This is a genomic window from Seohaeicola nanhaiensis (assembly GCF_042654245.1).
GTDB classification, from domain to species: domain Bacteria; phylum Pseudomonadota; class Alphaproteobacteria; order Rhodobacterales; family Rhodobacteraceae; genus Seohaeicola_A; species Seohaeicola_A nanhaiensis.
In genome coordinates this window covers 56,593-111,409 of sequence record NZ_JBHSGI010000026.1, presented here as the reverse complement: position 1 = coordinate 111,409, position 54,817 = coordinate 56,593, and the positions used below count along the sequence as shown (strand labels likewise).

59 protein-coding genes and 3 pseudogenes (2 of these 62 running past the window's edge) are annotated in these 54,817 nt (G+C 59.7%); 34 read left to right on the top strand and 28 right to left on the bottom strand.

Features of this window, described 5'->3' with window-relative positions; all coding sequences use genetic code 11:
- The 9 genes from ACFO5X_RS18765 to ACFO5X_RS18725 all read right to left on the bottom strand — a co-directional run.
- A protein-coding gene (locus ACFO5X_RS18765; RefSeq protein WP_067297291.1) for an MbcA/ParS/Xre antitoxin family protein crosses the window boundary here: on the bottom strand, positions 1–178 show its 5' portion. The gene continues 224 nt to the left of window position 1, outside the view; 178 of the gene's 402 nt are visible here — the first part of the coding sequence; the start codon lies at positions 176–178; the stop codon falls past the left edge of the window.
- Positions 179–236: 58 nt separating this feature from the next.
- Positions 237–881, bottom strand: coding sequence for an antitoxin of toxin-antitoxin stability system (locus tag ACFO5X_RS18760; RefSeq protein ID WP_380719829.1), 645 nt, complete (start codon positions 879–881; stop codon positions 237–239).
- Positions 874–1,293, bottom strand: coding sequence for a hypothetical protein (locus tag ACFO5X_RS18755; RefSeq protein WP_380719827.1), 420 nt, complete (start codon positions 1,291–1,293; stop codon positions 874–876). The genes ACFO5X_RS18760 and ACFO5X_RS18755 overlap by 8 nt, the downstream gene beginning before the upstream one ends.
- Positions 1,294–1,368: 75 nt before the next feature.
- On the bottom strand, positions 1,369–1,566 hold the full coding sequence (locus ACFO5X_RS18750; RefSeq protein WP_090271145.1) for a hypothetical protein: 198 nt from the start codon (positions 1,564–1,566) through the stop codon (positions 1,369–1,371).
- 1 nt (position 1,567) lies between these two features.
- Entirely contained in the window at positions 1,568–1,945 is a 378-nt protein-coding gene (locus tag ACFO5X_RS18745; protein WP_380719825.1) for a DUF6915 family protein, read from the bottom strand.
- Between the two features lie 10 nt (positions 1,946–1,955).
- Complete coding sequence (locus ACFO5X_RS18740) at positions 1,956–2,447, bottom strand: DUF6878 family protein (protein WP_380719822.1); 492 nt, start codon at positions 2,445–2,447, stop codon at positions 1,956–1,958.
- A gap of 103 nt (positions 2,448–2,550) precedes the next feature.
- A complete protein-coding gene (locus ACFO5X_RS18735) occupies positions 2,551–3,069 on the bottom strand; it encodes a DNA repair protein RadC (protein ID WP_380719820.1) in 519 nt (172 codons plus the stop codon).
- Positions 3,070–3,178: 109 nt separating this feature from the next.
- Entirely contained in the window at positions 3,179–3,619 is a 441-nt protein-coding gene (locus ACFO5X_RS18730) for a JAB domain-containing protein (protein ID WP_380719818.1), read from the bottom strand.
- 127 nt (positions 3,620–3,746) lie between these two features.
- Positions 3,747–4,946 (bottom strand): DUF932 domain-containing protein, encoded by a 1,200-nt coding sequence (locus tag ACFO5X_RS18725; RefSeq protein ID WP_380719816.1) that lies wholly within the window; start codon positions 4,944–4,946, stop codon positions 3,747–3,749.
- A gap of 155 nt (positions 4,947–5,101) precedes the next feature.
- Here ACFO5X_RS18725 and ACFO5X_RS18720 point away from each other — a divergent pair, with 155 nt between their 5' ends.
- Together ACFO5X_RS18720 and ACFO5X_RS18715 are read left to right on the top strand one after the other, a co-directional pair.
- Positions 5,102–5,452 carry an MbcA/ParS/Xre antitoxin family protein gene (locus ACFO5X_RS18720; RefSeq protein WP_380719814.1) on the top strand — a complete coding sequence of 117 codons (351 nt, stop codon included), beginning with the start codon at positions 5,102–5,104 and terminating at the stop codon, positions 5,450–5,452.
- Positions 5,452–5,964, top strand: a complete 513-nt coding sequence (locus ACFO5X_RS18715; protein ID WP_380719811.1) for an RES family NAD+ phosphorylase — start codon at positions 5,452–5,454, stop codon at positions 5,962–5,964. Before ACFO5X_RS18720 ends, ACFO5X_RS18715 begins: the two co-directional genes overlap by 1 nt.
- A gap of 56 nt (positions 5,965–6,020) precedes the next feature.
- Here the strand turns inward: ACFO5X_RS18715 and ACFO5X_RS18710 are convergent, their stop codons facing one another.
- Complete coding sequence (locus ACFO5X_RS18710) at positions 6,021–6,425, bottom strand: single-stranded DNA-binding protein (RefSeq protein WP_380719809.1); 405 nt, start codon at positions 6,423–6,425, stop codon at positions 6,021–6,023.
- A 428-nt stretch (positions 6,426–6,853) separates the two neighbouring features.
- On the opposite strand from ACFO5X_RS18710, the gene ACFO5X_RS18705 reads away from it, so the two are divergent.
- Positions 6,854–7,144, top strand: coding sequence for a transcriptional regulator (locus ACFO5X_RS18705; RefSeq protein WP_380719807.1), 291 nt, complete (start codon positions 6,854–6,856; stop codon positions 7,142–7,144).
- A gap of 9 nt (positions 7,145–7,153) precedes the next feature.
- Here the strand turns inward: ACFO5X_RS18705 and ACFO5X_RS18700 are convergent, their stop codons facing one another.
- The 8 genes from ACFO5X_RS18700 to ACFO5X_RS18665 form a co-directional block, all read right to left on the bottom strand.
- Positions 7,154–8,599 carry a hypothetical protein gene (locus ACFO5X_RS18700; protein WP_380719805.1) on the bottom strand — a complete coding sequence of 482 codons (1,446 nt, stop codon included), beginning with the start codon at positions 8,597–8,599 and terminating at the stop codon, positions 7,154–7,156.
- A gap of 239 nt (positions 8,600–8,838) precedes the next feature.
- Complete coding sequence (locus tag ACFO5X_RS18695) at positions 8,839–9,003, bottom strand: hypothetical protein (protein ID WP_380719803.1); 165 nt, start codon at positions 9,001–9,003, stop codon at positions 8,839–8,841.
- A gap of 385 nt (positions 9,004–9,388) precedes the next feature.
- Positions 9,389–9,862: a hypothetical protein gene (locus ACFO5X_RS18690; RefSeq protein WP_274576178.1), complete on the bottom strand. Its 474-nt coding sequence runs from the start codon at positions 9,860–9,862 to the stop codon at positions 9,389–9,391.
- A 99-nt stretch (positions 9,863–9,961) separates the two neighbouring features.
- Complete coding sequence (locus ACFO5X_RS18685; protein WP_380719851.1) at positions 9,962–12,139, bottom strand: ParB/RepB/Spo0J family partition protein; 2,178 nt, start codon at positions 12,137–12,139, stop codon at positions 9,962–9,964.
- A gap of 167 nt (positions 12,140–12,306) precedes the next feature.
- Complete coding sequence (gene repC, locus ACFO5X_RS18680) at positions 12,307–13,401, bottom strand: plasmid replication protein RepC (protein WP_380719801.1); 1,095 nt, start codon at positions 13,399–13,401, stop codon at positions 12,307–12,309.
- A 226-nt stretch (positions 13,402–13,627) separates the two neighbouring features.
- Complete coding sequence (repB, locus tag ACFO5X_RS18675; RefSeq protein ID WP_380719799.1) at positions 13,628–14,593, bottom strand: plasmid partitioning protein RepB; 966 nt, start codon at positions 14,591–14,593, stop codon at positions 13,628–13,630.
- Positions 14,593–15,795, bottom strand: a complete 1,203-nt coding sequence (repA, locus tag ACFO5X_RS18670; RefSeq protein WP_380719797.1) for a plasmid partitioning protein RepA — start codon at positions 15,793–15,795, stop codon at positions 14,593–14,595. Before repA ends, repB begins: the two co-directional genes overlap by 1 nt.
- A 330-nt stretch (positions 15,796–16,125) precedes the next feature.
- Entirely contained in the window at positions 16,126–17,007 is an 882-nt protein-coding gene (locus tag ACFO5X_RS18665) for a recombinase family protein (RefSeq protein WP_380719795.1), read from the bottom strand.
- A 177-nt stretch (positions 17,008–17,184) separates the two neighbouring features.
- On the opposite strand from ACFO5X_RS18665, the gene ACFO5X_RS18660 reads away from it, so the two are divergent.
- Positions 17,185–17,427 carry a type II toxin-antitoxin system Phd/YefM family antitoxin gene (locus ACFO5X_RS18660; protein ID WP_380719793.1) on the top strand — a complete coding sequence of 81 codons (243 nt, stop codon included), beginning with the start codon at positions 17,185–17,187 and terminating at the stop codon, positions 17,425–17,427.
- Positions 17,427–17,828, top strand: a complete 402-nt coding sequence (locus ACFO5X_RS18655) for a type II toxin-antitoxin system VapC family toxin (RefSeq protein WP_380719791.1) — start codon at positions 17,427–17,429, stop codon at positions 17,826–17,828. The genes ACFO5X_RS18660 and ACFO5X_RS18655 overlap by 1 nt, the downstream gene beginning before the upstream one ends.
- 29 nt (positions 17,829–17,857) lie before the next feature.
- Here the strand turns inward: ACFO5X_RS18655 and ACFO5X_RS18650 are convergent, their stop codons facing one another.
- Positions 17,858–18,952: a tyrosine-type recombinase/integrase gene (locus tag ACFO5X_RS18650; RefSeq protein ID WP_380719789.1), complete on the bottom strand. Its 1,095-nt coding sequence runs from the start codon at positions 18,950–18,952 to the stop codon at positions 17,858–17,860.
- 159 nt (positions 18,953–19,111) lie between these two features.
- Here ACFO5X_RS18650 and ACFO5X_RS18645 point away from each other — a divergent pair, with 159 nt between their 5' ends.
- A complete protein-coding gene (locus ACFO5X_RS18645; RefSeq protein WP_380719786.1) occupies positions 19,112–19,999 on the top strand; it encodes a DUF1403 family protein in 888 nt (295 codons plus the stop codon).
- A 2-nt stretch (positions 20,000–20,001) separates the two neighbouring features.
- Positions 20,002–20,592 (top strand): SMC-Scp complex subunit ScpB, encoded by a 591-nt coding sequence (gene scpB / locus ACFO5X_RS18640; RefSeq protein WP_380719783.1) that lies wholly within the window; start codon positions 20,002–20,004, stop codon positions 20,590–20,592.
- Positions 20,593–21,114: 522 nt separating this feature from the next.
- On the opposite strand, the gene ACFO5X_RS18635 is transcribed toward scpB, so the two are convergent.
- The 5 genes from ACFO5X_RS18635 to ACFO5X_RS18615 form a co-directional block, all read right to left on the bottom strand.
- Positions 21,115–22,092, bottom strand: a complete 978-nt coding sequence (locus tag ACFO5X_RS18635) for an LLM class flavin-dependent oxidoreductase (RefSeq protein ID WP_380719849.1) — start codon at positions 22,090–22,092, stop codon at positions 21,115–21,117.
- Between the two features lie 126 nt (positions 22,093–22,218).
- On the bottom strand, positions 22,219–22,854 hold the full coding sequence (locus ACFO5X_RS18630) for a glutathione S-transferase family protein (RefSeq protein WP_380719780.1): 636 nt from the start codon (positions 22,852–22,854) through the stop codon (positions 22,219–22,221).
- Between the two features lie 10 nt (positions 22,855–22,864).
- Positions 22,865–23,764: an SDR family oxidoreductase gene (locus ACFO5X_RS18625; protein WP_380719777.1), complete on the bottom strand. Its 900-nt coding sequence runs from the start codon at positions 23,762–23,764 to the stop codon at positions 22,865–22,867.
- 55 nt (positions 23,765–23,819) lie between these two features.
- Positions 23,820–24,632: a DODA-type extradiol aromatic ring-opening family dioxygenase gene (locus ACFO5X_RS18620; RefSeq protein ID WP_380719774.1), complete on the bottom strand. Its 813-nt coding sequence runs from the start codon at positions 24,630–24,632 to the stop codon at positions 23,820–23,822.
- Between the two features lie 74 nt (positions 24,633–24,706).
- The gene (locus tag ACFO5X_RS18615; RefSeq protein WP_380719771.1) at positions 24,707–25,114 is read right to left on the bottom strand and encodes a DoxX family protein; all 408 of its coding nucleotides are present in this window, start codon (positions 25,112–25,114) and stop codon (positions 24,707–24,709) included.
- A 137-nt stretch (positions 25,115–25,251) separates the two neighbouring features.
- Between ACFO5X_RS18615 and ACFO5X_RS18610 the strand changes: the two genes are divergently transcribed.
- Together ACFO5X_RS18610 and ACFO5X_RS18605 are read left to right on the top strand one after the other, a co-directional pair.
- On the top strand, positions 25,252–25,617 hold the full coding sequence (locus tag ACFO5X_RS18610) for a winged helix-turn-helix transcriptional regulator (protein WP_380719768.1): 366 nt from the start codon (positions 25,252–25,254) through the stop codon (positions 25,615–25,617).
- A pseudogene (locus tag ACFO5X_RS18605) lies at positions 25,559–25,798 on the top strand (IS110 family transposase); the annotation flags it as partial. The gene ACFO5X_RS18610 and the pseudogene ACFO5X_RS18605, both read left to right, overlap by 59 nt.
- 253 nt (positions 25,799–26,051) lie before the next feature.
- Here ACFO5X_RS18605 and ACFO5X_RS18600 read toward each other — a convergent pair.
- Positions 26,052–26,330, bottom strand: coding sequence for a hypothetical protein (locus ACFO5X_RS18600; RefSeq protein ID WP_380719765.1), 279 nt, complete (start codon positions 26,328–26,330; stop codon positions 26,052–26,054).
- A gap of 291 nt (positions 26,331–26,621) precedes the next feature.
- On the opposite strand from ACFO5X_RS18600, the gene ACFO5X_RS18595 reads away from it, so the two are divergent.
- The 16 genes and pseudogenes from ACFO5X_RS18595 to ACFO5X_RS18520 all read left to right on the top strand — a co-directional run bounded on the left by ACFO5X_RS18595 (position 26,622) and on the right by ACFO5X_RS18520 (position 43,450).
- A complete protein-coding gene (locus ACFO5X_RS18595) occupies positions 26,622–27,872 on the top strand; it encodes an IS256 family transposase (RefSeq protein WP_380719762.1) in 1,251 nt (416 codons plus the stop codon).
- A 293-nt stretch (positions 27,873–28,165) separates the two neighbouring features.
- Positions 28,166–28,423 (top strand): annotated as a pseudogene (locus ACFO5X_RS18590) (ISKra4 family transposase); the annotation flags it as partial.
- 138 nt (positions 28,424–28,561) lie between these two features.
- Positions 28,562–29,773, top strand: a complete 1,212-nt coding sequence (locus ACFO5X_RS18585) for a CaiB/BaiF CoA transferase family protein (protein ID WP_380719759.1) — start codon at positions 28,562–28,564, stop codon at positions 29,771–29,773.
- Complete coding sequence (locus ACFO5X_RS18580) at positions 29,770–30,936, top strand: acyl-CoA dehydrogenase family protein (protein WP_068242655.1); 1,167 nt, start codon at positions 29,770–29,772, stop codon at positions 30,934–30,936. Before ACFO5X_RS18585 ends, ACFO5X_RS18580 begins: the two co-directional genes overlap by 4 nt.
- A gap of 106 nt (positions 30,937–31,042) precedes the next feature.
- Positions 31,043–31,897 (top strand): SDR family oxidoreductase, encoded by an 855-nt coding sequence (locus ACFO5X_RS18575; protein WP_380719754.1) that lies wholly within the window; start codon positions 31,043–31,045, stop codon positions 31,895–31,897.
- Positions 31,897–32,742 (top strand): ABC transporter ATP-binding protein, encoded by an 846-nt coding sequence (locus tag ACFO5X_RS18570; RefSeq protein ID WP_380719751.1) that lies wholly within the window; start codon positions 31,897–31,899, stop codon positions 32,740–32,742. Before ACFO5X_RS18575 ends, ACFO5X_RS18570 begins: the two co-directional genes overlap by 1 nt.
- Positions 32,735–34,654: an AMP-dependent synthetase/ligase gene (locus ACFO5X_RS18565; RefSeq protein ID WP_380719748.1), complete on the top strand. Its 1,920-nt coding sequence runs from the start codon at positions 32,735–32,737 to the stop codon at positions 34,652–34,654. Before ACFO5X_RS18570 ends, ACFO5X_RS18565 begins: the two co-directional genes overlap by 8 nt.
- Entirely contained in the window at positions 34,655–35,542 is an 888-nt protein-coding gene (locus tag ACFO5X_RS18560) for a branched-chain amino acid ABC transporter permease (RefSeq protein ID WP_380719745.1), read from the top strand.
- Positions 35,543–35,545: 3 nt separating this feature from the next.
- Positions 35,546–36,619 (top strand): branched-chain amino acid ABC transporter permease, encoded by a 1,074-nt coding sequence (locus tag ACFO5X_RS18555; RefSeq protein WP_380719742.1) that lies wholly within the window; start codon positions 35,546–35,548, stop codon positions 36,617–36,619.
- An 11-nt stretch (positions 36,620–36,630) separates the two neighbouring features.
- Positions 36,631–37,443 (top strand): ABC transporter ATP-binding protein, encoded by an 813-nt coding sequence (locus tag ACFO5X_RS18550; RefSeq protein ID WP_380719740.1) that lies wholly within the window; start codon positions 36,631–36,633, stop codon positions 37,441–37,443.
- 33 nt (positions 37,444–37,476) lie between these two features.
- Complete coding sequence (locus ACFO5X_RS18545) at positions 37,477–38,715, top strand: ABC transporter substrate-binding protein (protein WP_380719738.1); 1,239 nt, start codon at positions 37,477–37,479, stop codon at positions 38,713–38,715.
- Positions 38,716–38,813: 98 nt separating this feature from the next.
- Positions 38,814–40,064 (top strand): ABC transporter substrate-binding protein, encoded by a 1,251-nt coding sequence (locus ACFO5X_RS18540; protein WP_380719736.1) that lies wholly within the window; start codon positions 38,814–38,816, stop codon positions 40,062–40,064.
- 15 nt (positions 40,065–40,079) lie between these two features.
- Complete coding sequence (locus ACFO5X_RS18535; RefSeq protein WP_380719734.1) at positions 40,080–40,931, top strand: enoyl-CoA hydratase/isomerase family protein; 852 nt, start codon at positions 40,080–40,082, stop codon at positions 40,929–40,931.
- Positions 40,932–40,942: 11 nt separating this feature from the next.
- Positions 40,943–41,725: an enoyl-CoA hydratase/isomerase family protein gene (locus ACFO5X_RS18530; protein ID WP_380719732.1), complete on the top strand. Its 783-nt coding sequence runs from the start codon at positions 40,943–40,945 to the stop codon at positions 41,723–41,725.
- Between the two features lie 40 nt (positions 41,726–41,765).
- Positions 41,766–42,524: an electron transfer flavoprotein subunit beta/FixA family protein gene (locus tag ACFO5X_RS18525; RefSeq protein WP_068242682.1), complete on the top strand. Its 759-nt coding sequence runs from the start codon at positions 41,766–41,768 to the stop codon at positions 42,522–42,524.
- The gene (locus tag ACFO5X_RS18520; RefSeq protein WP_068242685.1) at positions 42,524–43,450 is read left to right on the top strand and encodes an electron transfer flavoprotein subunit alpha/FixB family protein; all 927 of its coding nucleotides are present in this window, start codon (positions 42,524–42,526) and stop codon (positions 43,448–43,450) included. Before ACFO5X_RS18525 ends, ACFO5X_RS18520 begins: the two co-directional genes overlap by 1 nt.
- A 130-nt stretch (positions 43,451–43,580) precedes the next feature.
- Here ACFO5X_RS18520 and ACFO5X_RS18515 read toward each other — a convergent pair.
- A pseudogene (locus ACFO5X_RS18515) lies at positions 43,581–43,745 on the bottom strand (transposase); the annotation flags it as partial.
- A gap of 422 nt (positions 43,746–44,167) precedes the next feature.
- Between ACFO5X_RS18515 and ACFO5X_RS18510 the strand changes: the two are divergent.
- On the top strand, positions 44,168–45,325 hold the full coding sequence (locus ACFO5X_RS18510) for an acyl-CoA dehydrogenase family protein (protein ID WP_380719729.1): 1,158 nt from the start codon (positions 44,168–44,170) through the stop codon (positions 45,323–45,325).
- Between the two features lie 18 nt (positions 45,326–45,343).
- On the opposite strand, the gene ACFO5X_RS18505 is transcribed toward ACFO5X_RS18510, so the two are convergent.
- Entirely contained in the window at positions 45,344–46,510 is a 1,167-nt protein-coding gene (locus tag ACFO5X_RS18505) for a CaiB/BaiF CoA transferase family protein (RefSeq protein ID WP_380719727.1), read from the bottom strand.
- Positions 46,507–47,673, bottom strand: coding sequence for a CaiB/BaiF CoA transferase family protein (locus ACFO5X_RS18500; protein WP_068242732.1), 1,167 nt, complete (start codon positions 47,671–47,673; stop codon positions 46,507–46,509). Before ACFO5X_RS18500 ends, ACFO5X_RS18505 begins: the two co-directional genes overlap by 4 nt.
- A gap of 78 nt (positions 47,674–47,751) precedes the next feature.
- Here ACFO5X_RS18500 and ACFO5X_RS18495 point away from each other — a divergent pair, with 78 nt between their 5' ends.
- The 8 genes from ACFO5X_RS18495 to ACFO5X_RS18460 form a co-directional block, all read left to right on the top strand.
- A complete protein-coding gene (locus tag ACFO5X_RS18495; RefSeq protein ID WP_380719722.1) occupies positions 47,752–48,153 on the top strand; it encodes a Zn-ribbon domain-containing OB-fold protein in 402 nt (133 codons plus the stop codon).
- Between the two features lie 3 nt (positions 48,154–48,156).
- Positions 48,157–49,308 carry a thiolase gene (locus ACFO5X_RS18490; protein WP_380719720.1) on the top strand — a complete coding sequence of 384 codons (1,152 nt, stop codon included), beginning with the start codon at positions 48,157–48,159 and terminating at the stop codon, positions 49,306–49,308.
- Between the two features lie 23 nt (positions 49,309–49,331).
- Entirely contained in the window at positions 49,332–50,189 is an 858-nt protein-coding gene (locus ACFO5X_RS18485; RefSeq protein WP_380719718.1) for a MaoC/PaaZ C-terminal domain-containing protein, read from the top strand.
- A 10-nt stretch (positions 50,190–50,199) separates the two neighbouring features.
- On the top strand, positions 50,200–51,336 hold the full coding sequence (locus ACFO5X_RS18480) for a CaiB/BaiF CoA transferase family protein (RefSeq protein WP_380719716.1): 1,137 nt from the start codon (positions 50,200–50,202) through the stop codon (positions 51,334–51,336).
- A 66-nt stretch (positions 51,337–51,402) separates the two neighbouring features.
- Positions 51,403–52,122, top strand: a complete 720-nt coding sequence (locus ACFO5X_RS18475; protein ID WP_380719714.1) for a transglutaminase-like domain-containing protein — start codon at positions 51,403–51,405, stop codon at positions 52,120–52,122.
- On the top strand, positions 52,119–52,568 hold the full coding sequence (locus tag ACFO5X_RS18470; protein WP_380719712.1) for a MaoC family dehydratase: 450 nt from the start codon (positions 52,119–52,121) through the stop codon (positions 52,566–52,568). The genes ACFO5X_RS18475 and ACFO5X_RS18470 overlap by 4 nt, the downstream gene beginning before the upstream one ends.
- Positions 52,555–53,682: an acyl-CoA dehydrogenase family protein gene (locus ACFO5X_RS18465; protein ID WP_380719710.1), complete on the top strand. Its 1,128-nt coding sequence runs from the start codon at positions 52,555–52,557 to the stop codon at positions 53,680–53,682. The genes ACFO5X_RS18470 and ACFO5X_RS18465 overlap by 14 nt, the downstream gene beginning before the upstream one ends.
- Positions 53,679–54,817 carry the 5' portion of an acyl-CoA dehydrogenase family protein gene (locus ACFO5X_RS18460; RefSeq protein WP_068242714.1) on the top strand. Its footprint extends 13 nt past the window's final position, so the window shows 1,139 of its 1,152 coding nt (coding positions 1–1,139); it begins with the start codon at positions 53,679–53,681; its stop codon lies off the right edge, out of view. The genes ACFO5X_RS18465 and ACFO5X_RS18460 overlap by 4 nt, the downstream gene beginning before the upstream one ends.

The window sequence follows — 54,817 nt, the reverse complement described above, 5'->3', positions numbered from 1 at the left end:
CCGCGAAATCCGGCTTCTTGGCACGCTTCCACGTGCTCACCGTCATATCGGCAAGGCCAGCCGCTTCGTTCAGGTTAAGGCCCCAAGCATCGACCACGCGCGCATAGGCCTTCAACGCGACGGCGTTGATCTGTGCGGGTTCTCGGATTTTCTCAGCAACGTACATGGCGTCCTCCATTGGCCTGAATATAGATCATATGGCCTCATTGTAAAGATCAAATGAACTGCCCGCGCTCTCACCCGAACCTGCGCCCGGCTTCGGTGAAGGTGTACTCGTTGACGATGATCCCTTCCTCGATGGCCTCGTCCGAGGAGAGGTGGTCGTATTCGGCCTCAAGCTGGCGGTAGAGCCAGCGGGCCAGATCGCGGAGCGCCTCGGTCACGGTCTCCTCGGCGTCCTCGGTCGGCGGCTGCCAGGTCGGGCTGTCGCGGGTGACGTCCACGGACATGGTGTATTCGTGGTAGTAGCGACCGCGGTGGCTGACCTCGGCAGCGAGCTGGTAGAAGTTGCGCCGCTGGATGGCCTGCAGCCGGTCGGCAATGCCATGCAGCGTCGCATCCTGGGGCGCATAGTCCCGGATGCGCGCGGCCGCGCCCTTGGTGTGGCTGAGGTATGCTTCAAAACAGGCCCCATCCCCTTGGCTCCAGAACCCTGAAAACCAGATGCAGGGCTTGGTGCGTGTCCCGCCGCCCATCAGGCGGACGGGGATTGTTTTGAGCCGGACGCCGAGGATCTCGCAGATCCTCTCGAAATCCTCGTAGACCGCGTCCCACCAATCATCATGGGGCCCAAGCTCACGATACCAGCTGCGCGCCTTTTCCTTGGCGACGTCGGAGAGTTCAGGGAACTGGTAGACTGTTGTGCAGATGACTTCAGGCATCGACGTCCTCCCCGTTTAGCGCGGCGGCCAGCCATTCCTGGCTGCTCGTCCAGCCGACGGATTTCCGCGCGCCGAGGTCGATGACATGCGCGCCGCCGCCGAAGGCGTCGAGGCGCGGGCGGGAACAGGTCAGACCGTACTGAAACCCCCAGATGCCGGTGAGATCGAGCTCTTCCGCAAGGCGCAGCACGAAGCGGATGACCGCCTCGACATCGCCGTGCTCGTCGTCATGGATCCAGAGGGTGCTGCCCTCGGGCGCGTCCTGATGCACGAGGGTGAAACCCGAGACCTCCGGATCATCGGCGTCCTGATCCGCGGCACGCAGGTCATGAAACAGCGCGAGTGCGCAGGCGGCTTTTTTGGGGCTGCCGACGTCGATCAGGCATGAGAAATGGGTGAAGTAATCCGCCATGGGAACCTCCTGAGATTGAGAAACCCGGTCAAGTGGCCGGGCGCTGGATTGGGATGAAGGGTTGGTTGGAAGCGATCAGCCGGTCGGATTGTCACCCGATGCCTGCCGTGCGGCATGCGCGCAGAGCATCTGCCGGTAGAAGCGCTTGCGCGCCGTCCGGAAGCTGCGCACGGCGCGCGTGTCGGGGTGCAACGCCCGGACCGCCGCGCGCAGAACTGTCTGGGGCGATGCCGTCGGCGGCAGACCGAGGCGCTGATAAGCCGGATCGATCATGTCAGCTGACCTCGACCACGGGCGAGGCGAGATGCGGATCGACCAGCGCTTCAATCCGCTCGGATCGGCCCATCCAGGGCTCGGGCCGGATGGCCTTCACCCAGTCGGCAAAGCTCGGGATGAAGCCGAGGTCTTCCTTGACATGCTGCTCGCCAACCCAGCGGGTCGGGATGATGCGCCCGGTCGAGAGCGTGAGGGTCGAACCGAAGATCGTCTCGGCCATGAAGATGCCCTCGGCATGGTGGCGGAGCGCCCGGTGCCGAAAGTCCGCAGTTATCGATTTCGAGGCGTCGAACCAGGCATGTACCGCCATGAAATCGTCGACCGTGCCGCCCCATTTCTTCACCGAGGACAGGGCGTGGTGATAGGGATGTGCCATTGCCACCCCCTCAGAAATCATGCGTGTAGAGTTCGGACGAGGTGTACCGCTCGTTGAACTCGAGATGGATGCAACGGGCCGCGGCGTCGAAGCAGAACTCGCCCCAAGCGCCGTCGTTGTTTTCCCAACCGCCGTGGGTGTCGGAGAGGAAGTCGTAGGTGAGCTGCTCGACGACATCCTCCAGCGAGAGCTGCCGCATCTCGACCTCGGGGTCATCCCAGGTCAGCGCCGCATAGGGGATTTCGGTTGGGGGAAAATCGACAGCCGTCTCGCCCGCCCAAGCGCCGATACTTTCGATCTGGCCGCTGTCACCAGCACCGTCGAAGGTCACGGTGACATGGGTGATACCGGCGGCCAAAAGACCATCGAAGAGACGGTCTTTATTGCCTGGGCGCAGGGCGTCGATGCGGGCGGTGCGTTCGGCATGCGCGGCACGGATCGCCCCGAAATCGACGGTGGAAGGCCGCAGCGGGGCGGCCAGAGTGGGTTCAGTCTGGGTCATGGATAACTCCGTTCGGTGAGGACAGGTCAGACCCCCCGGCTGGCGCACTCTTCTGCCCCCCGAAGGCTCAAACCCCTCCCATCCCTCCTCTGTCTCTCGGGCGTCACGCCGCGATCTGCAGCGCGCGGGCGGCAAAGGCGCGCCAGAGCGGATCGACCAGACGCGCATCCAGCAGATCAGCACGGTGACGCAGCCGCTGCGCCAATTCAGGCTCGTGCCAGTCAGTGGCACGGCCAGCCTGGGCGCGAAGTTGAACCGCCTCGGTCACGACGGCCCGCGCCTCAAGAGCATTGGCGACAGGGTGGCACCAAGCCACAGCGCCATGACTGGCGGCCCCGGCAAGAACCAGGCGCTGGTCGCAATCAAGGATGGCCAGAAGCTGCGGCGCTGGATCGAGGCCGTAGTCCTCCGCAAGTTCACACGCGCCCTGCATGGCATCGGCCAGCGTCGCAAAACGCTCAACGACTACGGGGGCAGCGGTGCCCGACATCAGGGCTGCAGGTGTCCGGTGCATCCGCGTCAGCGCGAAAGGCAGGCGGGGATCAGAAGCTACAGTTGGGCCATTTGCGACAGGACCCATCAGGCGCAGGCTCGGTTGGAACGGCAGGGGAAGATCAAACATGGCAATGTCTCCAACGGCGCAGGGAGCCACTCTCCCCGCCTCATCCGTCAAAGACCAAACCGCCACCCTCTTCCTCGAAGGGGCGACGGTGATGGATCTGGCCACAGCGTCAGAGCTTGCCGAGCGCCCGCAGGCTCAGCTCCGTTCCGGCACCGACGATGATGTGGTCATGCAGCGTCAGGCCGAGATACTTGCAGCCCTTCTGAATCTCCTTGGTCATGCTGAGATCGGCCTCGGACGGCGTGGGATCGCCCGAAGGGTGATTGTGGATCAGGATCAGGGCGCTGGCGTTCAGCATCAGGGCTCTCTTGATCACCTCGCGCGGATAGACCGGCACATGATCGACCGTGCCCGTCGACAAAAGCTCATCGGCGATGATGCGGTTCTTGCGGTCGAGATAGAGGACATGGAACCGCTCGATCGGCCCATGCACGGTCAGCGCGCAATAATCCATCAGCGCCTGCCAGCTGGCGATGACCGGGTTCTGGCTAAGGTAACGGCCGAGGATATCGCGGGCCTCGAGAATGACGGTTTCTTCCTGGGGGGTCATAGGTGTCTCGCTGAAATGCGCACGCCGACGCCCCCTGCCCTTTCGGGGCAAAGCCAACGGCGTGCATGTTGAGAAAAAAGCTGCAGCGACCGCCCGGGGGTCGAGTGATCGCTGCATGGGCGTTTGGTCAGCCGACCCGGTCGAGGAGCTTCTTGGCGCGCCCTTCCATATCGAGGCGGGCATCCTGCTGGGTCTTGTCGCGCGCAAGCCGCGTGATGCCCTGCACGAAGTCGAAGATGCTCTCGGGCGGGCGGCCTTCTTCCATCAGCACTTTCTCGATGATCTTGCCGGACTCCGCCTTCGAGAAGCCCCGCTTGCGCAGGAAATCCGCGCGATCATCATCGCTGCGCGCCACGATCTGCTGCCGCGCGGCCTTGATGCCGTTCACGAACCCCTGCGGCGAGGAATTGGCGAAGCGCGTCAGCGCCGGGGCCGCCTCATGGGCAAAGCGCGAGGCGGCGTATTTCGAATGGCGGATGCGGATCTCCTGAAAATCCTCGACGCCCCAGAGGTTGCGGTTCTGGCACACTGCCCGCAGGTAGAAGCTCGCCATGCCGAGGGTCTTGGCGCCCACCTCCGAATTCCAGCAGTAAAAGCCCCGGAAGTAGAGGTCGGGAGAGCCGTCCGCCAACTTGCCCGCCTCGATCGGGTTGCGATCATCGACAAGAAACAGGAAGACATCGCGGTCCGAGGCATAGAGCGTGGTCGTGTCGCGGCTGATTTCGACATCGGGGTTATAGACCCCGGTCGACCAATCCAGCACGCCCGGCACCTTCCAGCGCGTGTCGCCGGTGCCATTGCCCGCGATGCGCTGCACCGCCTCGACCAGCTCGAAATCGTGGATACGGCCATAGTCGGGGCCGGTCACGGCGCGCAGTTCCGTGCGGCCATCTTCGGTCTCGAAGGTCTTCACCTGCTCGGCGCGGTGGTTGGTCAGACCATATTGCAGATTGATCCCCGCCAGCGGCGCTGGCAATTGCCGCAGATAGGAGGCCGGGGCGCCGACGATGCTGGCAAGCTGGCCGAACGCCCAATGCGTGGGCGCGACCGGTTCTTGCGCCTTCGGCAGCATCAGGTGCAACCGCTCGGGGTTGTCGCGCGCGGCCTCGACACGGATGTCGGCAGTCTGCACCACATGGCTGCGGCTGCGCTCCGACCGGCCTTTCACATTGGCCCAGAGATCGTCGAGCGAGAGATACCGCTCGTCATCGGGCCGGTTGAACCATTCGGACGACACCCGCCCGTTTCGCTCACCCCGGCTCACATCCACTTTCCAGCCACCAGCTCGTGCCGGCTGTACCGGATCCAGAATTTCTACAACGCCCATCGGCATTCCTCCGTGACAGGCGCCGGGAGCCACTCTCCCAGCCCTCAACCTGTCGCGAAAGCAACCAACCCTTCTCTTTCTCTCCCTGAGCTGAACCTTGTATAACAGTATTTATTACGCTATATACTGACAAAGTAACCGATTGGACTTATCCCATGCATATCACGAACTTCGCCGAAGCCGGACAGTTTGAGCCGCGCAAGATCGCCGCCGCATTGCGAACCTCCGCCGAAGAGGTCGCCATGACAGTAGGGCTGGGCAAGGATGCCCTTCAGCGGCGCACACGGATCAATTCGGACAAGACCCAACGTCGCCTGCGGGAGTTGGTGGAAATCCTCAACAAGGTAGAACCGCGCTTTGGCTCAGAACTTATGGCCTATGCCTGGTACCGATCAGAGCCTCTGCCCGGCTTCGATGGACGCACGGCGATGCAACTTGTTCAGGAAGGCAAAGCGCAACAGGTGCTGGAATATATCGACGCGGTCGATGCAGGTGTATTCGCCTGATGCCGCTGAACGACGGGCGGTATGCAGGGCCGCTCTACCGCGCCCTGAACCCGGTCTATGCGAGTGTCCCTTTGTCAGGCCAAGGCGCGGCGATCCATGGCGGGCGCTTCAACGCCAAGGGGGTACCTGCGCTCTATACGGCACTTGATCCCACCACCGCCTTGCGGGAAGCAAACCAGGTCGGCAGCCTACAGCCGACTGTGCTGGTGTCCTATGGCGCCGATATCGAGCCGATCTTCGACACAAGAGATGTGAACGCGTTAGACCAGTATGATCTGTCGCCTCAGCACCTGGCAGATCCCGGCTGGCGTGCAAAAATGCTAGACGGGCGTCCTGTGCCGACACAGGGATTCGCGCATCGGCTCATCGCCGACGGCTTTGCAGGTCTGCTGACGTGCAGTTTCGCACAAGGTGCAACCGAAAGCAGCCTGAACATTGTGCTCTGGCGCTGGACTGGCGCAGGCTGTGTCCTCAACGTTATCGATGATGAGAACCGGTTGGGGCGGATGTAGGTGCCACGAACCCGGCGGGTTGCCCCGCCGGGCCCAAGGGGGAGACCCCGTTCTTTTCAGAACGGGATTTCGTCGTCGCGGTCGACCAGCTCGGGGTTTTCGGTCTCGGTCGACTTCGGGCGGCTCAGGAAGTCGACCTTCTCGGCGATGATCTCGCAGCCGTAGCGGTCGTTCCCCATGCTGTCGATCCACTTGGTGTAGTGGATGCGGCCATGGACGAGGACCTTCATGCCCTTTTCGCAATGCTCCGCGACCGTCTTGCCGAGACCGTTGAAGCAGGTGATGCGGTGCCATTCCGTGTCCATGACCCGGTAGCCGTTCTCGTCGCGCAGGACGCGACCTTCCGAGAGGCGGGGGCGAGAGGTGGCGAGGCTGAAGTTGGTGATGTTGGTGCCGCCCTGGGTGGTGCGGGTTTCGGGGGTCTGACCGATGTTGCCGGCGAGGATGACGATGTTCTGCATGATGAGCTCCTGTGTGTCCTGTCTTCGGGACCGTCCCTTCGACAAGACCCGGAAAAAGCCCGTCGGGTGACGCGTGCACGGTGGACAGCATGGACACCGGACACCCCCAGAGGACCGGGGTAGAGCGGGCAGGACGCCACAGGCGGCCAACACGGCCCGGACTGCCGCGGGGTTGCGCGCAGGAGACCGAACGGGATTAGGGGATTGTCAGTCGAAGGGATGGCCCAGGAGACAGAGAGACGCGGGGAGCCCATGCCAGACCATGTCCCCTTGCAAATCGGGACTGCTTTACCTCGAGCCCAGCACATCGTTAGCGGCCGAAGTGACTATTATCAGCATTCGCCCTCATGCCCTTGTCTGCCGGGAAATGCAGGGCCGTGCTGCGGCGGGCTATCGACACCGGAACATTCAGGACATGGATTGCAACAATGGCCGATTACAATCTCGAGGCACTGACGCGCAGCGAGTTGAAGAATATGCAGAAGGACGTCGCCGAGGCGATCTCCACATTCGAGGATTGTCGGAATGGGGAAGCCCGCGCCAAGGTGGAAGCTTTCGCCCACGATCTGGTCTACACTCGGACCGAACTTTTTGGCACCGAGACGAAATCCTCTCGTGCGCCTGCAGCGGCGAAACACCGACACCCTAAGAACCTGTCGCTCGCCTGGTCCAGCCGGGGTTGCAAAGGAAGTAGTATGGCGAACGCACCGTCAAAATAGGGCCCACCATTAAGGTTTTTTCCAGAACCGGATTGCGGGACCTTCGAAATTCGCGAGCGCTTCAGCGACATTCACGCCGCCTAGGATTTCAGTACTTGATGCCAGAGGATGGAAGCGGGGGGCCGTAGTTGTCCAATTGCCTTCCGCGTCGCAATGGTGATGCGCCGCACCAGGTACGAGCTGTTCCTCAACCGGAATGATGGCGCGCGGGTTATGATAGACGTTGAGTCCTTCCACCCAGCTCTCATGGTATCCTTTGACGTTAACGATCGCTTTGAAGAGCAGCGGGTCCCTCGCTTCGGGATCGGGGTCGACGACAGCGCCAGTGCGCGTCATCAAAACGTTGCCCGCGTCGAACCCGGCCAGAATCCCCATTCGATTGAATTTTGAAATCGTGCCAGCGGTTGTGGAGATAACGGCGCTGACATGTTCCGAGTCCGGAATGTCAAAGAAGCCGGAGGGTACCACCTTGTCCCCCCAACGATGCTCAATGATCTTTATGGGCTGTGCTACGGTTCTTCCTTGCTCGTCGCGTGCGGCGTCAAAGGAGTACCCGTAAAGATAACGCTCGAGTGCGGATCGGGTGTGGATCATGGAGCCGGGCGATGAGAAGTCCGCGATTGCAAACACCAGCGGCACACCAGCGATCTGCTCTTTTTCCCAGTATTTTTTCCTCAACTTGCTGAACAATGGGCTGCCGAACTTTATCGGCATATAGTCCCGCAGATACGCCTCCATCTGTTCCTCGGTCTCAACGGGCGGTGGCGGAACGATCTCAGCGCCTCGCCGGGTCGGTCCAACCGTCACCGCTTCGACGGCGATGGACCCAAACAAGCTTGTGCCGATGAAGTCGGGCACAGCATGCGTCGCATCCAGGGAAAACCCGAGTTCGATGAGCGTCGCGAAAAGGTAAAGTTCCCAAATCCGCTGGTCAAAAGCGGTGGACTGAAACTGCTCCACGAAGTTTCCATCTAGGTCCTCGTGCCACCGCATCATGGGTTCGATTATGCCCCGGGCAGGAAAGAAACCAATTTCGGATGCGACCTGCTGGAAATCCGGGTGCAGGACTTCTGGTGCGTGCATAGGAGTGAAGAAATCGACTGGCTCCCCCCTTTCATCGCCTTGGTGATGAAACTCTTCCGGCTCATCGAGCAAATTGGTTATCAGTTCCGTCAACGCCTCCTGCGCCAGTTCCGGGCTCTCGAGGAAATCGGTCATGGAAGTCCACCGGAAGCGCAATTTCGCATCCCGGCCAAAGGCCATTCCGGCGAAGTCACCGTCTATTCGGTCCCTGATGAGCAGGCCGAGAATGCTCCCATCCTCGGACTCGTAGTAAGCCAGTTCCTCACCAGTCAGAGCTGCTCTCGGGTGCCGGGCATAGCCAGCGATTGCGTTGAAGCGGAGTTCGGAAATTTCGTTCAAAGCAAGTCCTTTAACACTGCTGTCGATGTTCACGTACGGTGTCAGATTGAACGAGTGTTGCAAAGGTCGGCTTGGGCAGGGCCTGCTGATAGTCCTTGATGGCTTCGCCGCAACTGCGCATGTCCGCTCCCCGCCCAACCCTTGCGCACCACGATCTGCTCAGGGCCGCGGACCGGCGTTCCTCAGGTCGGCAACGCCGATCTCTTTGTCGGTGATAGGCCCAGAGGCACACCTGTGCCACGCCTGGGCCCTCAGGAAGTGAGGCCGAAGCCTCACCCGAAGGGATCGTGCTCTCCCACGATCAGGACCTCGTCTCCGTCGATTTCATCGGCGGGGACAGCGCCGAAGGTTCCATCACCTGCCTGGAAGACAACGATCGAGACCATGAGCGTGGCGGCGAGGGAGGCGGCGAAGGCGTGTGCATCTTTACGGGACATCTGTTTGGCTCCTGCTTGGAGGCGGAGGACCATCCCCCGCGCGACAGGACCCCGCAGGCCCGAAGACTGGCTGACATCACCGGGTGCGTTCGGCTCGTCCGAATCCACCCGGCGGCACGGGCTCGCCCGTAGTCCGACCCCTCGCGGGTTGATCTCGAAGACAGGATTCGGGGCAAGGAAGGGAATGGCGAGCGGGGGATGGTCCCCCAACGTCAGGAGCCGGTTGTCCCGCTGATGTTTGGAACGCCGCCAGCCTTCCGGCCTAGATCTTGGTTGAAGACGTCCTTCCTTGGGGATGGTTCCTTTGGCGCCCCGCGTCATAGCGGGACGAGGGTGTGGTCGGTGAGAGGCCCGCGCTGAGGCGGGCCCTCGGTTTCAGTTGGGCTCAGGCGGCCAGGTCCGCGCCCCCTGCCCTTTCGCCCTCTTCATCGCCGACGATTTCAAGCCGCGCGTTGCGGTATCCTTCTTTGGCGATCCAAAGCTCGGCCGCAGTGACGGACTCCGCTAGATGCAGCAGCTCCGTGTTGCCGCCGAAGTCCAGAAGCACGCGCACCTGCCCGGGCTTCGGCTCCTCGGCCACCTCGAAGACGAGGGCGCTGTCAGCGGAATGGCTGCGCATGATGGTGACGAGGATCACCCCGTCCGAAGCGAAGTTGCCTTCATGCAGCGTGAACGACGCGGGAGCAGTCCAGGTCGCGTAAGGCCGGGGTGGCTCCTTTTTTACAAGGCGGCCGACACCGTTCGAACGCTCCCAGGCCGCCAGCTTCTTGGTGAAGCGTGCCGGTGGCTTGGGGCTGCCGTCAGTGTAGCGAATGAGCGCCCCGAGGGGTGCGGTGTCGATGATGGTTGTTGCAGACATGATTCCTCATTCTGAATGCGAGTAATCGCATTCATCTTATTGATATTGTTACACTATAGGGTGATTGGGGGCGGAATCTCCGCCCCCCGCTGGATCACGTTATTCCGCGGCCAGCATCGACGCGCTTTCAGCAGGCAGGTCATCCGTCAGGAATGCAGGAAGGTCAGCTTCACTGACGCTGTCAGCAACTTCGGCATCCGCCCCCTGCCCTTCGGCACAGTCCTCACCGTCCAGCGCCACGAGATCGACACGGCGCAGGACTTCGGGCAACCAGCCGCTGCCCTTCAGCAATCGCTCGGCCTCACTGGCCATCTCGCCTTTCTTCAGGTGATCGAGGAGCTGGGCAGTCCCCTCCCCTTTGGCCTCGCGCACGGCCTCGAGGATGCGGGCCTTGGGCACGCGGTTGAGAAAGGTGTCGACCGTCGGCTCCCATCCCGCCTCGACCATATCGAGACCTGTCGCGCGCGCCACGAGATCGGAATGCGCCATCCGCCGGGTCAGACCGCCTGCAGAGATGCCTGCCCCATAGGGGTTCACCTTTTCATGCAGCGCGTTGACGCCGAAGCTGAGGCAATGCGCCAGCAAGGCCAGCCGACTGCCTTGGTCGAGGACCGTCAGATAGTCCCAGAGCGCTGCATCGTCGCCAAGCGGCAGATCGGCTTCCCATTCCGCGTGACGCTCGTCGACCAGCTTGGCCACCACGCTGTCCTTGAGATCGGGCGCCTGCGCCGACATGTAGACGTGACGCACCGAGGCTTCGAGACAGCTTCCCGAAGCAGAGGAGGTGCGGAAGGTGTCCGTGACGAGCTTCAGCAGCAGCAGCGTCAGCGCCACATCCGGCGAGCGCCCGATCGCTTCACGCAGCGCCAGCGTCCGGTGGGCCGTCAACTCCATGACCAACCGCTCGGGCAGTGGCTTCAGCGCCCCGTCATCCTCATCCTCCGGCAAGTCAGCTCCGATCGGCTGGCCACCCGACATGATGACGGTTCCGCCATGAGCGGCACTGGCATGGCCATCGGTGAGATCACGATCAGCCCCCTGCCCCGCCACCGCAGGATCAGTACCATCCTGGACCGCGGTCTCCTCAACGGGCTCATCCTCTGGGCGCACATAGCCGCGATAAACTGCCAGCGCGCCGTAGCGGTCGAGCGTGACGAACGCCCCTGCCCGTCCGATTTCCAAGGGATCGAAGATCAATGGCCGGGTCTCGATCTTTTCCATCTCCGCTTCCAAAAAGCCAAGCCGCGTGTCGACCTCGTCGGGGATTTCATCCTGACCCGCGTATTCCTCTTCCAGCGCCCGATACTCGGCGAGCAGCTTGGCATGGGCCGCACCTTCGTCATCCGTCATCGGTGCCGGATCGCCGGACAGGGACCGCAGACCGTGGCTGTAGCCATAGGGCAGGTCAAGCGCGACCTCGATCCACTTCCAGCCCTCAGCCGCAACCGTCTCAGCCTCGGCCTTGAGTTTGTCCGTCACCAGCCGATCGAGCAGGGCAGGGTCTTCGAGCCAACCGCCATCATCGCCTTGGAACAGGTCATGCAGCATCGTGCCGCCCGCCGCTTCATAGGCCTCAACACCCACAAAGATCGCACGCCGGTCGGACGCCCGGACCGAGGTCTCGGTCAGCATGCGCCGGATTTGGAATGGCTCCTTGTTCCAGGATGAATGGATCACATCCCAGACCTGAACCTGACGCGCGTGATCGGGGTTCACGGTGAAGGCCATGAGCTGCTCCAGCGTCATGCCATCCTCGGCATAGATCTCAAGCAGGGCAGGGGCGACGGAGGCGAGTTTCAGGCGCTGCTTCACGATCTGCGGCGTCACGAAGAAGGCCGCAGCAATCTCTGCATCGCTCTGGCCCTTGTCCCGCAGCGCCACAAACGCGCGGAACTGATCGAGCGGGTGCAGCGCGACGCGCTGCATGTTTTCGGCCAAAGAATCGTCCTCGGCGAGGATCTCGGACGCTGCATCCCGCACGATGCAGGGAATGGGCGTGATCTTAGCCAAACGCTTCTGCTTCACCAGCAGGGACAATGCCTGGAACCGCCGTCCACCGGCCGGGATCTCGAACTTGCCGGTCTCGGTGCCATCGTCAGCCAATACGGGCCGCACGCTCAGGCTCTGCAACAGACCTCGGCGGGCGATGTCTTCGGCCAGTTCCTCGACGGACACGCCAGCCTTAATGCGCCGCACATTGGACTGGCTCAGCACCAGCTTGTCGAAAGGGATATCCCGTGAAGGGGACAGGGTGATTTTCTGGACAGCTTTGGTCATCAGATCTTCTCCACGACGGGCGTCGGAAGCCACTCTCCCGATCTCACTTCCCGTCACTCCATTCACATCCACCCTCTCCCTCGACAGCAATTGTCCGCGGACAAATGACCCGTTGAGCAATAGAGCCATAGGGAAAGCAGGTTGTGTGCGTCACTGGGACTTTTGTTCTAGATTGGCTGCGGCTGTGTCCGAGAGAGTCGTCGTATAAGCTGTTCAGGAACGAAGTCAGGGCTCTTTTTTCCTGACGTTATCGAACGAAAATAGGCACCAACCTTTTGGATCTGTTCGTGGAACTGCATGATTGCCCAAACGGTCAACGCAGTTCCTTCAATGCCAAGATTTTCTTGGGCATCTTGGTAGTTTCTGGAATCGATCCCTAGCATTGGTGCTAGGGATCGAGCGTGGGAAACTACGTCGGCCATTGTTTTCACCGGGGTAAGGGAAAACTGTGCTGCTTCGGGGCAGGCGCTTAGGATTTCTGGAACGCTAAGGTGGATGGGTTGCTGATCTGAAGGATGAGCCTTGGATTGGTGCCGTTCCTTAAAATCAATATGTTCTTTATTTGAGTTATGATGATGCCGGACATTTTGTCCGTCGTTGCCGGACATTTTTTCTTGTTTGGCGTCGGTTTTGTCACAAGGCTGTTCGGCTTCTACGGCTTCGAAATCGAGGCTACCTAGAAGGTTGTAGCAATCATCCAGTGAAAGATTTCTGCGAAGGGCGCGTATAGCCATTGTCGCATCAATGCTGTCGGGCTCGGCCTGTAGGATGGCGTTTGCTGCGGCTCGAATTTTTGCCTTTAGGTAGGCAATTTGATCGTTCTCGCGAACGGCCTGGGCAGCAAGCTCAGCAAGTTCTGCGATGCGCTGGAACAAGGGAGTGAGGTCGAACCCGAATCTAAGCGCAGTACCTTCGGTCACGTTTTGTCGGCTGAACCTTTTTCGATTTGAGCTGTCCCGGCGAACAAGGAGTCCGAGTTCTTGGAGAATGGCGGCATGACGCCTAATTGTTCGGTCGGAGATTCCGTTTCGGCGAAACGCTAGCGTGGCATTTGATGCGAAGACGGTATTGTGCTGCCTTGTCGGCGGAAGGCACGATAGCATCGCATCGAGCGTCGCAATGACAGGTGCTTTTAGGCCCATCAAAGGAGCAGCCTGGCGCAGTGTGTCGATGATGATGTGACGTTCAGGTCGGTGGTTGTCCGCGGACAACAGTCTTCCTGACCGCTCTCCTACGGAGGCGGATGCCTGAATAAATGCCATGATTTTTTCACGACAACCTGTCGGGAAAGGCCCAGATCCCTCGATTTCTTGAGAAAAGGCAACAGATCACCGTTCAACCGATTCGGTTGTTGTTGACTGCTACGGAGAAGCTGGTAAATCTGAGGGTGCTAAGAACAGATTGGGCTCTCCGGGGAAGACCTTGGGGGGCTCTTTCTTTTCTGGCTGTTTCTCGTGCTCCTTTTTTGTTGCTCTGCTCGCCTGTCTGTCAGTCGGATTGCTGGTCCGACTTCCACGCCTCATAGAGACGTTTCAACTCAACTTCCGCGTTGTCTCGCATCCATTGAGCGAATTCCGGGGTATCAACCTTGGACATCTTCACTGTCAAAGCGCGCGGGCTATCCTTGACCTCGGCCAGCGTCTTGCCGTCGCTCGAGACGATCATGTGCGCGGCGGGCTTCGTGGCGCCAACGGCCTTGCCAATTCTGGAAATGGCGTCGCTCACACGCGCAAAGCGGTCGTCTGAAGTAGGGGTCTTATCCAGACCCAAATCGGAAACCACCCGAATTAGGTCAGCGTTGCTGCCCTTCGCCATGTCGGCTAGATCCTCCCAACGGCGGCGTCCGACCCCATGCGCCGAGCCGATCATCTGTATCACAGCCTCCGGTATCGTGCGGGCAACCTTGGTCATTCGCGACAGCATTGGCTTGTCGATGGCAAGTGCGTCGAGGATCACTGGCTGATCATAGCCATTGTCGCTTAGCTGCGCTGCGAACAAGGCCTTTTCGATGAAGCTTGGGTCCAATCGGTGGGAGTTTTCTTGGCCTTGGGCAAGGATCGCCTGCTCGTCTGACAGCGTGCGCACCAAGGCTCTGGCCGACATTCCGATCGATTGAAGGGCACGAAGCCGGCGACGACCGTAAACGATCTTGTAGCGACCAGGTTTGTCCGCGAGCGGACGGACCATGATGGGCACCTGCTGCCCGTGCTCCTTGATGCTCGCCGCAAGAGAAGCAACGTCGGCATCGGAGAAGGAAAGCCGGTCTTTCGGCCCGTCCTCCTCGATGAGATCGACTGGTATTTCCCGTACCGCATTGCTGGAGAGATCTTTCAGCGTCGATTTCACTCCGCTCATCGCGCCGGTATTGGGGAAACGAGGCTTCAGGTCGCCAGTTGCCGCGTCCTCGGTGGAATCCGGCGGGGGAGGCGGCTGGAATAGGTTTCTACGTGCCATTACGCGACCGTCCTTCCCCAAGCCTGCTGGATCGTTTTTTCGAACTCGTCCGCGACGCCGTTCACGCTTTCCAGGATCCTGTCCAAGGTCTTCTTGACGACTTGGCTAGGTTCCAGTTCATAGATTGTCTGCTGCGTCATCCCAGCGTCTGAAATGGCGGTGGATTTCAGCATGGGTGTGTTGAGAACCTGGTCGAGCAAAATTGACCTCAGGAAACCCGCCATCTGCGACTGAGGGACGTCGGTCGGTTCGAACCTCGCGACGAGGTACTTGAGGAACGACCAATCGATAGGCCCTGTCGCTTCCTCCAAGGTTCTGACGGTCTCTCCGGCCATCTCAAGGAATTGAGCCATTGAGGCAACGTCTAGCATGCTCGGGACGACAGTGATCAGAAGACCGGTCGACGCAAGCAAAGCAGTCATTGTAGTGAAGCCTAACTGCGGCGGGCAGTCGATTATCACCAAATCGTAGTTGGCTTCAATTTCGTCGAGCGCAATCGCCAAACGTTGTGTGAAGGGTGGATCGACTTTGTGTTGAAGCGCGTAGGCCGTTTCGGTTTCGTACTCTGACAACAATAACCCGGCCGGTGCGAGGTCGAGGTTGTGAAAGTATGTCTTGCGCACCACCTGGCTCAGGGGCACCGGATCTTCATATTTAAGGGCGTCGTACACCGTACCACTTTCGGCAAATTCGATTTCTGGTCGGTATCCGAACATTGTCGTCAGGCTGGCCTGGGGATCCATGTCCACGGCCAGCACACGATAGCCTCTGAGGGCGTATCGTTGGGCGAGGTGGATCGCGGTCGTTGTTTTGCTGGAGCCGCCTTTGAAATTGACGATCGAGATGATTTGGAGTGCATCACCATCCCGCCGACCCGGCAAATACGCTTCGCCGTTGCGACCGGTTCGCGCCATCACTTGACGGATTTGGTCGATCTCTTCAGCGGAATAGAGACGCCTGCCTCGAGAGTCCGTTTCGACATCGGGAAAGTCACCTTCCTGATGGCGCGTTCTGAGGTTCGACATGCTGATGCCTGTCAACTCGGAGACTTCGGCAGGGTGGAACTTGCGCAGCGTCTTTCTGCTTTCCGGTTGAAAGCTGTTGCGCATATGGTGGTTCAGGGCATCTGATAGACGCGCAGCGTTGGCAGAAATGGAAGCTGCAATTGATTTTGCGCCTGGGAATTCTGCCTTACTGTTCATGCTGCCCTCATGACCTCTTGGTGGGTCGATTACGTTTCGTCGCTAAAGTGCGCGATTTTCGCATTCTTGCGACTAGAGCACTCATGACACGCAACTTATCCCCAGACAACAATTTTTTTGTTATGCGGAGTGAGCGATCCTCAGTAAGGATTGGGCTGGCACGTGGCGCATTAGTTTAAGCAGTGGATAAATAGAGATAATTCTCAATGCGCGCTGGGGCGCTATCGAACATGTTGTGGTGTCGCCGCAGTTTACCCCTAGGGATCGCGGCGAGGTTTATCTGCGAATCGTGGCAGACTACGGGCGGCGTGACTGGAACTTAGTTGCCGATTAGATCTGCCCAAGTCGCTCAGCCCGATCCAAGAGCATTTTGACCGATGACGGCTGCCAGTTCGTCCGCCCACGGGGCGTTCGTTCGCGCATCGCCTCCAGCCGATCACAGATAGCCTGAAGCGTGATGTCGGGATCTGCGCCCTTGATGCCTGCAATAATGGCAGGCAGGCGGTCGTCCGTTTCGCGCCGTCCGGCGCGGGCCAAAACGGTCTCGGGCAGGAAGCCGTCGCGGACATAGGCCTTCACAGCGCGTAGCAGGCGGCTTTGGGTCCAGCGACGCGCCTCGGGCAAGGGGCCGTTGACGATCCGCAACACGTCTTCCCAGGCCATGTCGGGGCGCAACCGGCGGACATGCGGCACCCAGTCCTGCGCCGTCTCGCCCATTCGCTCCATATAGCCGTCCTGTCGGGCCAGCCGGACCTTGCGCAGCGCCGCCGGATCCCTGGCGCGCAGACCAGGGTTGCCGCCCACACGCCCTTGGCTACGGGCCGAGGCAAGCCCGGCCTTGGTGCGCTCGCGGATCAGGGCGCGTTCGAACTCGGCCGCAGCACCCAGAACCTGCAGCGTGAACTTTCCCTGCGGACTGGCTGTGTCGATCGGGTCTTGGATCGACCGGAAGAAGGCGCCCTTTGCCTCGAGCCGCTCGATCACCTCCAGCAGATGCGACAGCGACCGCGCCAAACGGTCGATCCGCACGACGACCAGCGTATCGCCCCTTTGGGTGCGCTCCAGCAAGCGGGCAAGCACCGGCCGGGCACGATTGCCGCCTGAGGCGTGTTCTTCGAAGATCTCGACGCATCCTGCAGTTTGCAGGGCCTCAGACTGGGGCAGGGGGGTCTGATCCTCTGTGGATACGCGCGCATAGCCTATCAGGGGCATGAAAATCGGCCGTTTGCAATTTCATATACCGTTACTAAACGACCCTTTGCCTGCGGATGCGGGCCGATTGGTTTTCCCAACCCACTTTGACTACTCTACCCTTTGGGTTGGGTGCGTCTTGACATGAGCAAGTTGAGATGCCACTTATCTAGACAGATAGCTAGCTAGGTGAAAAAGATGTGGACTGTTCAGGATGCAAAAAACAAGTTCAGCGCGGTTGTTGACGCAGCACTTGCCGGCACGCCGCAAGAGGTGACGCGCCGAGGCAAGCCAGCGGTGGTCGTCCTTTCTTCAGATGAGTACCATCGGCTCCTGGAGGGTGCGGTGAAGGCGCGCGAGAGCTTTGCAGATCATCTGATGGCATTTCCCGGTGGGGATATCACTCGCGCCTCGGCCGCACCGCGTGATGTAAGCTTCTGATGTACATTCTCGACACTAACGTCATCTCGGCCGTGCGCCGCCCGGACCGAGCTCCCCAAGTGGCAGCCTGGTTGCGCGGCAAGGCTGAGCAGGACCTTTTTCTGAGTGTCATCACGCTGGGCGAAATCGAGCGCGGCGTTCGCCAGCAGGAGACACGGGACCCTATGTTTGCCAGCGATCTCCGCACGTGGCTCGATCGGACGGCCTTGCTGTTCTCGGACCGGCTGCTCGCTTTTGAGGCCGAGGATGCACGCATCTGGGGACGGCTCTCAGCCGAGATCGGCCATAATGGTGCTGATCTGATGATCGCCGCGTCGGCGCTACGTCATGGCGCTATCGTCGTGACCGGGAATATCAGTGACTTTGCGCCGACCGGTGCTGCGTTGGAGAATCCGTTCTAGGCTAAATGCCCTGTGGTATGGCAGGGGGGTCACAACCCCGCCGCTTTGGTCAGGTTCACCCGGAACCGATCACGGCGACGTTGATAGCGGCGGGTCATCTCGGCCGAGGCGTGGCCGAGCTGCTTCTGGACATAGCGTTCGTCGACCTCGGCCGAAGAGGCCAGGCCGGCACGCAGGCTGTGCCCCGAAAACAGCGCCAGCCGTTCTTTCTCGGGCAGGTCTGACCGGATACCGGCGTCGAGCACGGTGCGCTTGATAAGTCGCGCAACATGCTTGTCATTAAGCCGCGCCTCCAACGCGCGGTTGCCGTCGCGCGAGGTGCGCACGAAGACCGGCCCGAAGTCGATCTTAGAGAAGTGCAGCCATTGTTCCAGCGCATGGACGGGACAGGTCTGATCTGACGAGCCGCGCCCGATCTCGACCTCGCGCCAGCCGGTCTTGGCGTTCAGGGTGAGCAGGGTGCCTTTGTCGAAGATCTCGATCCAGCCGCCGCTGCCGGGGGTGTCGTCCTTGTGGACGTCGAGACTGACGATCTCGGATCGCCGCAGCCCGCCCGCATAGCCCAAGAGCAGGATCGCCCGATCCCTGAGCCCGCGCAGGTCGAAAGGAAGGGTGGCGACCATCGCGAGAATATCCTCGGCCAGGATCGCCTCCTTCTGCAGCGGTGGGCGTGCGTGCCTGCGTTTGATCCCGGCCAGCACCGTGGCGATGTGACGGTTCTTTCGATCGAGGGTGAAACCTCGCTGCGCGTAGTTCCAGGCAAGGCCGGACAAGCGGCGGTCGATTGTCGAGACGGATAGGGCAGGGGAGGGGGCCGACCCAGACGCCAGATCTGCGAGGTAGAGACCGATCATCTCAGGCGACGGAGGCAGCGGTTCCGCGCCCTTCATCCGGCACCAGCGCGCGAAATGCGCCCAGTCTTTGGCATAGGCTTTCAGCGTGTTGTCGGACGCCGCCGCGCGGGCGTAATCGCGGGCGGTATCGACCAGCCGGTCGAGGGTGCCAGAGCCCGCCATGTGCGCGGGCAGGGCAATGACATCGCTTTTTTCTTGCGCGCTCTCGTCGTGCTGAGTTATCTTGATCCTGTCCCTAGACGCTGAGATCGATGTCTCGCGTTTTGACATCACTTTCCCCCGAAAAACCGTTGATTTTGAGACTGTGCCGCAGCATATCCCTTTACGTCCGATAATGCAAACTTATTGGACATAACGGCGGCGGCAACATGGCGGCGGTTCCTGCCGGTTTCGCTGGCATTAACCGCCGTAGCAGTTTAGCTTTGCGGCATGAGGAAACCGCGCGCTGTCCTTGGTATCGAGCCAATCTCCATTCCGCCCCTGCCGGGCTGGATAGGCTTTAACCTTGCGGAAAACGCTGAAATGGCGGCTTTTCGGGCCGGGGCGACGCTGGCACATCTGGGGACGGTCGGGGCCGCAAAGGACTTGCCCTTGGCGCTGTGGCGCGACCAGCTGGCGCTGCGGGCGGCGGAGGCCTGTGTGGGGTTTTCCGGGCGGCGCGAGGGGCAGGGGGCACTGCGGGATGCAGTGCATATGACCCGCGCGGGCGATGATCCGGGACCGGCGGGCAGGGTCTTGCGGCAATGGAGCCTTGCGGTGGCGCGGCCGATAACGGTGGGACATCTGGCTAAGGCGCTGGAAGGGCTTTCGCCCGAGCGGATTGGGATGTGTCTGGATGCCACGGGAGGCACGCCGGTAGAGCGGGCGGCAAACGTGCTGGAGGCGGTGCTGGAAGGCAATCCGCGGGCCGAGACTGAGGCGCTGATCCTGGCAGACGCCGTGCTGGCTGTATCCATGAGGCAGACCCATATCCTGCCACTGCTGGCCCTTGCGCTGAAACCGCGCGATTTGCGGTTGCGGGGGGAGAAGTTGCGGCTGGCCTGCCATCGGGCGGTGGTGTTGGGGGCAGGGCAAGCGGTGCCGTTGGCGGCAGAATTGGTGAGGGCGGCGGCAAGGCTGCGGGCGGTGGTCCCAAAGCTTCGGGCAAGGGGTGCTGCGCGGGCGGTTGATCTGTTCCTGTCGCGCGATGTCCTGGCCCCCTCTGCGTTAGACTTCATGTCTGATCGCGCTGCGCGCAGGCTTTGTGAAAGGCTGGTGGAACTCGGTGCAATTCGCGAGCTGACCGGGCGGGATACATTCCGCCTTTACGGGGTCTGAACATGGCGCTGCGCGAAGAGGCAGGTCTTGACCGGGATCTGGCTGACCTGCCCGCCGATCTCCGCTGGCGGGAATGGATGCGTCGGATCGAGGCGGTGCTGTTCGCCAGCGCGGCACCGGTGGCGCGCGATGACCTGGAGAGAGTGGTGGGACAGGGGGCCTCGGTCGATCTCCTGATCGAGGATCTGGCAGTGGATCTGGAGGGCCGCCCCTATGAGGTGGCGCGGGTCGGCTCAGGCTGGACGCTGCGGACCAAGCCCGCTTATGCCCCCGCGATCCGCGCCGCAACAGATCTGGGGGGGCAAGCCCTGAACCTGTCAGAATATGATCTGGCCGTGCTGGCGGCGATTGCGTTTCACCAGCCGATCAGCCGCGACGGGTTGAAGGACATCTTCGGCAAAGAGATCAGCCGCGACCTGATCGGCCGGTTGGCTGAGCGCGACCTGATCGGCACCGGCCCCCGCGAACCCCGCCGTGGCGCGCCCTATACCTTCGTCACCACCGAGAAGTTTCTGGCCGCCTTCGGGATGGAGACCTTACGCGATCTGCCCGATCCCGAACAACTGGATGACGCTGGACTCGCCGCGCCTTGATTGCGACCGGGTCACGCCGTCTTGCACCCACTGTCCTGCGCACGATGCCTTTCACCTTCTGTCGCGTAGCCCCTAAATGGGGTCATCCTCAAATTGTGTGGCGGAACTATGCTTTAAGGTAATAGATCAGGGGGATTATCTTGAAAACGAAGAAGCGTTGGGCCCCGTGCAACGAAGTCGCGTTTGATGCGCCGAGACCGGTGGGGGAGTTGTGTCGGGCAGGCTGACGGCCCGATCAACCGCCTGAAGACCCTCAAGCGGGCTAAGTATGGCCGCGACGGTTCGGGTGTTGTTCAGAGCCAGGATGCTGTCACTGCACCACACAAAGTGAGGCAGAGCCCATTTAAGGGCTACGCGACAGCAACACACGCATGGGAAAACGCCGCCGAATGAGAGGGTCACCGCAGGGCGCGCATCGCGTTGCCGTTGCGCGGGCTGCGGTGCTTGATGGAAGGCTAACCGTTTCAAAGCGGGCCGCTTGACCACCATGTTTTGCCCCCTCCCCCTTTTTGGCTTATATGGTTAGGACCCCAGAGCCTTGCGGACATCCGGAGCGACGCGAGTTCCCAGAATCTCGATCGCGTTCATCAAGGATTTGTGGTCGAGCTGCCCGATCGCCATCTGAATGGTAATCCGGGTAAAGCCGAAAATTTCATGATGGGCGAGGATCTTGTCGGTCAGCTCTGCGGGTCCGCCCACGAACAACGCGCCGCTGGGGCCGCTCATGGCATCAAACTGATCACGGGTTGCCGGGGGCCATCCACGTTCTGCGCCAAGTCGCGTCATGACCTCGTTATGGGGGTCACTGTAAATATCGCGGGCAGCTTGACTGGTTTCGGCCACAAACCCATGCACATTCAGCGAGGTTTCAAGGCTGGCCGGGTCGTGCCCCGCCTTGCTGGCGGCAGCGCGATAAAGATCGAACAAAGGCGCAAACCGCACTGGTTCCCCACCAATTATGCCAAGCGCAAGGGGCAGGCCAAGTTTTCCGGCCCGCACCGCAGATTGCGGGGTGCCGCCTACGCCCAGCCAGATCGGCAGCTTGCCTTGATAGGGACGTGGATAGACGCCCCGATGATCGATTGCAGGCAAATATTTCGTGCGGGGCCGGCTTATGTATTCAGCTTCGTTCACCGCCATCAATAGCTGAAGTTTTTCAGCAAAAAGACCGTCGTAATCATCCAACGGAAGACCAAACAGCGGAAAGGATTCAATAAAGGCACCGCGCCCGACCATGATCTCGGCGCGCCCCTGGGTCAGGTTGTCCAGAATCGAAAACTGTTGAAAGACGCGGATCGGATCATCGGAACTCAGCACGGTAACGGCGCTGGAAAGGCGGATATTTTTGGTTTGTATAGCCGCCGCTGCCAGCGACATCGCGGGATTTGAAACCGCATAATCGGGGCGGTGATGTTCGCCGACGCCGAACCAATCCAACCCGACCTGATCCGCCAGCACGATTTCCTCAACCAGATTGCGCAGCCTTTGCGAAGGGCTGATACTGCCGTCCCGGCCAGTACCCTACTCTGCGAATGTGTATATTCCAATTTGCACGATGTGGCCTTATTTAGGGCGGGCTTTAGGGCGGGGGCGAATGGCTCGCCCCCGCACATATATTTGTGAATTCTAGCCGCCAAACAGGGCCAGAACCGGTGCAAACGCATCCTTCCACGAGGCGCGCGCCTCAAGTCGTTCGATCCAGGCCGCGACATTCGGAAGAGCGTCAAGCGAGATCTCAGACTGCACACGATACATGAATGTCGAGGCCAGCGCAAAATCCGCGACGCTCAGATCGCCCGCGATCCAGTCCTTGCCCGCGAGGCCGATTTCCAGCACGGCCAGAAACTGAGCGACATTTTTCAACTCACTGTCGACAACGCTTTGATCCGGCTCTCCCATGCCGAACTTCGCCTTCAGGAACCGCTCGAACGACAGCTTCTGCATCGCCGGGCCAAGGTGTATCGTCTGCCAGTAAAGCCACTGATCCACCGTTGCGCGGGCCTTTGGGTCGTCGGGATAAAGACCGCGCTCGGGTTTCTTGCTTGCCAGATACGAATTGATGGCGCGCGATTCCCAGACCACGAAATCGCCGTCCACCAGCACTGGGACCTTGGCGTTGGGGTTCATTGCCAGGAATTCAACGCTGCGGTTGTCGCCGCCGCGTATGTTGACCTCGATGATCTCAAGGTCGATCCCCAGTTCCAGGGCAACCGCCCGCACCCGAAGGGCGTTGGGCGAGAAATTGGCGTTGTAAAGCTTCATGATGGGTTCCTTAATGCGCCGGTGGGGTCAACAGAGCCGCCTTGTTGGCAATCAAAAAGTCACGCGCCGACTGGCCGGCTTGTCCGGTCAGTTTTTCCAGATCACCCGTTGCAACATTCAGATAGTCCTTGGCCATCGCCTCGTCGAAGGACGCAAAAACCTTTGCCATGAACTCTGGCAAGCCAGCGCCGATCATGGCCTGAACCAGATCGTCGGTTGAGATCGGGATATAGGGGATATCCTTGCCCGAGATTTCCGACAGGATGGCCGCGATGTCACCTTGGGAAAGCGCCGCAGGGCCGGTGATGTCCAGAACACTTGAACCGGTTTCCTGCATCAGGGCCGCTGCGGCGGCGCGGGCGCAATCGGCGCGGGTAACATAGCCAGTTTTCCCCTCAGCAGCAGCGGCGAAATGCTGCCCCATACCAATGCTTTGGCCACCACCCATCAGCACCAGATCGGTGTAAAGGTTGTTGCGCAGGATGGTATAGCTGGCACCGGTTTCTTTAATCAGCGCTTCGGTGTCGCAGTGATCCTTGGAGAACGTGATCGGGCTTTCCTCAACCGGGTTTGTCAGCGAGGTATAGACGATATGTGTGATCCCTTCCTTCATCGCGGCTGCGACGGCGTGTTTATGCGCTTCCAGTCGCTTTCCTGGTTCCAGATCGTCGGTCGAAATGATCAGCAGACGCTTGCCACCGGCAAAAGCCGCGCTCAGCGATGCGGGGTCATTGAAGTCACCCTTGCGGGCCTCGACTCCCTTGTCAGCCAGATCGGCCAGCTTTTCCGGCGAACGCGAAACGGCGATGATCGGACCGGCACCGGCCGCAATCAGATTGGCGATGACCTGTCGGCCAAGTTGGCCGGATGCACCGGTGACGATGAAAGGGCCGTTTTGAATGGTTGTCATTGGGTTTTCCTTGATTTTTCGGGTTGGATCTGGATGTTCAAGCGTCAGATGGGACTCAGCCGAAAGTAAACGCGCTTTCGACTGCGCCTAGCACGTGATCCTCCAACGTTTTCACGCCTTTGTCGGCAAGGGCTGCCCCCGCGACCACATGCAGCGGAATCAGATGTTCCTCGCGCGGGTTTGCATCGCGGGCACCGGGAGCGGCGGCCCATTGTGCCAGCATTCGATCACGCTCTACCGGATCGGTGCGGGTGGCCGCATCGCTTAGCCAGCGGTCAAATTCCTGCCCGTTCACGAAATCGGCGGCGCCACCCCGCATCGCGCGCATCATTTTTTGCATGTTATGATAGGTGTTGCCCGAACCGATGATCAGAACACCTTCATCTCGCAACGGTGCCAATGCCCGCCCGACCGCAATATGCGCAGCCGGGTCAAGATCACTTCGCAGGCTCAGCTGTACACAGGGAATGTCGGCCTGCGGAAAGGCCACCTTGAGCGGAATGAACACGCCGTGATCGTAACCGCGCGCTTCATCAACGGGGCAGGGAAACCCGGCCGCCTCGAGCAGCGCCTGCACCCTGTCGGATAGCGCAGGAGCGCCGGGCGCGGGCCAGGTCAGTTCGTAGGTGTGGGGTGGAAACCCGTTATAATCGAACAACAGCGGTGGGGCCGGGTTTCTTTGCACGGTGAACTGCGGCTCTTCCCAATGGCCCGAAATCACCAGCAATGCCTTGGGGGCTTGCGGCAGTGATGCCGGTAAATCCGCAAGGAACTCGCGCTGCCGGTTCCAGGTTTCCGGCGGGTTCCAGTCCATGAAGAAACATGGGCCTCCACCGTGTGGAATGAACATCGTCGGCATCCGAGTCATGTACTGCGTCCTTTCGCTTGTTTTACTGGCAGAGCGTGATGGCCAGCCCGGCATGTGGCCGCCGGAAAATCCGGTTAAGCGGCGCTCTTCAGCATATCACCGTAGGGTGATTTCTTTGCGCGCACCCGGTTTTGCGTCAGGAACGACACAATCAGCGCAATCAAGGTAACAATCGCCGGCAACGAGTTCGGAGAATCGGCCGCAGCCATATGCGCCGAGGCGGCCAGCAACAGGTGCCAGAACATCGCCGCATAGGCGAAATCGGACAGAAACGTCGACGGGCGCCAAAGGATGACTACGGCCGCCACGACCTTCAGCACGGCCAACGGCCAAATTATGTAGGTTGGGTACTTCAACAGGCCCTCATACATTCCCACAACCATGTCATGCGAGGAAATGTAAAATGCCCCTGCGCCAAGATAGACAAATGCAACCAGCCCGGTTGCAGCCCAGTAAGTAATTTTCGCAGATTTGTCGCTCATCCAGACGCCCTCCATTTTGTATAAATTGCCCGGGCATTCTTCCCTATGGGTTATCCTTGCCAGGTTTTGCATTTCACTTTAGTGTTAATAAGCGTCTTGGTTTAAAAGGAAAAGTAGGCACGGAAAAGTAACCATCCATGGAGAACCTCAAAGTGAAACAGAAAACACCGCCCGCATGTCCCATGGACTCCATTCTGCGCCTGCTGATGGGTCCGTGGACAACCTATATTCTCTGGGTCCTTAGCGATGGCGGGCCGCAACGTTTCGGGGCGCTGAGGCGGGCAGTGCCGGGAATCTCAACCCGGGTGCTGACGGAACGGCTGCGAATGTTGCAGGCGGCCGGAGTGATCTGGCGCGATCAGACCCAAACGATCCCACCCGCGGTTACCTATGGTCTGGCTGAGCGAGGTGACGATCTTCGCCAAGTGCTCGAATCCTTAGGTGAAATTGCGCAACGGTGGCAATACGAAGGGGCGTTTGAAACGGGCGATGTTGCTGCATAACAGCGTCATCATCAAACGGCACAGCCATGCCTCGGCCCGGCATGGTACCTGGCTGGGCGGGATGCTGACACGCAAGCCGCCGATGCTGGTGCGGGTGGCGTTGGCCAACAAGATGGCGCGGATCGTCTGGGCCTTGATGGTCCGGGGCGGCGTCTACCAGTCTACGGCCGCGGCGGCATAAGCCGACCGCCGGTCGCGAGGACGTCGGAGCGGAAAAGGGCAAGGAGCAGTTTGGCGCAATAGTCGTGAGATGGGATCGGGAGAACCAGTGTGCAACAGAGTGCCTTCGAGCACGCGGCTTTGATCTGGACCCGACCTTCGAACACCATACGGGCCCGCGGCATGTGAGACGCCGCATCATGAGGCCGGACACATGTCAGCACCCGATGACGCGCCAAGACCAGCTTAGAAAATACCACTTGCGCAAGGGGCGGTTACACATGACCATTCCAAAGACGCCACCTCACCGCTGCAATATCCTCAAGAAATTCCTCTTGCTCGTCCGGCGGCAGTCGGCGCGCCAACCACTTGGAAGTCTGCTCAATGGGGCGCAGCTTCATGGCAATGTGAAACCAATCGAGGATGTGCGTGGCCGGCTGCGGAAGTACTGATTTCAATCGCTTCAGACAGTCCTCACCATCAGAAATCACACTGATTTCGCCCTTGCCCTCGTATCCGAGACGTTTGAGGGCAAGCAGCCCTTCTGCCCTCATTCTCCGTCGCGATGTACCAGAAAAGGCGAACAGAACTCCTCGGTCGGATCCGACCCCGCCACGACTTGCATGACAAATGACCGCTTCGAAGCTGCGCGTTTTTTGGCCCAGAACTTTCGGGATGTGAGCAGTGTCAATGCTGAGGACAAACTCCCGTTCTGGGTCTCCAGGCAGTGGCAGCTCGCGTTGACGACGTGAGAAACGCGCGAAAGTTGGTGATGCCCTGAGGGGCGGCATATCATGGCGGTGTTCAGACGCCGTCAATTCTCAGCCGAGAAAGGGATATGCCACATGCCAGAGACTACCATCACTGAACTGCCCGATCCATCAGGATTTGGCTCCGACCCGTTCAGCGACGTTCTGCGCGATGGAGCGCGCAAGCTGATCGAACAGGCGATCCACGCCGAGCTGGCCGCGCTCATGAACGCCTTCTCCGGGGACAAGCTCGAGGACGGGCGGGCACGCCTGGTCCGACACGGTCATCTGCCCGAACGCGAGGTGATGACCGGCATTGGTCCGGTGCCCGTGAAGGTGCCACGCGTGCGGGATCGGGGTGCTGGCGAAGACAAGGTCACTTTCACGCCCAGCATCCTGCCGCGGTATTTGCGCAAGGCGAAATCGGTCGAGGACCTGCTGCCTTGGCTTTATCTCAAGGGCGTGTCCACAGGCGACTTTACCGAGGCTTTGGAGGCCCTGCTGGGCCCGAATGCCAAGGGCTTGTCTGCCAAGACCGTCACCCGGCTAAAGGCCGACTGGTGGCACGACTATGAGGCTTGGCAGAAACGCGACCTCGGCACGCGGCGGTTCCTCTACATCTGGGCGGACGGGGTCTACTTCAAACCGCGCATGGCCGAGGAAAAACAATGTGTTCTGGTGATCGTCGGGGCGGACGAATACGGCCGCAAGGAGTTGCTGGCGATGACCGACGGCTTCCGCGAAAGCACCCAGAGCTGGCGTGAGGTGCTTCTCGATCTCAAGCGCCGCGGCCTGAAACAGGACCCGAAACTCGCCATCGGTGACGGCGCGCTCGGATTCTGGACGGCCCTGCGCGAGGTGTTCGCCACGACCAGGGAACAGCGCTGTTGGGTCCATAAAACCATGAACGTGCTGAACGCGCTGCCGAAATCCAGCCAAGCCAAGGCCAAGGGCCATCTGCACGACATCTGGCAGGCCGAGACAAAGGCCAAAGCCAACGTCGCCTTCGATTTCTTCGTCGAAACCTACGGGGTGAAATGGGACAAGGCGGTGGACAAGCTGGTCAAGGACCGGGACGCGCTGCTGACCTTCTACGACTATCCGGCCGAGCAATGGAAACACATCCGGACGTCAAACCCGATCGAGAGCACCTTCGCCACCGTCCGACATCGAACGAAACGCACCAAGGGGTGTCTCAGCCGAAAGACCGGTCTGGCCATGGCCTTCAAGCTGATGATGTCGGCGCAGAAGAAATGGCGCAAACTCGACGGCCGAAACCGCCTGCCCGAGATCATCCAAGGGGTTGAGTTCCGCGACGGCCTCAGCCAACTTCAAACTGCCGCTTGATCAGCGGATCAATGATTGAACCAGGCTGGCGGAAGGGGATGATCGTGGTATCATCTGTCATAGGCGTATCGCTCCTCTGGAGGTTCTGGCTGGCCTAGACACCCGCCACGATACGCCGCCTCCTCAAATCCCATCACCCAGATTCACGCATAGCCCCGTCACCCCAGGGCTATCGCGTTTGGTAACCCATGGGCAAAATACGAGAACATATCATGACCAAAAAGGCACGCCTCGTCGTGTTCGATGCCGGAATTCCATGTCAAAAGACTTCAACGCGACCACCCAGACCCAAGCGCGTCAGAGCTCGGTGCCAGGAAATCTATTCCTACCTTGCGAACAACTTCGACGCGCTCGTCGACTACGGCCATCGACACCGGAATGGCCTCGCAGTTTCGTCGTCCCGGGCAGAAGGCTGTGTTGATGACATCGGCAACACCCGCACGGGCAAGCGACGGCGCATGAGATGGTCACCGCGGGGCGCGCGTCGGGTTGCCGTCACTCGGGGCGCCGTGCTTGACGGAAGGCTAGGCGTCTCAAAGCGGGCCGCTTGACCTCCAGCTTTTGCCCACTCCCAAAGACAGCAATTATTGACCCTTTCCCGAGCCATTTGAATCGCACTCACGGCTTGAACTTGGTCCGCATCTTCGCTAATATTCTAACAGATGTTAGATTATTAGCGAAGGGATCATATGACCTCCCCACTTCATCAGCTGAAAATCATCGAGCTCGGTCATGTTATTGCTGGACCACTCTCGACCTCGCTGCTTTCTGATTTTGGGGCAGACGTCATCAAGATCGAGGCGCCCAACCGAACGGACATGATGCGCGACCTCGGGCCCAAGGCCGGGGACGGGGTCGGCGTCTGGTGGAAGACGCTTGGCCGCAACAAGAAGATTCTGAGCCTCGACTGGAAGTCGGGCGAAGGACGGGACATCCTGCGCAGACTGGTTGAAAGCGCCGACGTACTTGTTGAAAATTTCCGGCCAGGCGTGCTTGAACGTGCGGGTATCGGGCCCGAAACTCTGCATGAGTGGAACCCGGATCTGGTTATTCTGCGCGTTTCGGGTTACGGTCAGGGCGGCCCGATGCGGGACGTGCCCGCTTTCGGGCGCGCGGCAGAGGCGATGAGTGGTCTCGCCCATCTGACTGGTTTTGCGGACGGGCCACCGATGCACCCCGGATTTCCAGCGGCCGACAGCACGACAGGGTTGATGGGTGCTTTGGGGATCATGATCGCGCTGTTTGCCCGGGAAAAAGGGATTGCGCGTGGTCAGGTCGTCGATCTTGCGGTGTTCGAGGCGCTGCTTCGACTGATGGACTATCCCGTGCCCGCATTGACGGGCGCGAACCTCTCGCCGCGGCGCAACGGGCTGCGCCAGCCGATGGATTTTGCGCCGGGGGGCATGTTCCGAACCTCTGATGGGGTGTGGGTGACCGTTTCGGCTGGCAGTGCAGAAACAGCGCAACGCCTGTTGCGGGCGGTCGGCGGAGACGCGCTGGCCGATGATCCGCGGTTCGCTACTCTCGGCGAGATGTCGCAGCATATGGCCGTGGTCTTCGACGCCATAAACGATTTCGTCACGCAACACACGCTTGCGGAAGTCGAGGCGGAGTTTGCCCACCATGATGCGGTTGCCTCTCGTGTGCTGAGCGTCGAGGAGATCATGACGAATGAGCAGATACGTCATCGCGGCGACATCGTATCGGTTGAGGGCGAGCAAACGCAGGTGATTGGACCTATTCCGCATCTCAGCGCCACCCCCGGTGAGTTGCGCTGGCTAGGGCGGCCGCCGGGCGCGGACAGCCGAAGCATTCTGCGCAATCTTGGATATGCCGATGACCGGATCACTGCCCTGTGTGAGGCGGGGTTTGTAGGTTTGGATGGGAGCGAGACACAATGACATTTCGGATGACGGGTGATCAAAAGGAAATTCGAGATCAGATCCTGCGTATATGTGCGCAGTTCGATGACGACTTCTGGCTGGACCGGGATCGGAACGGGGGTTTCCCGCATGAATTGCACAGGGCGATGGCAGATGGTGGCTGGCTTGGTATTGCCATGCCGGAAGACGTCGGCGGTTCTGGTCTAGGGATCACCGAAGCGACCATCATGATGCAGGCGATTGCCGAATCGGGGGCTGGCGCCAGCGGGGCCTCGGCCATCCACATGAACATTTTCGGGCTCAACCCGGTGGTCAAGTTCGGAACCGATGAACAGCGCGCGCGTATGCTGCCCCCCCTGATCGCCGGCGATCAAAAAGCTTGTTTCGCTGTAACCGAGCCGACGACCGGGCTGGATACGACCAAGCTGAAAACCATGGCGGTGCGACAGGGAGATAGGTATGTAGTGCACGGGCAGAAGGTCTGGATTTCGACCGCGCAGGTGGCGGACAAAATGTTACTTTTGGCCAGAACAACGCGGCTTGAGGATGTGATCAACCCGACCGAAGGGCTGAGCCTGTTCTATACCGATCTCAACCGCGATTTCGTTGATGTGCGAGAGATCGAAAAGATGGGGCGTAAGGCGGTCGATTCGAACGAGGTTTTCATAGACGGGCTGCCTATACCGGCTGAAGACCTGATCGGAGAAGAGGGCAAGGGTTTCCGGCAAATCCTGCATGGGCTGAACCCGGAACGCATCCTGGTGGCAGGCGAATGTATCGGCATCGCCCGCAATGCTCTGGCACGCGCAGCGCAATATGCCAAAGAACGGGTGGTTTTCGACCGGCCAATCGGTCAGAATCAGGGCGTTCAGCATCCGCTGGCTCAGGCTTGGGCGCGGGTGGAATCGGCCAATCTCATGGTGATGCACGCCGCTGCCCTTTACGATGCGGGAGAGCCTTGCGGCATCGAAGCGAACGCAGCCAAGCTTTTGGCCGCCGACGCCGCGGTCGAGGCAACCGAGGCCGCACAGATCACCTTTGGCGGATTCGGATACGCCAAGGAATATCACGTGGAGCGGCTGGTCCGGGAAGCACTGTTGTTCCGTATCGTACCGGTGACGCCACAGATGCTTTTGTCGTTCATAGCGGAAAAAGCGCTTGGACTTCCAAAGTCTTACTGACCGCGAGTCACGTTCTGGGAGAGTGTACATTCTCTGCTTGTTTTTTTTCTAACGAACGTTAGAATATTGAAAAATGCCCCAACCGGGGAACAAGGGAGGAGGCGTCATGAGTGAGACGCAGTTCGGGTCTTCGCGAGAGGACCTGTCAAAACGTACAACCGTTTACGCACAAGATTTGTTCGCGGGAAAAAACGTCGTTGTAACCGGCGCAGGTGGCGGATTGGGGCTGGCAATTGCGGTTCTGTTCGCCAAGCTGGGCGCCAATCTGGCGATCAATGGACGCAACGAGGAAAAGCTGGCCTCGGCCAAAGAGTACCTCGAGAGCTTTGGCGGCAGGGTTCTCGCCAAGCCCATGACCATCCGTGACCCTGAACAGGTCGAGGATTTTGTCGCCAAGACAAATCAGGAATTCGGTTCCATAGACGTTTTGGTGAACAATGCAGGGGGCCAGTTTCCGCAGGCCGCGCTGGATTTTTCCTCGAAAGGTTGGAACGCCGTTATAGACACCAACCTCAACGGAACCTGGTGGATGATGCAGTCCACCGCGCGCCACTGGGTTGCGAGCAAGAAACCGGGTTCCATCGTGAACATCGTGGCCGATATCTGGCGCGGCATGCCCGGCATCGCGCATACCTGTGCCGCGCGGGCAGGGGTGATATACTTGTCCAAATCGGTCGCGGTAGAGTGGGCGCCGCATGGGATTCGCGTGAACTGCGTGGCACCGGGTTGCTGTGAAAGCAACGGTTTCGGGAATTATCCTGCAGAGGGTGCCGCAACCTTTCAGGACTCCAATCCGATGCGGCACGCCGGGGACGAATGGGATGTCGCTGAAGGCGTTGTCTATATGGCAGCCAATTCCGGTAAATTTGTAACCGGCGAAGTTCTGAACATCGACGGTGGGCAACAATTGTGGGGAGATCCATGGCCAACGGGGCGACCGGACTACTTCCGGATTTCCTGATGAAAGCCATGAACCTTAGTGGGGACAATAGGATCTACATGACGACGAAAAACAAAATTTCAGCTGGCGCCGATGACGGGTCGATACTCGAGTGCAGCGGGATCGAACGCCGGTTTGGCGGCATCGTCGCTGTTACGGGGGTGGATCTCGTTATTCAACGGGGAGAAATCTTTGGGCTTGTCGGTCCGAATGGGAGTGGCAAGACAACACTGACGAACGCTATCACCGGGTTTTACCCGCCAAATGTGGGGGCTGTACGGCTGGCCGGGCGCGACATCACGGGCATGGCTCCTCACAAGGTGGCCAAGCTCGGGGTTGCCAGAACGTTCCAGAACCTTGCCCTGTTCAACGGGATGAGTGTTCTCGACAACATCTTGCTCGGGCGGCACATCCACCTGAAACCGGGCGTCCTGCGCACGGCGCTCTATTGGTGGGCCGCACGACATGAAGAAATCGAGAACCGCAAGATCGTCGAGGAGGTGATCGAGTTTCTGCAGCTTGAAGGCATTCGGCATGAATTGGTCGACGGTCTTCCGATCGGGCTGAAAAAGCGGGTCGAGCTTGCACGGGCACTTGTGGCAGAGCCGCAGATGTTGATCCTTGATGAGCCGATGGCGGGCATGAATCAGGAAGAGAAGGGGTATATGTCCCGCTTCATTCTGGATGCCCGTGCCGAACGTGGCGTCAGCGTTCTCCTGATCGAGCACCATATGGATGTCATAACTGGCATTTGTGATCGGATGCTGGCGTTGAATTATGGCGAAATGATCGCCAGCGGCATTCCGAAGGACGTTGTAAAAGACCCGCGGGTCGTCAAGGCATATATCGGAGGGTCGCATGACTGATTTGACGGAGAAAATGTCTTCGGGCGGCGAAACGATTGGTGCACTTCTGGCGCGGAACGCGTCGCGCCACGGAAAGGATATCGCGCTTCGCGAAAAGAAACGCGGGATCTGGGAAGAAACCACTTGGGCGGAATACGCCGAAGAGGTGCTTGCCTGCGCGGCCGGACTTGAAAAGATCGGCGTAGGGCCGGGCAAGGCTGTACTTATCCTGGGCGACAACCGTGCACGGCTATATGGCGGCATGCTGGCTGTTTCGTTGCTCGGTGCATATGCAATGCCGGCTTATCCCGGCGCGACACTCGAAGAACTTCGGCACTTTCTTGGCGAAGTCGAAATCGTCGCGGCCATCGCCGAAGATCAGGAGCAGGTCGACAAGATCCTGGAACTGAAGGGCGCGGGCGCTGAGGGTATCAGCCACATCATTTATGATGAAGCGCGAGGCCTCGGATTCTATGAGGTTGAAGGGCTGATGTCCTGGGATCACCTGATCGAAGTCGGGCAGCACGATCTTAATGAAACCCCGGGCTTGCGCGAAGAGCTCTTTGGTCGGGCAAAGCCCGGCGATCCGGCCATTTTCCTGCATTCGTCAGGGACCACTGGAAAGCCGAAAGGTATCGTTCTGAGTCAAAAGAACGTTCTTGCTGCGGCCAGGAACGGGCATGCAGCGGGTGTATTCGAGGAAAACGAGGAAATCCTCGCCTATCTGCCGATGGCCTGGGTGGGCGACTTCGCCATTACCGTCGCGGCGGCGCTGCTCTGTCGGTTCACCGTGAACGTGCCTGAACGTCAGGAAACCGTCGTTCGCGACATGCGCGAAATCGCTCCGACATTCTATCTGGCGGCACCGAGAAGCTGGGATCAAATGCTGACGACGATCCAGGTGGGCATGGAGAACTCGACCCCGGTCAAGAAATGGCTTTACCATTTCTTCATGGACCGGGCGATCGCCGCCGAGACACGCAAGCTGAATGGTAAAAGCGGCGGGCTGCTAGAGCCTTTGGGCCGACTTTTGGGTGAGGTGATGGTTTTTGGTCCGATCAAGGATCAATTTGGCATGAGCCGCCTGAGGAGTGCGTTTACCGGTGGTGAGGCGATTGGCGAAGATACCTTCGTGTTCTACCGCGCCCTCGGGATCAAGCTGCGCCAGTTTTACGGCCAGACAGAGAACAGCGCGATCACCGCGATGCAGGCCCCCAACGAAGTGCGCCTGCATACCGTCGGCAAGCCCGTGCCGGGTGTCGAGGCAAAGATTGACGAGAGCGGTGAAATCCTCTTGCGCGCGGAAAGCGTGTTTGAAGGGTATTTCAACAAACCCGAAGCGACCGCCGAAGCCCTGACGGACGGGTGGCTGCGTACTGGCGATGCCGGTTACTTGGAGAAAGACGGCCAACTGGTTGTTCTGGGACGTGTCTCCGAGGTCATGCATACGGCCGGAGGCGAGCGCTATGTGCCAAACTACATCGAGAACCGGTTGAAGTTCAGCCCGTATATCAAGGATGCGGCTGTTATCGGTGCCGGTCTGGACGAATTGACGGCCATGGTCTGCATGGATTTCGAGGCAGTGGGACACTGGGCCGAAGTGAACGGAGTTCCTTATGTGTCCTATTCCGATCTGTCTCAACGCGACGAGGTCGCCGCGCTGCTGCGCCCTGCTTTCGAAAGGGTAAACAAGGTCGTCACCGAGCCGCTTCGCCTGAAGCGCTTTGTCTGCCTTCCAAAGGAATTCGACCCGGACGATGGTGAGATAACGCGGACCCGAAAACTGCGACGCAAGGTCGTGCAGGAGCGCTATGCCGACGTAATCGCGGCGCTCTACGATGGTACAAAAGAGGTCCATGTAAGCGCGCAGGTGACTTACGAGACCGGGGAAGTAGGGAAGGTCGAAAGAAGCCTTCCCGTTAGGGAGGTATAAATGGATTGGGTCTTTCTATCCGAACTTGCGATCAACGGAGCCCTGACGGGTCTGTTGTATGCGCTGTTCGCCATCGGCCTCGTGCTGATCTACAAGGCCTCCTCTGTGCCCAATCTGGCGCAGGGCGGGCTGACGATGGTGGGAGCCTATGTGGTTCTTGCCTTGTCGCACGATGCGGGTTTGCCATTGTGGCTGGCCATTCCGCTTGCCGCAGTTATCATGTTCGGCTTGGGTTTTGGCATCGAGCGGGTGGCGCTTCGGCGCCTCGCCGGCCGACCGGTCATCATGATCCTGATGATGACACTTGGCCTCGACATCTTTCTGCGGGGCACAACGCTTGCGATCTGGGGTGGGACATCGCGTTCGGTGGAACTGGGCGTCAGCTATGAACCGTTGTTCCTGGGTGACATCTTCCTCAGCCGCATCCATCTGGTCGGAGCCGGCGTTGCGCTTGCCCTCTTTGTCGCTTTCATGGTGTTCTTTCGAACCCGGACCGGGATCAAATTGCGGGCGATCGCGGATGATTACATGGCATCATGGTCGGTCGGGATCTCGGTCGAACACGGTGTCGGGCTGTCCTGGGCCCTTGCGTCTGTGGTGGCCGTGGCGACAGGTGTCATCTGGGGCGAGATTCAGGGTGTCGATCAGGCTCTGTCGCTTCTGCTTCTCAAAGGTCTGACTGTCGCAGTTTTGGGCGGTCTCGACAGCATTCTGGGCGCGGTCGTAGCTGGCATCATTCTGGGTGTGATCGAAAATGTCGGCGCGGAATTTCTTGATCCGCTTGTCGGAGGCGGCAGCCGCGAACTCATCGTCGCCGCCGTGCTCATTCTGACGGTCATGATCCGTCCGCATGGACTGTTTGGCCGTCACGACATCGAAAGGGTGTAAGAGATGCTTTATAGACTTTCCGGAGTCCACCATGCGAACTATGTTTCGGATAGCCGTATCTTCAAGGTACCTGCTGACCGTAACCTGACCGCATTTATTTTTCTGTTGGGTCTTGCTGCGCCGTTCATCATACCGTCGCTCTACCTGAACAGTTACATGTTGCCTTGGCTGATCTGGACGGCCGCCGCGCTTGGGCTGAACCTGGTGACAGGTTGGGCTGGCCAGCTTCACCTGGGCTATGCTGCCGTAATGGCGGTCGGAGCGTATTCGGCGATTCACGCCGCGCGCTTCGGGGTGCCATGGGAATTCGCCCTGATAATCGGCGGGTTGACGTCATCTGTGATCGGCAGCCTGTTCGCCTTTGCCGCATTGCGGGTCAAGGGTCTCTATCTCGCACTCACGACTCTTGCGATGCAATTCGTGATGGACTGGGTTCTGACCCACTCGCCGATGATTTCAGGTGGCTCGCACGCATCGCTTCAAGCGCCCACGCTGGCGCTGCTCGGGCAGGAGATTACTTCTGATACCGGGTATTACTATGTTGTCTTCGGATGGTGTGTGCTGGTGACGATTTTCATGCTCAACCTCAAACGCACCGCGCTTGGCCGTGCCTTGGTCGCCGTGCGGGAAAAAGACTTTGCCGCAGCGATCTTGGGTGTGAACAGTTTCTATTACAAGATCCTGGCCTTCGCGACCTCGTCTTTCATTGCGGGTGTCAGTGGTGCCTTGCTTGTCGCCACCTTCTACTTTCTTGCAGCGCCAGAGCAGTTCTCAGTCTCCGTTTCAATCCAGGTTCTTGCTATGGTGATCGTTGGCGGTCTTGGCAGTATTATCGGATCCTATTTCGGTGTTGCCATGATCCTTCTTGTTCCCGGTCTGGTGAACGGTCTCGTCGTCGCGATGAGCAACGGGCTTGGCACGCAGGTCAACGTGGAAACTCTCGCTCACATTCCAAATGCGGTCTATGGCGCGCTGATCGTCATTATCCTTCTGATCGAACCGCTTGGATTGGGAAAACTCTACGGCAACATCAGAGACTACCTGATGGTCTGGCCCTTCGATCAGTTTAAGAAATAAGGGAAATGCCGATGCAAGAAAAAGCTGAAGCCGCGCCCATTCTGTCAATGAACAGTGTCGAGGTGCTTTACGACAATATAATACTGGCGATCAAAGGTGTTTCGATCCAGGTGCCGACGGGCGAGATGATCGCGCTCCTGGGCTCGAACGGAGCGGGAAAAAGCACAACGCTAAAAGCGATCAGCGGTCTTTTGAAGGCAGAGCGCGGACGCATCAGCCGAGGTGAAATAGCGTTCCAGGGAACAGACATAACCGAAGTGCTTGCGCAAAACCGCGTCGGGATGGGTATCTGTCACGTCATCGAAGGACGGCGCGTTTTCGAACACTTGACCCCCGACGAAAACCTGACCGCCGCTGCGCCGCGCGGAATGTCCCGATCGGCGCTGAATGCAGAAAAAGAAAAGATCTACAACTATTTCCCGCGGCTTGCAGAACGCCGTAATTCGCAGGCGGGGTATCTGTCGGGCGGCGAACAGCAAATGCTTGCCATTGGCCGAGCTCTTGTGACCCAGCCGAGTCTGCTGATGCTCGACGAGCCGAGTCTTGGGCTTGCCCCGTTCCTCGTCGAGGAGATCTTCGGCATCCTGCAAAAGATCAATCGGGAAGAGGGCATGTCGGTCCTGCTGGTGGAGCAGAACGCACTGGCCGCTCTGGAGATTGTTTCGCAAGGGTACCTTATCGAGAACGGCCGCGTGGTCATGCACGGCACGGCCGAGGCCCTCAAATCCAACTCCGACATCCAGGAATTCTACCTGGGCGGCGGCGAAGGTACCGACTTTCACAGTGTTAAGCATTACAGCCGACGCAAGCGCTGGCTGAGTTAAGTCTCTAGACGCAGATTGTTCAGGGAGGACAAGATGAAGAAACTTACTAAGGCATTGACTGTATTTTCCATGATGGGGAGTTGGATGGCCGGAACCCAGGCTCTGGCGGAGCCATTCAAGGTCGGGGTTTGCTATGATCTCAGCAAGGCCTATACCTTCGCCACGCCGCAGGTGTCGCAGGCGGCAATGGATCTGGCTAAGCTGGTCAACATGCAGGGCGGGATCGGTGGCGAGCCAGTCGAAGTTATCGTTCGCGACCACGGAAACGAACCGCAGCGCGGCATCGAGTGTTATTCAAAGCTCAGCCGCGAAGGCGTCTTCGTCTTTGACACGCTTTCCACGCCTGTGTCTCTGGCAGTCCTGCCGCGGGCCATGGAAGATGAGAACATTCTGATGCAGTCACTTGTCGGTCGCGGCGATGCCGTAGACGGCACGGTCTTTGACTGGGTCTATCCGATCGGGCCGACTTATTGGGGACAGGCAGCCAACGACGTTGCCTATATCAAGCAATTGCATGACGGCGACATGTCGGATGTGAAGGTGGGCTTTGTCTATTTCGATTACCCCTTCGGGCAGGAGCCGATCGAGATTCTGAAAACCTTGGCCGAGAAGGAGGGTTTCGAGCTCCAACTCTACCCTGTGCCGCTGCCGGGCAGCGATCAGGCCAGTGTGTGGAGTAAGGTACGCCGTGAAAACCCCGACCATGTGATCGTCTGGATGCTCGGAGGCGCGCATGTCGTCGCCTCAAAAGAGATGAAGCGAAATGGCATTCCGATGGAGAAGTACATTTCGGTCAACTGGCTGAACGAAGTGGATATTGCCAATATCGGCAACGAAGCAGCTATCGGTATCAAGCGCGGCACCAATGTCGTGGGTGGACAGGATGTTGCCTTGCGACAAGAAATCATGACCGAGCTCTACGACAAGGGGCAAGGTTCCGGCCCGCTAGAGAAGACCCAGGACGTTTTCTATAACACCGGACTGGCCATGTACTCCATCGTGTTTGAGGCCGCGCGCAAAGCGGTCGAAAGCGAAGGTCTTCCGATCACCGCAAAGTCCTACAAGGCGGGACTGGAGTCGCTTGAAGGCTACGACGCGAACGGATTGATGGCACCTATTACCGTGACTGCCAAGGATCATGGCGGCGGTGGCAAGACACGCATCGAGATGTGGGACGGTAAGGCCTGGGTGCCGCAAACCGACTGGATATCTGAATATACTGATGTCGTATGGGAAGTGGTGAAGAAAAGCTCTTCGACATACCAACAGTAAGAAACGACCAAGAGTTGGGGAAAAAAACCGTTTACGGCTGCGGCTCACCCCAAAGACTGATCAAGCTGTTCGACTATCAACCATGGGAGGAATACACCGTGAAACTTACGAAACAACTCAAGACTGTGGCGCTCGCCGCAGCTTTGGCGGCAGGCGGGACAGTCGCGTCCGCGCAAGACAAAGATCCGATCCGGTTCGGACTCTGTTTCGACCTCAGCAAATCTTACACTTTCATCTCTCCTCAAGTGGCCCAGGCCGCGCAGGACCTTGCGATGTATACCAACGACAACGGTGGCATCGAGGGGCATCCGGTCGAGATCATCGTTCGTGATCATGGCAACGAACCGCAACGTGGCGTGGAATGCTATGAGCAGCTCAAGCGTGACGGTGTTTTCCTTTTCAACTTCCTGTCCACGCCCGTCACGAACGCGGTCCTGCCGCGGGCCATGAAGGACGGAAACGTTCTGATGCAGTCCTTCGTTGGCCGCGGCGACGCGGTTGACGGTGAAGTGTTCGACTGGGTGTTCCCGGTTGGTCCGACTTATTGGCAGCAGGCCGCCAACGATGTCGCCTTCATCAAAGGCCAGATGGGTGGCGATCTGTCCAAGGCAAAGATCGGCTTTGCCTATCTTGATTATCCGTTTGGCCAGGAACCGATCGAGATTCTGAAAACCCTGGCCGAGAAGGAAGGTTTCGAGCTCCAACTCTACCCTGTGCCGCTGCCGGGCAGCGATCAGGCCAGTGTGTGGAGTAAGGTTCGCCGCGACAAGCCGGACTATGTGATCAGCTGGCTGCTGGCCGGTGGGCATGTTGTCGCGGCCAAGGAAATGCGCCGCAACGGGTTCCCGATTGACCGTTACCTGTCGGTGAACTGGATGAACGAGGTCGATATCAAGAACATCGGCGCGGAAGACGCGAAGGGCATCCTTCGCGGGACAAATGTCGCCGGCGGCCAGGAAGTGCCGATCGTCAAGACGATGCTGGAAACCTACTATGCCAATGGCAAAGGCAGCGGTCCCGAGAGCTTGGTTCGCGACGTGTATTATAACACTGGGATGGCAATTTACTCGGTCGGTTTCGAGGCAGCGCGTATCGCGATTGCCGAGAAAGGTTGGCCCATTACGCCGGAAAGCATGAAGGCGGCTTATGAATCGATTGAGAACTTCGATGGCAATGGCGTCATGGCACCCGTCACTGTCACTGCGAACGACCACGGCGGCGGCGGCAAGACGCGCGTCGAACAATGGGACGGGTCAAACTGGGCTCCGTTGACCGACTGGAGCGCCGACTATCTTGACGTTGTCTGGGAGGTCATCAAGCACAGCTCCGCGACGTTCACCGTCGAATAAGTCGGTCTAACAAGCATGAACTTCCCCGCGGCAAACCTGTCGTGGGGAAGCTTCGCCCCAGAACTATCCAATGAGAACGAAGCAGGTATCATGAGCCCCATTGATGTGAAAATCGAAGACGGCATTGCGACCGTCTCAATCAACCGGCCCGAGCGAAAGAATGCGCTTTCCGTGGCCGCGACAAACGGGCTGACCGATGCCTGGGAACAGATCGAGACGGATGAAAGCGTTCGTGTGACAATTCTGACTTCGGCCGATTGCGGTGTCTTCTGTGCCGGGCTGGATTTGAAGGAAGCCACGCAGATTGCGCGCGATGAAGGGGTCGATATCCTGACCAAGATGCGCGATCCGTTTCACGAAACCATGCGCGCCTGCAAGAAGCCGATCATCGCGGCGATGACGGGGTCGCTGATGGCGGGCGGCATGATGCTGACGCTGAATTGCGATTTGCGGGTCGGACTCAAGGGAACCAAGGTTGGCATTACCGAGGTGAAGATCGGTCGCGGATCGCCTTGGGCTTCGCCGGCACTGACCATGCTGCCGCAGCCCATCCTTATGGAAATCCTGCTGACCGGAGACCTGATGCCGATCGAGCGGCTCCACGAATACGGGTTCACCAACTATATCGAGGACACCCCCGATGCCGTTCGCGCACGGGCATTCGACCTTGCCAAACGCATAGCCAGCGGGGCCCCGCTTTCGGTGATCGCCGCCAAAGGCGGCGTTCGCGCGACCATGGACCTGGGCTGTGCGGGTGGCCTCGAAGAAGGCAAGCGCCTGCACCAGGTTGTATATGCCAGCAACGACGCGATTGAGGGCCCCAGGGCATTCGCCGAAAAACGAGCGCCGGTCTGGACGGGTACATGATGGAGATTGCAATGACTGACCTTATTCATCTTGATCGGGAAGGGCCTGTCGGCATCCTGCGTTTTCTCCATCCAACAAAGCGCAACCCCTACAGCATGGCATTCGTCGAGCAACTGGTGGCGCTCTTGCGCGAGGCCGACCAGGATGATGCAATCCGCGTCGTCGTCATGACCGGCGGCGATCATTTCAGCAGCGGCGGCGATCTGGTCGGGTTTCAGTCTGAGATTGCCAAGGGCGCGAGAGCCACATCGGAAATGGTGGACAAGGTTCATGATGGCGGGCGCGCGGCCTATCTTTTTCGCAAGCCTCTGATTTCTGCTGTATGCGGAGTAGCATTTGGTGCCGGCCTCAGCCTGGCCCTGTCGGCGGATATCGTCGTAGCGGCCGAAGATGCCCGGCTGTGCGAGGTTTTTGCCCGTGTCGGCGGCTGCCCCGACACCGGGTCGAGCTGGCTTCTTCAACAACGTGCCGGCGCGGGCGTGGCGCGGATGCTTGTTCTCACGGGGCGCGAGATCGACGGGCGCACCGCCAAGGAACTGCGCGTCGTCGAGGAATGTGTGCCAGCCAGACAGGTCGAGGCACGCGCGCTTGAGATCGCGCGCGAGATTGCACAGCATCCGATGTTCGGCCTTCAAACCGCCAAGCGTGTGATGCGCGCCACGGCGGAATGCAGTTATATTGAGGCTCTGGATATCGAGCGTGATTGCCAAAGTGTTCTGCTTTGCGCGCATGACTTTCCCGAGGCCATGAAGGCGTTTTCGGAGAAACGCAAACCCCAATTCACGGACCGATAAGCCGGTCGAAATCATATCGAAGAACCCAAGGAGACCGTAGATGAAGGTGCTTGTGCCTGTCAAACGCGTGATCGACTACAACGTGAAGGTCCGCGTCAAGGCGGATGGAAGCGGTGTCGATCTCGCCAATGTCAAAATGTCGATGAACCCTTTCGACGAAATCGCGGTCGAAGAGGCGATCCGCCTCAAAGAGGCCGGCAAGGTCGAAGAAGTCGTCGTCGTGTCGATCGGCGTCAAGCAGGCGCAGGAAACCCTGCGCACCGCCTTGGCCATGGGCGCCGACCGTGCCATTCTGGTTAACGCCGCTGATGACGTCCACACCGACATCGAACCGCTGGCCGTCGCCAAGATTCTCAAGGCCGTCATCGCCGAGGAGAACCCCGGTCTGGTGATCGCGGGCAAACAGGCCATCGACAACGACATGAACGCCACCGGCCAGATGCTTTCCGCGCTGCTGGGTTGGTCTCAGGCGGCTTTTGCCTCCAAGCTGGAGATCGAAGGCGATCATGCGCTCGTCACCCGCGAGGTGGACGGCGGTCTGCAGACGATCAAGGTGAAACTTCCCACCATCGTCACCGCCGACCTGCGCCTGAACGAGCCGCGCTATGCGTCCTTGCCCAACATCATGAAGGCAAAGAAAAAGCCGCTCGAGGAAAAGACTGCCGCCGATTACGGCGTCGATGTCACCCCGCGTCTGACTGTGGTCAAGACCACTGAACCCGCAGCGCGCGCAACAGGCATCAAGGTGGCCTCGGTGGACGAGCTTGTAGCAAAACTCAAAGAAGCGGGGGCTGTGTAATGGCTGTTCTTCTGATTGCTGAAGTGACCGATGGCGCGCTGGCGCTGGACGCCACCGCCAAGGCAGTGACCGCGGCCAAACAACTGGGCGATGTGATCGTGCTCTGCACCGGCGCTTCGGCCAAAGCGGCGGCGGATGAGGCCGCCAAGATCGGGGGCGTGTCGAAGGTGCTGGTCGCCGAGGATGCGCTTTACGGCCACCGCCTTGCCGAACCCGTGGCCGCCCTGATCGTCAGCCTCGCCTCGGGCTATTCGCATATCGTGGCACCGTCCACGACCGATGCGAAAAACATCATGCCGCGCGTAGCGGCCTTGCTGGATGTGATGATTCTATCCGACGTGGTTGGCGTGATCGATGCCGACACGTTCGAACGTCCGATCTATGCGGGCAACGCGATCCAAACGGTGAAATCCACCGACAGCGTCAAGGTCATGACCATCCGGACCTCGACCTTTGACCTTGCGCCCACGGGTGGTTCGGCCCCGGTCGAAGTTATCGCCACCGGCGACGACCCCGGCCTGTCCGAATGGGTCGAAGATAAGGTGGCCGCCTCTGACCGCCCCGAACTGACCAGCGCAGGCGTGGTCGTGTCGGGCGGGCGCGGCGTTGGTTCGGAAACCGACTTCGCCCTGATCGAGAAACTGGCCGACAAGCTGGGCGCCGCCGTCGGCGCATCCCGCGCGGCTGTGGACTCGGGCTTTGCGCCGAACGATTGGCAGGTGGGCCAGACTGGCAAGGTCGTCGCCCCGGATCTGTACATCGCCATTGGCATCTCGGGTGCCATCCAACACCTAGCTGGCATGAAGGACAGCAAGATCATCGTCGCGATCAACAAGGACGAAGAAGCACCGATCTTCCAAGTTGCTGACTTCGGCCTGGTCGCCGACCTGTTCGTGGCCGTCCCGGCCCTGATTGACGCGCTGTAAATCGCGGCACATCGAATGCGAGAAAGCCCGTCATCCGGCGGGCTTTCTTTGTATGTACATCTTGTTCCTAAAGCGCCCGATCTTTAACCTGAGACATATCCGGCAGCCTTGAAGTAGTTCCAGCATTCGTCTGGCTGACCATGGACGCATCCGTGCCGCCATACTTCGCCCGCCACTTATAGAACGACGCATTGCTCAACTCATGTTCACGGCAAAGCTCGGCCATAGGTACGCCGCCTTCGGCTTGGCGCAGGATCGCAAGGATCTGGGGTTCGCTATATCCCGTCATCTTCATTCAAATTCTCCTCGTTCATCTTGCCGAGAAAATTCTACTTCCGCAGCCCCTTACTTTCGGGGGGGATTACCAGACGACGCATACTTTGAGGAAACACAGATGAACCAAGCGGCATGAAACCTAACCATGATCCATCTTAGCTGAGCCGCAAACCTGTTCAGAAAAGCAGGACCACTTCAGCGACCACAACCCGACGATTCCTCTTCAGGTGACATATGGCCTGACGCAAAAAGGCAATGAACTGGCCAGCGCTTTCGGTGCCTCGGCGGATATTGCTTGGAAGCGGGATGGTGATGCCGACCCTGTTCAGTAAAGCCGTGTCTAGCAACGTAACGCTGCGTTCGCCTTGAGACTGGGCCATTGCCGAAAAGGTAACAGATGTTAGATTTATGGCAATACCAACCTTAAGAATGGACTCCAATTTGTCTCTGATCACGAATAGTTCGGCCTGGGCTTCGGAAGAACACAAGATGTTCGCGAATAGCACACGCAAGCTTTTTGATGCCGAAATGGCTCCAAACATTGAAAAATGGGCGGAGCAGGGCATTGTCGACCGAGACTTCTGGAAAACAGTCGGTCAACAGGGTGTCATGGGCGGCTCGATTTCCGAAGAATATGGCGGGTTCGGTGGCGGCATCGGGTTCGATGCGATTACCGTTTATGAGCAGGGACGCACCGGTGATACGGGTTGGGGCTATGGCATCCAGTCCATCGTAATCCATTATATCAACGCCTATGGCAGCGAAGAACAGAAGAAAAAGTGGTTGCCGAAGCTGATCAGCGGCGACAGTGTCGCGGCCATCGCGATGACCGAGCCGGGAACGGGCTCTGACCTCCAGAACGTCCAGACCCATGCGGAAAAGGATGGCAACCATTACAAGATCAACGGCTCGAAGATCTTTATCACCAACGGACATACAGCCGATCTGGTAGTCGTCGTGGCAAAGACCGACCGCAGCGCTGGCGCAAAGGGCGTTTCGCTGATCGTTCTGGAAACCGAGGACGCCGTAGGGTTTCGTAGGGGACGGAACCTGAAGAAGTTGGGCATGAAGGGATCGGATACGGCCGAGCTGTTCTTCGAGGATGTGCGCGTGCCGACGGCGAACCTGCTTGGCCCAGAAGAGGGGCAGGGTTTCTACCAGTTGATGAAGCAGCTGCCATGGGAGCGGCTGATGATCGGCGTTACCGCGCTTGGGTTCATTGACTTTGCCATCGCTGAAACTGTGAAATATGTTCAGGACCGCAAAGCATTCGGCAAGCGGATCATGGATTTCCAGAACACACGCTTCAAATTGGCGGAATGCAAGACCAAGGCCGAATTGCTGCGCTCCTTCGTCAATGACGGGCTCGCGCGTCTCGAAACCGGCGAACTTGATGCGGCCACGGCCTCGATGGCGAAATGGTGGGGCAGCCAAATGCAAAACGAGGTCATGCATGAATGCCTTCAACTGCACGGCGGTTATGGCTTCATGATGGAATACCCGATCGCGCGCCTTTATGCCGACAGCCGGGTCCAGATGATCTATGGCGGCACCAACGAAATAATGAAGGAACTGATCGCACGTTCGCTGGATGTTTGATCCGTCCGGTGCAGGGGGTTATTTTTCACCCGGCCCGAATATCTCTTCGTCGTGCTCCCCCAGCCGTGGGGCAGGGCGGTGGTCATGTCGCGCCGGTGTCGCCGAGAACCGGATCGGCGGGCGTGTCGTCCAGATGGCTCCTTCGCTCGGGTGATCCATCTGCTGAAAAAACCCGGTCGCAACAAGGTGGGGGTCGTTCGGCAAATCCCACAGGTTATTCACCGGCATGGCGGGGATGTCAGCGTCCTCCATCAGGGCAAGCCAGTCATCCGTTGTCCGGGTCAACGCAATCTGCGCCACCATGTCGTAGACCGCGCCGATGTTGCGGCTGCGCGCATCCATGTCAGTGACCCAAACGTGGTCGATCATCTCATCGAGTCCGACCGCCTTGAAGAACCGCGCCCACTGCACGTTGGTGTAGGGCAGAATTGTGAGATAGCCGTCCGCCGTCCGAACCGGGCGCCTGTGCGGAACCAGCATCCTTGCATAGCCGAAATCCTTCGGGCTTTCTTCGAAGGTGGCGCCATCCAAATGTTCGACCATTAGAAACGATGCCAGGGTCTCGAACATCGGGACTTCGACATGCTGGGCTTCACCCGTGTGCTCGCGGTGGAACAGGGCCGCCATGACGGCATAGGCGGCTGTCACGCCACCAAGCTTGTCAGCGAGGATCGTCGGAGCATAAGCAGGCGGAGCCTTGGGGTCGCGCAATGTTGCCAAGCTGGCCAGGCCCGAAACCGACTGGACGGAATCGTCAAACGCGGGCTTGGCGGCATAGGGCCCGTCCTGCCCGAACCCAGTGACAGATACCGTGATCAGGTTTGGGTTTTCGTGGCGCAGGGTTTGGGGATCAAGCGACAGGCGCGCAAGCGCCGCGGGCCGGATGCTTGAAATCATTACATCGGCATCGGAGAGCAGTTTGCGCAGCCGGTCGCGGCCGGATTGCGTTTTCAGGTCGAGCACAACGCTGCGCTTGTTGCGGTTGGTCCCCAGAAAGGCGGCCCCCATCAGCTTGTTGCGGGACGGCTGGACCTGGCGCAAAAGATCTCCCTCGGGGCCTTCCACCTTGATCACATCGGCCCCCAGATCGCCCAGCATTTGCGTGGCCAAAGGACCGAAAACCACAGAAGTAAGATCGACAATCTTCACGCCATCAAGGATCGCGGGTTTCTGCGCAGCGGTCATTTATGCGTGTATCCTGTTCTATGACGAGGGTCGAACTCGGCGCGGATGGCTTTGCCGTCCGCGTCAAAAGCAGGGCAAGGGCCAAGTGTCGTCTCTCCGGCGCTGCGCCGGATCGGGGGCGCAGGGACGTTGATTTCGCCAGAGGGCGTGCTGATGACGGACCGGTCGAGCTGGGGGTGGTCGGACAGGGAGGCCACGTCGTTGACTGCCGCGAATGCAATGCCCGCAGCATCGAGCCTCTTCAGCATCTCGACGCGGTCATGCGAGGCGAACACGGTCTTGATGAGCGCTTCGAGCGCGGGCTTGTTGTCAATTCGCGCCGTGTTGTCATGAAATCGGGGGTCGGCTGCCAGAGTTGCATCGCCCAGTATGTGTTCACAGAACCGTTGCCATTCGCCGCTGTGCTGCACGGTAATGACGACAAGCTGACCGTCCTTGCACTCATAGGCGCCGTAGGGGCAGATCACCGTGTGGTTCAGACCGACGCGGGGCGTCGGTTTGCCAAGATAGTCGTGATAGAGCAGCGGAACCGACATCCAGTCGGCCATCACGTCGAACATGGCCACCGAAACGCCGCTACCTTTGCCGGTGCGCTCACGCCCGATCAGCGCTTCGCAGATCCCGGCATGGGCTGTCATGCCCGTGGCGATGTCGCAGACCGACACGCCAACCCGCCCCGGCCCGTCCGGCGTGCCGGTCACCGATGCCAGGCCGCTTTCGCATTGCACCAGAAGGTCATAGGCCTTGGCGTTGCGCATCGGGCCGTCTTCGCCGTATCCGGTGATGTCGCAAGTCACGAGACGCGGGAACCTCTCTCGCAGACTCGCGGAATCCAGACCCAGCTTTGCCAGGGCGCCCGGCAAAAGATTTTGAATGAACACATCCGCGTTTTCCAGCATTTTCAGCAGGATATCGCGATCTTCTGCTGCTTTGATATCCAGTGCGACCGATTCCTTGCCCCGGTTTAGCCATGTAAAATAGGCGCCTTCGCCGTTGGCGGCAGTATCATAGGCGCGCGCGAAATCGCCCACGCCCTTGCGTTCGACCTTGATCACCCGCGCACCGGCATCGGCAAGCCGCGAAGAGCAAAAGGGCGCCGCCACCGCCTGTTCGAGCGCGATGACGAGCTTGCCGGAAAGGGGGGCTGAACTTGAATCTGACATGGCGTTCTCTCAAGTGAACCTATGGGATTGACAAAATCTAACAGCTGTTAGAAATATTATCAATACGATTAACCAGGAATGGACCATTTGAGGAGAATGCCGGTGCCGGACGCCACAGGACCAGACCAGATATTCCAACGCGCGCTGACAAACGGGGAGATCATGCTGCCCAGGTGCGATGATTGCGGAGTCTATCATTTCTTTCCAAGGGTCCTGTGTCCGCACTGCCATGGGACCGCGATCTCTTGGCATCCCGCCAGCGGCAAGGGCCGGGTCCACACCACCACTGTCGTGCGTCAGAAGCCCGAGCGCGGCGGCGACTATAACGTGTGCGTGGTGGAACTGGAGGAAGGCGTTCGGATGATGAGCCGGGTCGAGGGCATTGCCCCCGGTGACATTGTCATCGACATGGCCGTGACCGCCTTCGTGGGCGGGGCCGAGGGCCAACCGGCCGTGTTGTTCAAACCGGCGGAGGTATAGGCCATGACCACCAAACTTCGGGGAAAATCCGCCATTGTGGGAACCGGGCACGCGGGTTTCGGCGAGGCGCATGGGCTGACGGCCTATGATGTCATGGCGCAATCCGCGCTTGCGGCACTTGGCGATGCGGGGCTGAAGCTGTCCGATGTGGACGGTCTGTTCTGCACCATGATGGAAGACAGCATGCCTGCCCTTATGGCGGCCGAATATCTGGGCATTCAGCCCAGGTTCATCGACGGCACCATGACGGGCGGGTCGTCCTTCGTGAATTACCTGACCTCCGCCACAATGGCGCTGGAGGCTGGCCTGTGTGATGTGGCGCTGATTGTTTATGGCTCCAACCAGCGCACCGCGTCGGGCAGGCTGGTGACGGCCTCGCGCCCGCCCGCCTATGAGGCGCCCTATAATCCGCGATATCCGATTTCCGCCTATGCGATGGCGGCGGCACGGCACATGCATGAATTTGGCACCACCCGCGAACAGCTGGCCGATGTGGCCGTGGCCGCGCGGGCCTGGGCGCAGCACAACCCAGAGGCATTCGAGCGCGGCCCGCTCAGCCGCGCGGATGTTTTGGGCGCGCGTATGGTGGGCGATCCGTTGACTGTGCGCGATTGTTGTCTTGTCACCGATGGCGGCGGGGCGATCGTGATGGTTCGCGCCGACCGTGCCAGGGACTTCCCTAAGGCCCCGGTTTACGTTTTGGGCAGCGCGGCGGAAAGCTCGCATCGCCAGATTTCGCAGATGAAGGACTTCACCGTGACCGCCGCGCGCGAGTCGGGCGCACGCGCCTTTGCCGCCGCGGGCGTGTCGCCTTCGGACATTCAGGCGGTCGAGCTTTACGATGCGTTCACTATCAATACGATCCTGTTTCTGGAAGATCTCGGCTTTTGTGCCAAGGGCGAGGGCGGTGCCTTTGTCGAGGGCGGGCGCATCGCGCCGGGCGGGGTCTTGCCGGTGAATACCAATGGCGGGGGCCTGTCTTGTGTGCATCCCGGCATGTATGGCATTTTCACCGTGATCGAGGCGGCGCGGCAGATCCGTGGTGATGCACCCGGCATTCAGTTGAAGGATGTCGACCTGGCGCTGGCGCATGGGAACGGCGGTGTGCTGTCCAGCCAGGTTACGGCAATCCTGGGTTCGCAAAACACACTCTAATAACAAACAAGGGAGGAAAGTTCATGCCATTGGATTTCGACGCGCTATCGAACTGGGAATTTGAGGAGATCGAGCAGACACTGACCGAGCGGGATACCATCCTTTATGCGCTCGGCCTTGGGTTCGGCGAGGATCCGACCGACAAAAAGGAACTGGCCTTCGTCTATGAAGACGGGCTGAGGGCGGTGCCCTCGATGGCGGTCACGATGGGGTATCCGGGCTTCTGGCTGCGCAACCCCAAGACCGGCGTGAACTGGCAGAAGGTGCTGCATGGTGAACAATGGCTAGACATCTACAAGCCGCTGCCGGTGAAGGGCAACATCATCGGCCGCAGCCGGATCGACTTTATTTCCGACAAGGGCGAGGGCAAGGGTGCCGTCATCTACCAAAGCCGCGAAATCATTGACGCGGACACCGGCGACAAGCTGGCTCGCGTGTCGATGTCGGCCTTCTGCCGCGGCGACGGCGGGTTCGGTGGCAAAAACAGGCCCGGCCCGGCCCCGGCGGCTTTGCCCGACCGCGCGCCCGATCATGTCTGCGATATCGAAACACTGCCGCGCCAGGCGCTGGTTTACCGCCTTAGCGGTGACATGAACCCGCTTCATGCCGACCCGGATGTGGCGCGATCGGTCGGGTTCGACCGGCCGATCCTGCACGGCCTTGCGACCTATGGTCTGGCGGCGCGGGCGATCCTCAAATCGCTGCTCGATTATGACGCCGCCCGGCTTGTAGGGCTGGACGTGCGGTTTTCCGCCCCGGTCTATCCCGGCGAGACCGTGCGGTTTGATATCTGGGAAGAGGGTGGCGAGGCCCGGTTCCGCGCTTCGATCCCGGCCCGCGACGTGGTGGTTCTAAACAACGGGGCTGCGCGTTTCGCGTGAGGGAGGGACGATGACACAGCCGCTCAAGGATATCCTGGTGCTGGATTTCAGTACCCTTCTTCCCGGCCCGATGGCCACGCTCATGTTATCCGAAGCCGGGGCCGAGGTTATCAAGTTCGAGCGTCCGGGCACGGGTGAGGACGCACGCCTGACCGCGCCGAAAATAGACGGGGAGAGCATTGGCTTCGCTGTTTTGAATCACGGCAAGCGGTCGGTGGCAATCGACCTCAAGTCAAAGGGCGCAATGAATGTTCTGCGCCCTTTGCTTGAAAAGGCCGATGTTCTGGTAGAGCAATTTCGCCCCGGAGTGATGGACCGGCTCGGTCTGGGATACGAGGCCGTGCGCGAGATCAATCCCGGTCTCATCTATTGTTCGATCACCGGCTATGGACAGACCGGCCCGAAGGCTTCGACTGCCGGGCATGATCTCAATTATGTGGGCGATTCGGGGATTCTGTCACTGAGCCGTGGTCCGGATGCCCAGCCAACCATACCCTTCGGGCTGGTCGCTGATATCGGGGGCGGAACCTATCCGGCGGTGGTGAATATCCTGCTGGCCCTGATTGCGCGGCAGGCAAGCGGTCAGGGGACGCATCTGGATATCGCCATGTCCGAGGGGGCGTTTGCCTTTGCCTACTGGGCCCATGCCGAAGCTGTGATCGCCGGGCAGAACATCGAGAGCGGCCACAGCCGCCTGACAGGCGGTCTGGCCCGGTATCGGCTGTATACGGCTGCGGATGGACGTCAGATTGCCGTTGGCGCGTTGGAAGAAAAGTTCTGGCAGTCGTTCTGCGATGTCATCGGCCTGCCGCAGGAGCTTCGTGATGACTGGTCCGACCCCAATGCCAGTGTTGCGGAAGTGACGCGCCGTCTGGGCGACCAGCCCTCGACCCATTGGGAGTCTTTGCTGGCCGCGGCGGACTGTTGTTGTTCCGTCGTGAAAACGCCCGCCGAAGCTGCGGCCGATCCGCATTTCATCGCACGCGGCGTATTCGAGCGGAAGCTGAACATTTCCGGTCGGGAGGTACCGGCGCTGCCGCTGCCAATTGCACCGGAATTCCGTTCTGCGGCAAGTTCGGCCGGACGTGCTGCGGCCTTGGGGGAAGACAATACCCGCTTTGGCCAGGACTTGCGAAAAACAGAATAAATCTCGTTGACCCGCAGGTTTCCAGATTGTAATCTAACAATTGTTAGAAAAAGATGGACAGATCCAATGGCCCAACCCCACGACGACCTCCCGACAGAAGCTGCGCGCTTTGTCTCGCCGTCGCACTTTGTTGAAAGCGACAGCCTCGAAGTGCAGGGTTTCGTCACATCGGCCTTGCGCGATCTTCCTGTGGACGCGACCAAACGAGACAAGGCGATCCGCCTGTTCGAAGCGGTTCGCGACGATATCCGTTACGACCCGTATTGTTTTGCGCTGGATGAAGATTCTTACCGTGCCAGCCGGATCGCCGGGGCGGAGGCATCGTTCTGCGTTCCCAAGGCAATCCTGCTTGCGGCCTGTCTGCGCTCCGTCGGTATCCCCGCCGCTTTGGGGTTCGCGGATGTGCGCAACCACCTGAATACACCCAAGCTGCAAGAGCTGATGGGGACCGATCTCTTTATCTATCACGGCTACGTTCAACTGTGGCTGGGTGGTGAATCCTACAAGGTCACACCCGCTTTCAACATAGAGCTGTGTGAACGATTCGGGGTCAAGCCTCTGGTCTTTGACGGCTATCATGATGCTCTTTTCCACGAATTCGACGAGAAGGACCAGCGCCACATGGAGTATGTGAACGACCGGGGTCTTTACGTCGATGCGCCGATGGCGGAATTCCTGACGGCCTTCAAGGAAACCTACCCGAAACTGGAAGAGTTCAACCGGGTGAGAATCTCCAAAGATTCGAGCGGGTATGATTCCGGTTTCGCAAAGGAGGGGGCCGCTTGAAATATCTTGACGATTTCGAGTCGGGCCAAGTCTTTCACTTTCGCAGCGCCCCGATGAGCGCACAGTCCATAAAGGCCTTTGCCCAGGAGTGGGACCCGCAACGGCTGCACACCGACGAAGACTATGCGACCGCGATACATGGCAGCCTGATCGCCTCGGGATTTCAGACCGTGCTTGAGGTGTTCAAACCTGTCGTGACGGAATTGATGGTCAATGTGGCCAATATCGGCGGCATGGGCTTCGAGAATCTGCGCTGGCTGCTGCCTGTCCGCCCGGATGAACCCCTCGATATCGAAATGACTATCAACTCGGTCACGCCGTCCAAAAGCAAGCCCGATCGAGGTGTTTTGCACTATACGCTCAGCGTCAGGAACCCCAAGGGCGAGGTGGTTCTTTCTGCTGACGTCCCATTGATGATGAAGCGAAAACGAAATGACACAGGTTGATATGCAATCCAGCGAACAAGAAGAAGACCTTCGCCTGCTGCGCGAAAGCGCGCGCACGCTGTTTGACCGCGCGGGCGGAAGTGGACGGTCGCGAAAGCTCCGCGATGCCGGGGGCGAATTTGACCCGGATATGGTCCGGGAATTGGCCGAAGCCGGTGTTTTTGGCGTGGCCGTGCCCGAAGAACAGGGGGGGCTTGGCATGGGCCTGGCTGCCGGTGGCGTTATCGCCGAAGAGGTCGGCCGCGTGATCGCCCCGGAACCGGTCGTGGCGACGATTGGTCTTGGCCTAGGCCTTCTGCGCCGCCTTTGCCCGGAGCATCCGAAGCTGGAACAGCTTATCGGCGGCGAGGCATCGCTGGCGGTTGCCTGGCAGGAACGTGGTCCGGGCGGCGCTCCCGCTGTTGCGACCTGCCGGTATGCGGACGGAAAGCTGACCGGCGGCAAGGCCTGGGTGGTTGGCGCGGCAGAAACGCAGGGTTTCCTTGTTGTAGCCGAAGCAGATGGTGGCCCGGTTCTGGTTCTGGCCGAGGCCAGCGCGGATGGGCTTGTTACGACCAGGCGGGCGCAGGCCGATGGCAGTTCCTTGGGCGAGCTTTCCTTTTCAGGAACGCCGGCTGCGGAGCTGGCCTGCGGTGCCGCGGTTCAGGGAGCGCTGTCCGAGGCTGTGGCCGACGCAACGGCGCTTGCCGCAGCCGAGCTTGTCGGCCTGAGCCAGCGCGCCTTCGAGATTACGCTCGACTACATCAAGACGCGCGAGCAGTTCGACAAGCCGATCGGATCCTTCCAGGTCATCCAGCACCGCGCCGTCGACCTGAACGTGATGTGCGAGGTCGCGCAGGCCGCAGTGCGCGAAGTTCTGATGCGGATGGATGGCGAAACCGACGCAAGTATCCGCGCACGTCTGGCCAGCCGGGCCAAGGCACGGGCGGTCACGGCCGCCAGGAAAGTCACCCGCGACGCGATTCAGCTGCACGGGGCGGTCGGCTATACTGACGAGTTTGACATCGGGCTTTATCTGAACCGGGCGCTGGTGCTGTCGGCCTGGTTGGGCGACGACGTATATCACAGGCGGATTTGGCTCGACGCGCGCGAAGAAGAGGGAGTCGCACAATGACCGACTGGAACGCTATGAGCGATGCAGAGTTCCGAAAAGAGGTGCACCAGTTCTTCGAGACGGAATACCCCGAAGAACTGCGCCATCTGCCACACCGCCCGAAATTCGCCGAGATCGAACATTGGCATCGCAAGCTGCACACCAAGGGATGGGTTGCGCCGGCCTGGCCCGCGGAATACGGCGGCATGGGGCTGAACGCCGCCAAGCTGCTGATCTTCTACGAAGAGCAGCAGCGCGGGGGTGTCAACCGTGGCCGAGACATGGGTGTGCAGATGGTCGGCCCCCTGATCATCAAGTTTGGCACTCAGAAACAAAAAGACTATTGGCTGCCACGTATTTTGAGCTGCGAAGACATCTGGTGCCAGGGCTACTCCGAGCCCGGCGCCGGGTCCGATCTGGCCAACCTGCGCACGCGTGCCGAGATTGACGGCGACGATTTCGTCATCAATGGCCAGAAGATCTGGACCACGATGGCGCATGATGCCTCGCACATCTTCATGCTGGTTCGGACCGATCCGAACGCGCCGAAGAAGCAGCAGGGCATCAGCTTCCTGCTCGCTCCGATGGATCAGCCCGGTGTCGACGTGCGCACGATCACAACCCTGTCGGGTGAGACGGAGTTTTGCGAAGTCTTCTTCGACAATGCCCGTACCCCCCGCGAGAACCTCGTGGGCGAGTTGAACAAGGGTTGGAGCATGGCCAAGGCGCTCCTGAGCTTCGAGCGCATCTTCATCGGCTCGCCAAGCCTGGCCCAGAACGCGTTGGGGCAGCTTGAAAGTTTCGCCCGAGGCCGTGGCGCGTACGACGATCCGGTTTTTCGCGACCGTTTTGCCCAGGCCGCGCTCGATGTCGAAGATCACGCGGCGCTTTATGCCCGTTTTGCGGACCAACTGAAGCGTGGCGAGACGCTGGGCGCCGATGTCTCGATGCTCAAGATCTGGGTGACCGAGTGCTTTCAGCGCATCACCGAACTGATGATCGAGGCCGCCGGCCCCGATGGCGGCACCGTCGGCCCGCTTCAGGTCGGCAATGTAAGTGTCGATGTCCTTGCGAGCTTCTACAAGGCCAGACCGACGACGATTTACGGCGGATCGAACGAAATCCAACGAAACATCCTGTCCAAGGCCGTCCTCGG

Excerpts from the sequence above, each read along its gene's own strand:
- ACFO5X_RS18760 (WP_380719829.1), bottom strand. The coding sequence starts at position 881 with ATGCCTGAAGTCATCTGCACAACAGTCTACCAGTTCCCTGAACTCTCC.
- ACFO5X_RS18755 (WP_380719827.1), bottom strand. The coding sequence starts at position 1,293 with ATGGCGGATTACTTCACCCATTTCTCATGCCTGATCGACGTCGGCAGC.
- ACFO5X_RS18750 (WP_090271145.1), bottom strand. The coding sequence starts at position 1,566 with ATGATCGATCCGGCTTATCAGCGCCTCGGTCTGCCGCCGACGGCATCG.
- ACFO5X_RS18745 (WP_380719825.1), bottom strand. The coding sequence starts at position 1,945 with ATGGCACATCCCTATCACCACGCCCTGTCCTCGGTGAAGAAATGGGGC.
- ACFO5X_RS18740 (WP_380719822.1), bottom strand. The coding sequence starts at position 2,447 with ATGACCCAGACTGAACCCACTCTGGCCGCCCCGCTGCGGCCTTCCACC.
- ACFO5X_RS18735 (WP_380719820.1), bottom strand. The coding sequence starts at position 3,069 with ATGTTTGATCTTCCCCTGCCGTTCCAACCGAGCCTGCGCCTGATGGGT.
- ACFO5X_RS18730 (WP_380719818.1), bottom strand. The coding sequence starts at position 3,619 with ATGACCCCCCAGGAAGAAACCGTCATTCTCGAGGCCCGCGATATCCTC.
- ACFO5X_RS18725 (WP_380719816.1), bottom strand. The coding sequence starts at position 4,946 with ATGGGCGTTGTAGAAATTCTGGATCCGGTACAGCCGGCACGAGCTGGT.
- ACFO5X_RS18720 (WP_380719814.1), top strand. The coding sequence starts at position 5,102 with ATGCATATCACGAACTTCGCCGAAGCCGGACAGTTTGAGCCGCGCAAG.
- ACFO5X_RS18715 (WP_380719811.1), top strand. The coding sequence starts at position 5,452 with ATGCCGCTGAACGACGGGCGGTATGCAGGGCCGCTCTACCGCGCCCTG.
- ACFO5X_RS18710 (WP_380719809.1), bottom strand. The coding sequence starts at position 6,425 with ATGCAGAACATCGTCATCCTCGCCGGCAACATCGGTCAGACCCCCGAA.
- ACFO5X_RS18705 (WP_380719807.1), top strand. The coding sequence starts at position 6,854 with ATGGCCGATTACAATCTCGAGGCACTGACGCGCAGCGAGTTGAAGAAT.
- ACFO5X_RS18695 (WP_380719803.1), bottom strand. The coding sequence starts at position 9,003 with ATGTCCCGTAAAGATGCACACGCCTTCGCCGCCTCCCTCGCCGCCACG.
- ACFO5X_RS18690 (WP_274576178.1), bottom strand. The coding sequence starts at position 9,862 with ATGTCTGCAACAACCATCATCGACACCGCACCCCTCGGGGCGCTCATT.
- ACFO5X_RS18685 (WP_380719851.1), bottom strand. The coding sequence starts at position 12,139 with ATGACCAAAGCTGTCCAGAAAATCACCCTGTCCCCTTCACGGGATATC.
- repC (WP_380719801.1), bottom strand. The coding sequence starts at position 13,401 with ATGGCATTTATTCAGGCATCCGCCTCCGTAGGAGAGCGGTCAGGAAGA.
- repB (WP_380719799.1), bottom strand. The coding sequence starts at position 14,593 with ATGGCACGTAGAAACCTATTCCAGCCGCCTCCCCCGCCGGATTCCACC.
- repA (WP_380719797.1), bottom strand. The coding sequence starts at position 15,795 with ATGAACAGTAAGGCAGAATTCCCAGGCGCAAAATCAATTGCAGCTTCC.
- ACFO5X_RS18665 (WP_380719795.1), bottom strand. The coding sequence starts at position 17,007 with ATGCCCCTGATAGGCTATGCGCGCGTATCCACAGAGGATCAGACCCCC.
- ACFO5X_RS18660 (WP_380719793.1), top strand. The coding sequence starts at position 17,185 with ATGTGGACTGTTCAGGATGCAAAAAACAAGTTCAGCGCGGTTGTTGAC.
- ACFO5X_RS18655 (WP_380719791.1), top strand. The coding sequence starts at position 17,427 with ATGTACATTCTCGACACTAACGTCATCTCGGCCGTGCGCCGCCCGGAC.
- ACFO5X_RS18650 (WP_380719789.1), bottom strand. The coding sequence starts at position 18,952 with ATGTCAAAACGCGAGACATCGATCTCAGCGTCTAGGGACAGGATCAAG.
- ACFO5X_RS18645 (WP_380719786.1), top strand. The coding sequence starts at position 19,112 with ATGAGGAAACCGCGCGCTGTCCTTGGTATCGAGCCAATCTCCATTCCG.
- scpB (WP_380719783.1), top strand. The coding sequence starts at position 20,002 with ATGGCGCTGCGCGAAGAGGCAGGTCTTGACCGGGATCTGGCTGACCTG.
- ACFO5X_RS18630 (WP_380719780.1), bottom strand. The coding sequence starts at position 22,854 with ATGAAGCTTTACAACGCCAATTTCTCGCCCAACGCCCTTCGGGTGCGG.
- ACFO5X_RS18625 (WP_380719777.1), bottom strand. The coding sequence starts at position 23,764 with ATGACAACCATTCAAAACGGCCCTTTCATCGTCACCGGTGCATCCGGC.
- ACFO5X_RS18620 (WP_380719774.1), bottom strand. The coding sequence starts at position 24,632 with ATGACTCGGATGCCGACGATGTTCATTCCACACGGTGGAGGCCCATGT.
- ACFO5X_RS18615 (WP_380719771.1), bottom strand. The coding sequence starts at position 25,114 with ATGAGCGACAAATCTGCGAAAATTACTTACTGGGCTGCAACCGGGCTG.
- ACFO5X_RS18610 (WP_380719768.1), top strand. The coding sequence starts at position 25,252 with ATGGAGAACCTCAAAGTGAAACAGAAAACACCGCCCGCATGTCCCATG.
- ACFO5X_RS18600 (WP_380719765.1), bottom strand. The coding sequence starts at position 26,330 with ATGAGGGCAGAAGGGCTGCTTGCCCTCAAACGTCTCGGATACGAGGGC.
- ACFO5X_RS18595 (WP_380719762.1), top strand. The coding sequence starts at position 26,622 with ATGCCAGAGACTACCATCACTGAACTGCCCGATCCATCAGGATTTGGC.
- ACFO5X_RS18585 (WP_380719759.1), top strand. The coding sequence starts at position 28,562 with ATGACCTCCCCACTTCATCAGCTGAAAATCATCGAGCTCGGTCATGTT.
- ACFO5X_RS18580 (WP_068242655.1), top strand. The coding sequence starts at position 29,770 with ATGACATTTCGGATGACGGGTGATCAAAAGGAAATTCGAGATCAGATC.
- ACFO5X_RS18575 (WP_380719754.1), top strand. The coding sequence starts at position 31,043 with ATGAGTGAGACGCAGTTCGGGTCTTCGCGAGAGGACCTGTCAAAACGT.
- ACFO5X_RS18570 (WP_380719751.1), top strand. The coding sequence starts at position 31,897 with ATGAAAGCCATGAACCTTAGTGGGGACAATAGGATCTACATGACGACG.
- ACFO5X_RS18565 (WP_380719748.1), top strand. The coding sequence starts at position 32,735 with ATGACTGATTTGACGGAGAAAATGTCTTCGGGCGGCGAAACGATTGGT.
- ACFO5X_RS18560 (WP_380719745.1), top strand. The coding sequence starts at position 34,655 with ATGGATTGGGTCTTTCTATCCGAACTTGCGATCAACGGAGCCCTGACG.
- ACFO5X_RS18555 (WP_380719742.1), top strand. The coding sequence starts at position 35,546 with ATGCTTTATAGACTTTCCGGAGTCCACCATGCGAACTATGTTTCGGAT.
- ACFO5X_RS18550 (WP_380719740.1), top strand. The coding sequence starts at position 36,631 with ATGCAAGAAAAAGCTGAAGCCGCGCCCATTCTGTCAATGAACAGTGTC.
- ACFO5X_RS18545 (WP_380719738.1), top strand. The coding sequence starts at position 37,477 with ATGAAGAAACTTACTAAGGCATTGACTGTATTTTCCATGATGGGGAGT.
- ACFO5X_RS18535 (WP_380719734.1), top strand. The coding sequence starts at position 40,080 with ATGAACTTCCCCGCGGCAAACCTGTCGTGGGGAAGCTTCGCCCCAGAA.
- ACFO5X_RS18530 (WP_380719732.1), top strand. The coding sequence starts at position 40,943 with ATGACTGACCTTATTCATCTTGATCGGGAAGGGCCTGTCGGCATCCTG.
- ACFO5X_RS18525 (WP_068242682.1), top strand. The coding sequence starts at position 41,766 with ATGAAGGTGCTTGTGCCTGTCAAACGCGTGATCGACTACAACGTGAAG.
- ACFO5X_RS18520 (WP_068242685.1), top strand. The coding sequence starts at position 42,524 with ATGGCTGTTCTTCTGATTGCTGAAGTGACCGATGGCGCGCTGGCGCTG.
- ACFO5X_RS18505 (WP_380719727.1), bottom strand. The coding sequence starts at position 46,510 with ATGACCGCTGCGCAGAAACCCGCGATCCTTGATGGCGTGAAGATTGTC.
- ACFO5X_RS18500 (WP_068242732.1), bottom strand. The coding sequence starts at position 47,673 with ATGTCAGATTCAAGTTCAGCCCCCCTTTCCGGCAAGCTCGTCATCGCG.
- ACFO5X_RS18495 (WP_380719722.1), top strand. The coding sequence starts at position 47,752 with ATGGACCATTTGAGGAGAATGCCGGTGCCGGACGCCACAGGACCAGAC.
- ACFO5X_RS18490 (WP_380719720.1), top strand. The coding sequence starts at position 48,157 with ATGACCACCAAACTTCGGGGAAAATCCGCCATTGTGGGAACCGGGCAC.
- ACFO5X_RS18485 (WP_380719718.1), top strand. The coding sequence starts at position 49,332 with ATGCCATTGGATTTCGACGCGCTATCGAACTGGGAATTTGAGGAGATC.
- ACFO5X_RS18480 (WP_380719716.1), top strand. The coding sequence starts at position 50,200 with ATGACACAGCCGCTCAAGGATATCCTGGTGCTGGATTTCAGTACCCTT.
- ACFO5X_RS18475 (WP_380719714.1), top strand. The coding sequence starts at position 51,403 with ATGGCCCAACCCCACGACGACCTCCCGACAGAAGCTGCGCGCTTTGTC.
- ACFO5X_RS18465 (WP_380719710.1), top strand. The coding sequence starts at position 52,555 with ATGACACAGGTTGATATGCAATCCAGCGAACAAGAAGAAGACCTTCGC.